Raw genomic sequence first — 57,536 nt, 5'->3', positions numbered from 1 at the left:
CCGACGTAGTGACCGGCGATGAGCAGGAAGGCATCTTTCGGGTGCAGGCATTGGCGTATCCGGCTGTGCGGCGGTATCTGCAATCCAAAGGGTATCCGGTGGACAGCTTCTAGGAGAAACGGTTATGGGCGATTTCGGTATCAAGGACGCACTGTCTTCAATTACCTCCGAGGCTTTGCTGGAAGCCCTGGCGGTCATCGTTGCGGCTTCGTTGCTGATCCTGATGGTTCAGAAAGCAGTTCCGGTACTGGCTGCGAAACTATCGGGAAAACCGAGGCTGTACCTTCTCGCATCCGTTCCTCTTTTCCGGCTTCTGGTCATTGTTCTGACGATCATTGTGGTGGTGCCCATTCTGGTGGAACCCTCATTCGAGAACATGATTGCCATCTTCGGTGCCCTGGGTCTTGCCTTGGGTTTTGCGTTCAAGGACTACGCCAACAGCCTCATTGCAGGTATCGTTACGCTCTATGAAATGCCTTACCGACCGGGTGACTGGATCGAAGTGAACGGTCGCTATGGTGAGGTGCGGAGTATCGGTACCCGGGCCGCAGAAATCGTGACGCTGGATGATACCGTGATTGTGATTCCCCACAGCCTGCTGTGGAATACACTGCTGGCCAATGGCAATGACGGCACGGATAACCTGATGTGCGTGGCCGAGGTTTTTCTGGACCCGAACCACGATGTCGGCCGGATGCTGGGCCTGTTCCGGGATGCGATCTTTGCCTGCCCGCTCACCAAAACCTACCAGCCGGTGCTGGTCACGGTTGCCGCACGGGAAGCCGGTATGTGCTATCGGTTGAAAGCCTACCCGCTGGAGCCCAGAGAGCAGGCGCGTTTCATTTCAGACCTGACCGCAAGGGCCGCGGAGATCTGTGGTGACGAGGGTGTCCCGATGGTCTCCTACCCTTATCTGCAGGCTCAGAAAGCCTGATCCGGGCAGGGCTGATCAGTCACCCGCAATCGACGTTGCCCGCTGAATCAGCGCCTGGCCTTTCTCTCCGGTCAGTTCGATAAAGCGTTGCCGGGCGGGCAGGCTCGCATCGTGGAAGGCCGCCCTTTCAGCTTCCGTCAGCCGTACGACCCGGATACCGCCCTGTTCCAGTATGGTCTCCAGCCGCTCCTTGTTCAGGTCCTCCTGGAGAGTCCAGGCTTCCTCGGATAGCTGTGCAATGGTTTCCTCCAGCCATTTCCGTTCCTGCCAGGGGAGTCCTGCGAACCAGTCCTCATTGGCCACAACAGATGCGATAAACCGTGAGGCCCTGGCCATGGTCATGACGTTCTGGACTTCATGGAACCCCATTTCCTCAATAGCAAACACCGGGTTGCTCTGGCCGTCGATGTTGCCGAGCTGGAGATCGCTGTATACCTGGGCGAAAGGCGTCTGTACGGGGTCAGCACCATAGCTTCGGAAAGCCTCTGCTGCGGTTTCCGAGGTCATGGTGCGAAATCTTAACCCCTGGAAATCGGCGGGGGTTCTCAGGGGGTTGTTGGCCGTCCAGGTCATCCAGCCTTCCGGCACGAACCCCAGCAGTTGCAGGCCAGCGTTGTGGTAGGCCGGTTCAAATGCGGAAATAAACGCGGGCGCCTCCAGAAGGCGACGGGCCGGTTCCTGTTCTTCCGGAAGCAGGAAGTGAAGATTAAAAAGGCCGGTTTCCGGAACGGTATCGGCCAGGTGGCCGGGCGAGGCAAAGGCCAGGTTGACTGAGCCGTTGCGAGTCAGTTCTGTCAGTTGGGCCGAGGTGCCCAAAGAGCCATAAGGAAAGACATCGACCTCAATCCTTCCACCAGACAGCGCTTCGACCTGTTCCCTGAACTGCTATGCGTAAAGATGCTGAACACTGCCTTCAACCTCTTCCAGGGCAAAGCGCCAGGTGACCGGATACTCTGGTTTGCCGTCCGCCGAACTCTGCGCGGCTGACGAGGAGCCATTGTCGGAGCAGCCGGTCAGCAGCATCACTGCCGCAGTGGCAACGAGGCTGAAGCTGAGAAGCGGGTGGCGTTTGGTCATTGTATTCAGGGCTCCAGAATCCGGCACATTTGAGTCTAGAGGGAAAAGGTAACACAACAGACCGAGGAGAAAAGGCCGATGTGTAAACGCCAGACGAACAGCCACAAAAAAGCCCCGCCGAAGCGGGGCCAGACGACGAACCGGATGCAGGAAATTTACATCAGAGCGTCAACGCGGTTGCGTACCTTCGGCTCACTGCTGTAAGCGGTGGCAATGGCGTTATAGGTGGGAATATCGATACCCACGTCTTCGATCACCGAGACCATTTCATCATTGGCTTCCATCTGCAGTTCCTGGGCCTTCTGCTGAGACTCGGCTGATTCGATCTTCTCGATGTATTCCTCTCGCACTTCCATAACACCGGATTGTGCCTCAATGAATTGTTTCAGCTCAGCATCGCTGTAATTGGTGCTTTGGCTGCCTGCGGCGGCGGGGTTGCTGTAACCCGAGCCCTGTTCGGCCGGGGCCGGGTTCTGTTGTGCTATCACCGGTGCGGTTGCCAGCAGTGCCAGAGATGCGGTGATGGATACAAGCAGTTTGTTCATAGCTTTACTCCTGGTTTTAATGAGGCCGGCTCGGTCGTCCAGCCACAAACTTGTGAATGTCGATGTGACAATAGCGATTCCCGTGCCAGGTTTTAATTTCTCTATAAAGTCAATAAAAACAGTAGCTTGTGGATGCTCTATGGTTAAAGCTCAGTAATCTGTCTTGTGGCAAAATGCCACATGTGGCAGAAAGGCTGTGACATTTCTGCAGAGTGGTGTTTATGGCGTTGATGGGAAAACGGGTGGGAGCACTGTTCCGGTCGCTGCAATTAACGTTGGTGCTCAGTATTGTAGTGCCGCTGCTGCTGTTCAGTGGCATTGCTATCTACATTGGCATGGGGGCGGTAGAGCGCGCTCTGAACGATCGCCTTCGTGAAGACCTGGAACTGGTGGCGCGAGCGGTCAGCGGGCCGGTGAGTAAGGCGCTGGCCGAAAGCGATGAACTGGTCCTGGGCGAATCCCTGAAATCCATCTTCCAGATCGGGCGTATTTCCGGGGCCTCGGTGTTTGACGCAGAGGGTGATCGGGTGGCCAGTCTCGGTGTTGCTGACTCCGATGTCACCAATAGCGCCAGCGCCGAAAAGGCAATCGCCAGTGGTGAGCTCGGGGGCGCGTTTCGTTGGGTGGATGGCGAGTCGGTGTTTTCCCAGTTCACGCCGCTGGTTGCTGAAGACGGGCGGATTCAGGGTTTGTTGCAGGTAACGCGGCAACGCAGTGATTTCCATGATCTGGTGGCCACCAGCCGTTGGTGGGCAGTGGTGATCTGGTCGATGATTGCGGCCACCATCATCCTCGTTGTCGTTCTGGGGCATTACCGCACCGTGGGGCGACATGTGAACCGTTTGCTGGAGAGCATGGCTTCTCTGCAACCGGGCGCCTGGCGGTTGGAGACTCCGGAGGCAGGGCCACAGGAGCTGCGCCAGATCCAGCAGGGCATTCGTGCTCTGGGCGAACGAATGGCCGAGGCCGAGGCCGAAATCGAAGACAGGATTGCCCGGGAACGGGCGCTGGCAGAACAGCTGGAATACCAGGAGAAAGTGGCGATGATTGGCCGGGTCGCAGGCGGGGTAGCTCACGAACTGGGGGCGCCTCTGAACGTTATTCAGGGCCGGGCCCGCATTCTGGCCAGGGCCGGGCTGGAGCAGGAGCAGCAACGGCATCTGGATGATATCGAACATCAGGTGGACCGGATGACCATGATTATCCAGCAACTGCTGGACTGTTTCCGGCATGTGCCCGAGTCCCGGCGACCCGTAAACCTGGCAGACATTCTCGAGGACGTCGTTACCCGCGCCCGTGAAGACAGGCGCTGCCAGGCGGTTTCGCTGCAAGCCGACGCTTTTGACAGGCCGATGCCGACACGGGCAGAGCCGCTCCGGGTTGGCCTGGCGTGTCTGAATGTGGTGAGAAATGCCTGTCAGGCTGGCCGGAAACAGGTCGCGCTCTCTGTCGGCGAGACCGGGGAGTTTTGGGTGTTCCGGGTCGAGGACGATGGCCCTGGTATACCGGCGGAGCATCACGCCAGGGTTTTCGAGCCGTTCTTCAGCACCCGCCCGGCCGGCGAAGGCACAGGGTTAGGGCTGGCAGTGGTTCAGAGTGTCATGAAAGAACATGGGGGATCCGTTGAGGTGATTGATAGCGAGTTGGGTGGTTGTGGTATGGCGCTGTATTTTCCGAAAGAGGTGGGCCAATGAGCAGCCGGCCTGTCACGATCCTGCTGGTCGAAGATGACGCCAGCCTTGGCCAGCTGCTGATGGAGGAGTTGGAAGTGGATGGTTACCGCGTACGCAGGGTCAGTATGGTGGCCGAGGCGCGGACTGCTCTGACAGACGAACGCCCGGGCCTGATCGTGTCGGATCTGCGCTTGCCCGATGGTGACGGTCTGGAGATTCTGTCGCTTCAGCAGGCCGAGCATCCAGGTATTCCCTTTATCGTGATTACCGCGTTTGGGACGGTGGACCAGGCGGTCGATGCTTTGAAGGCCGGCGCTGATGATTTTCTGACCAAGCCGCTCTCAACGGATCATCTCCGGTTAAAGATCAAACGGTTGCTGGCCCAGGCAGATCTGAACCGGCAGTTGGCGGAATATCAGTCCGGGCGCGGCGGCGATGAAAACATGGGCTTGATCGGCGGCAGTGCGATGATGGATCGCCTCAGGTCAGACATTCGCCAGGTTGCCCGCAGTCAGGCCGCGGTTCTGATTAATGGCGAAAGTGGAACCGGGAAAGAACTGGTTGCGAGGGCAATCCACCAGCAAAGTGAGCGCTCAGCACGGCCGTTCCTTGCGGTGAATTGTGCCGGTATACCGCCAGACTTGATGGAAAGTGAATTCTTCGGTCACGAGGCTGGTGCTTTTACCGGTGCACGGCAGGCCCGTAGGGGGCTGTTTGCAGAGGCGAACGGTGGCACCTTGCTGCTGGACGAGATTGGTGAAATGCCATTGGCGCTGCAAGCCAAACTGCTTCGGGTGTTGCAGGAGGGCTGCATCAAACCAGTGGGGGCTGACCATGAGGAAATGGTGGATGTTCGCATTCTGGCGGCAACGCATGTGGATTTGCTTCGGGCTGTTGAGCAGGGCCATTTCCGCGAAGACTTGTATTATCGTCTCGAAACCCTGTCGTTAACGGTGCCTCCCCTGAGGGAGCGGGATGAGGATGTTGAATTGCTGGCCATGCATTTTCTGGGTGAGGCAGCACGTCGTCACAGCCGGGGGTTCCTGAAGTTCAGTGACGTCACGTTAAGGATACTCCGCGATTATCCGTTCCCGGGCAATGTGCGTGAGCTGTCCAGTGCGATTGAGCGGGCGGTCACTTTTTGTGAAAGCGATACCCTACAGCCCGAGCATTTGCCCGAACGCATCCGGAAGCGCCAGGGCGGGATTGTTCAGGCTGCCGTTGCCGCTTCGCCCGGGAAGCTTTCCGAATGGCCCACCCTGGAAATGCTCCAGCAGGATTACGTGCGCCGGGTCATGGCTGCCGTTGATGGTAATAAACGCCGGGCGGCCCAGATACTCGGCATTAATCGCAGAACACTGTATCGCTGGCTGGAGTCGGATTTGGAGCATGGGCATGACTGATCAGAAACAGGCCATGATGTACGGCCTTGCCACGGTGCTGCTGTGGTCGACCGTTGCTACCGCCTTCAAATTGTCACTGGCGGATCTTGCGCCGGTTCAGATGCTGCTGGTGGCCTGTACCGCATCCATCGTCGTGATGGCGGCTATCCTCATGCTACAGGGGCGCTGGGGACTGGTGTTCCGTTTGCGGCGTGGCCAATACCTGCAGTCCATGCTGATGGGGCTGATCAATCCCTGTCTGTATTACTTTCTGCTGTTTGGCGCGTTCGACCGTCTGCCCGCCCAGGAGGCCCAGCCTCTGAACTACACCTGGGCACTGGTGCTGGCCTATCTGTCGGTGCCGTTTCTGGGGCAGAAACTGCGCAGGATCGATATTCTGGCGGGGTTGGTGTGTTACGCCGGAGTGGTAGTGATCGCCACCCGCGGTGCGGTAACCTCGCTCTCATTCTCGGACCCGCTCGGTGTCTCGCTGGCGTTGGGCAGCACGCTGGTTTGGGCGTCTTACTGGATTATTGCCACCCGGGATACCCGGGACCCGGTGGTTGGCCTGTTTCTGAATTTTCTATTTGGACTGCCGGTCATTGTGCTGGTGTGCTGGCAGACGGCGGGGTTGGTCATGCCGGTCGGGAGTTCGATGGCCGCTGCGGTTTACGTCGGCGTTTTTGAAATGGGCATAGCCTTTGTGCTGTGGTCCCAGGCCATGAAAAAAGCAGAAAACACCTCGAAAGTGAGCAATCTGATTTTTATCTCGCCTTTTCTGTCCCTGGTGTTTATCTACTTCATTCTGGGCGAAGTTATTCTCACCTCGACCTACGTCGGGCTGGTGCTGATCATTGCGGGATTATGGCTGCAGCAGAAGAAAGTCCGTGACCGGGAGCAGGCGTTGAACCATGGCTGAGAACTGGTATCTGTACCTTGTTCGCACCGCATCGGGTAGCCTCTACACCGGAATTGCCACAGATGTGGAGCGGCGGTTTGCCGAGCATCAGGCGGGGGCACCTAAAGGTGCCCGGAGCCTGAGAGGTAAAGGGCCGTTAACCCTGGAGTTCCATGTACCTGCCGGCGACAGGAGCCGCGCCTCCCGACTGGAATGGCAGGTCAAGCGCTGGCCCAAGGTTCGAAAGGAAGCTTTGATCCGGGGTGTCGTCAGGCTTGAAGATGATGCCTGATGTGACGCCCGGCAACGGCCAGAGCGTCTCTGGCCCGGTCAAGCTGCGCGGCGTGCACCTGGAATACGTGCCAGAGATTGTTGTAGATCTCCAGCGTGGTTTCCACGTGTTCCTGTTTGGCCGCCTCCGCCAATCGACGGGCGTCGTTGAGCAGAACTTCCTGGCTTCCGACCTGAATCAGCAGGGGAGGCAGGCCACTCAGGTCACCGTAGACCGGCGACACCAGCGGGTGCGTCAAAGGCACGCCGTTGGCATACATTTTCGCGGCTTTGAAGGTCCAGGCAGCGTGCAGGACCGGTTCACATTCCGGAGTGTAAAGATCCTTTTCTGACAGATCTGTCCAGGGCGAGAAGCAGGTGACGGATGAGGGTAGTGGATGATCGTGGTCGCGCAATCGCATGGCCAGTACCACCGACAGACCGCCGCCGGCGGAATCTCCGGCCAGGGCAATGGAGCCGGGGCTTACCCCCTGGTTGATCAAGGCCAGATATACGGCTTCGGCATCGTCCGGCGCGGCTGGAAACGGATGCTCCGGCGCCAACCGGTAATCCGGGATCAGTACGTCGCAGCCAGAGAATTTGGCCAGATGGCCGGCAATGCCCCGGTGGGTATCGGCAGAGCCCATAACATAGCCTCCGCCGTGAAAATACAGTACGGTGCCGCCAGAACGGTCTTCCGGGGAGGCGCGCAGCACCGGTACATCGCCCAGGTCTTCCCACGCGAAACTGACGTCTTTAGGCGGGTAGGATGTTCGATAAGCTTCCCGGGTGTATCGGCGCTGCACCGATAACGGAAACGCCCGGGACAGGACGGGCTTCACAAACCGCTGCATGGTCTGGCGTAGCCCGGCTTCAAGAAGCGGCTGGAACATCTGTGTTCTCCCTCGTGAATGGGTTAGGATGACGGTCAATTATTGATTCATGACAGGCGTTTAACTCTACGTGTACTGGAAAACAGATACCATAGAAATACCGGATTGGGACAGACATTCTCTGCTTGAGCGTCTGGAACCTTTCAACCCCGCTGAGCGCCGGAACCTCAGTGTTGAGATGGAAGCCTATTGCCGTTTTTACGGCCTGGATCTCTGGGTGGAGCACCCGGAGGTGGCTTACCATCAGGGCTACGTAAAGGCAGACCGGCACGAAGTCATGGTGCATTACTTCCGGCTGCCGGAGGCGGCAGGGAGCAAGGGCACGGTGTTCATCCTGCATGGTTACTTTGACCACGTGGGGCTGTATACCCAGCTGATTGACCGTTGCCTGGGCGCCGGCTTTGATGTGCTGACCTACGACCAGCCCGGGCACGGGCTGTCCAGCGGTACACCGGCAGCCATTGGCAGTTTCCTGGAATACCAGGCGGTGTTGTCTGAGGTCATGGCTGAGGTGAAAGACATGGTGCGCGGGCCCTGGTTTGCTGTGGGCCAGAGTACCGGTGGGGCGATCCTGATTGACTACCTGCTGTCCAACCACCACGACCAGGACACCTCTGCATTCCGGAGAGTGGTCCTGCTGGCGCCCCTCGTTCGGCCCATGGGCTGGTTAGGTGCCAGAGTGCTGCACAGTGTGGTCAAACCGTTTCTGACCCGATGGAAGCGAGCCTTTAACGAAAACAGCGGGAATACGCGGTTTCTGCAGTTTTTGCGGGAGCATGACCCGCTCCAGGCTCGCGCGGTGCACGTTGATTGGGTAACGGCCCTGAAAAAATGGGTGCCGCACATCGAGTCGGCCAGGCCGGTGGATTTTCCGGTTACCGTGGTGCAGGGCGAGAAAGACACCACCGTAGACTGGCAGCACAATCTGCGCATTATCCGCAATAAATTTTCCTCTGTGAGGGAACGAAGAATCCCGGATGGTCGTCATCATCTGGTAAACGAAGCCCAGGATTTGCAGGCTACGGTGTTTAACACCATTATTGAAACATTCTCGGAATGAAATGGCCGGCGCCGGATCTGGCAGGGCCGCAAGAAAAACCGACGCAGGAGAAAACCATGAAGAAGACAATCCTTGCTTTCGCAGTTGCCACTGTTGGTATGAGTGGCTGTATGACATACGACCCGTACACCGGTGAAGAGAAAACCTCTAACGCCACCAAGGGCAGCATCATCGGTGCCCTGGGCGGTGCTGCCGTGGGCGCGGCAACATCCAGCAGCAGTGACCGCGGCAAGGGTGCCCTGATCGGCGCTGCCAGTGGTGCGGCTGTCGGTGGTGGTATCGGTTACTACATGGACCGCCAGGAAGCGCAGCTGCGCCAGAAGCTGGAAGGCACCGGTGTTCGCGTCGTTCGTAATGGCGACCAGATCGAGCTGGTTATGCCGGGCAACATCACCTTTGACACAGACCAGTCCAGCATCCGTTCCGGCTTTACCGGTACCCTGGAGTCTGTAGCCCTGGTATTGAAAGAGTTCGACAAGACCATCATCCAGATTGAAGGCCACACCGACAGCACCGGTTCCGACAGCTACAACCAGCTGCTGAGTGAGCGCCGTGCTTCTTCAGTGCGGGACTTCCTGCTGAACCAGGGCATCGAGCCGCGCCGTACCCGTGCGACCGGTTATGGCGAGCGCTACCCGGTTGCTTCTAACGATACCTCAGCCGGCCGTGAGCAGAACCGTCGCGTTGAGCTGACGCTGGTGCCGATGGAGCAGTAATTCTCCGCTCCCAGCGCAAAAGAAAAACCCCGGAGGCGAAAGCCTGCGGGGTTTTTTTCGGCTGGTGAAAACCGGGTCAGAACAGAACGCGGCAGCGAATCGTGCCTTTCACCTGACGCAGTTTTTCCAGGGCCAGTTCGCCGTAGGCCTTGTCGACATCCACGACTACATAGCCGATATCTTCCTTGGTTTGCAGGTACTGGCCGCACACGTTGATGCTGTTCTCGGAGAACACCTGGTTGATTTCGGACATCACGCCCGGCACGTTCTCGTGAATGTGCAGCAGACGGTGCTGGTTCGGGTGCGACGGCAGGGCGACTTCCGGGAAGTTCACGGAAGACACAGAGGTGCCGTTGTCGCTGTACATGGCCAGCTTCTCGGCCACTTCACGGCCGATGTTTTCCTGGGCTTCGATGGTGGAGCCACCCACGTGCGGAGTCAGGATGCAGTTGTCGAACTCGCGCAGCGGAGATACAAACTCTTCATCGTTGGACTTCGGCTCAACCGGGAATACGTCTACCGCAGCGCCCAGCAGCTTGCCGGAGCGCAGGGCGTCGGCCAGCGCGTCGATGTCGACGACGGTGCCGCGGGACGCGTTCATCAGGATGGAGCCAGGCTTCATCTGGGCGAACTGCTCCGCCTTGAACATGTACTTGGTGGCCGGGGTTTCCGGCACGTGCAGGGAAACCACGTCTGCGATGTTCAGCAGTTCCTGCAGGGTGCCCACCTGGGTGGCGTTACCGATCGACAGCTTGGAAACCACGTCGTAGAAATACACGTCCATGCCCAGGCTCTCGGCCAGGACACTGAACTGGGTACCGATGTTGCCGTAGCCGATGATGCCGAGCTTCTTGCCACGGATTTCGTAGCTGTTCTTGGCGGACTTGATCCACTCACCCCGATGCGCCTTGGCGCTCTTCTCGGGCACGCCACGCAGCAACAGGATGGCCTGGGCCAGAACCAGCTCGGCTACGGAACGGGTGTTGGAGAAAGGTGCGTTGAAAACGGCAACACCACGGCGAGTTGCAGCCTGCAGGTCCACCTGGTTGGTGCCGATGCAGAAACAGCCCACAGCCACCAGCTTCTTGGCAGCTTCAAATACTTTCTCGGTCAGCTGGGTGCGAGACCGGATACCGACGAAGTGCGCATCGGCAATCTTCTCGATCAGGTCTTCCTCGCCCAGTGAATGGGTCAGGTACTCGATGTTGGTGTAACCCGCAGCGTTCAGGGTATCAATGGCAGATTGATGCACGCCTTCCAGCAGCAGGATCCGGATTTTGCTCTTTTCGAGAGACGTATTTGACATGGGCTAGCTTCCGAACCTTTCGTCACGTGAAATGACCGCGGCCGGGGATCGTCAACCCGGCTCACAGAACAGGGGCGGTATGATACCATAAACGGAGATTTTCACAGCGCGCCGGTTTGCCTGAATCAATTCTTTGTGAACGCCTTCTGACCACGCGCGGCCCAACCTGAGAGACAGACACACCCATGAATTCCGAACAGATCATTGCTTCCCTTAAAGAGCTGGTGGCTACCGGCGACGCCCCGGGCAAGGTTCTGACCGATCCGGCCGACCTGGACACCTATGGCAAGGACTGGACCAAAATCCATCCGCCCAAGCCCCTGGCGATCGTACTGCCGAAGACCACCGAGCAGGTGCAGGCCGTGGTGAAGTTTGCCAACGAACACAAGGTGGCCCTGGTGCCTTCCGGCGGGCGTACCGGCCTGAGCGCTGGCGCCGTTGCCGCCAACGGCGAGGTGGTAGTGGCGTTCGATAACATGAACCAGATCCTGGAATTCAATGCCAGCGACCGCACGGTGCGTTGCCAGGCGGGCGTGGTCACCGAGCAGCTGCAGAACTTCGCCGAAGAAAATGGCCTGTACTACCCGGTGGATTTCGCCTCTGCCGGTTCCAGCCAGCTGGGCGGCAACCTGTCTACCAACGCCGGCGGCATCAAGGTGATCCGCTATGGCATGAGCCGCGACTGGGTAGCCGGCCTGAAAGTGGTCACCGGCAAGGGCGATATCCTGGACCTGAACAAGGACCTGGAAAAGAACAACACCGGCTACGACCTGCGCCACCTGTTTATCGGCGCCGAGGGCACCCTGGGCTTCATTACCGAAGCCACCATGAAGCTTACCCGCCAGCCGGATAACCTCACGGTACTGGTGCTGGGTTTGGGGGACCTGACCAACACCATGGACGTGCTGCAGAAGTTCCAGAGCAAGCTGGACCTGACCGCCTACGAATTTTTCTCCCACCAGGCCATGAACCACGTACTGGCCCACGGCCAGGTGCAGGCCCCGTTCGAGACCGAAGCGCCTTACTACGCGCTGCTGGAATTCGAGGCGGTTTCTGACCAGGTGATGGACGATGCCATGTCCCTGTTCGAACACTGCGTAGAAGAGGGCTGGGTGCTGGATGGGGTGATCAGCCAGAGCGAAACCCAGGCCCAGAACCTGTGGCAGCTGCGGGAGCGGATTTCCGAGTCCATAGCCCCGCGTATTCCCTACAAGAACGACGTTTCTGTGGTGGTCTCGAAGGTGCCGGGCTTCCTGCAGGAAATCGACGACGTCGTCACCGAACACTACCCGGACTTCGAAATCATCTGGTTCGGCCACATCGGCGACGGCAACCTGCACCTGAACATCCTGAAGCCGGAAGACATGGCCAAGGAAGACTTCTTCGAGAAGTGCCAGCAGGTGAACAAGTGGGTGTTCGAGATTGTCGAGCGTTACCAGGGCAGTGTGTCTGCCGAGCACGGCGTGGGCATGACCAAGAAGCCCTACCTGCATTACACCCGCAGCGAGGCGGAAATCGCCTATCTTAAAGGTATCAAGCAGGTGTTCGACCCCAACGGTATCATCAACCCGGGCAAGATCTTCGACTGATGCAAGAGCACATCGTAGTACTCACCGGCGCTGGCATCAGCGCCGAAAGCGGCCTCTCCACCTTCCGTGACAACGGCGGGTTGTGGGAGCAGCACAGTGTGTACGACGTAGCCACCCCGGAGGCGTTCGAGCGCAACCGTGACCTGGTGTTACGGTTCTACAACGAACGCCGCCGGCAGTTACTGTCGGTCCAGCCGAACCCTGCCCACCGCCTGCTAGCCGAACTGGAAAACCGCTACCGGGTTACAGTGGTCACCCAGAACGTTGATGACTTGCACGAGCGGGGCGGCTCCTCCAACGTGATCCACCTTCACGGTGAACTCACCAAGGCACGCAGCTCGGTTAACCCCGATCTGATCTACGATATCGGGTACAACGACATCAAGCCCGGCGACACCTGTGACCTGGGTACCCAGCTCCGACCGCACATTGTCTGGTTTGGTGAGGAAGTGCCGATGCTGGATGCCGCTGCAGAAGTGGTGCGCACGGCAGACGAGTTACTGATTGTGGGAACGTCACTACAGGTATACCCGGCCGCTGGGCTGGTCTACGAAGTGGACATCGATGTGCCCATCACAGTGATCGACCCGGGCGAGCCGGCCTCGGTTTCACGTGCCAGAGTGATCCGGAAAGGCGCCAGCGATGGCTTGAATGAGTGGGTCAGAATGTTGGGCTAGCACCCATGTTGGGAGTGCTGCTATGGGGAAGGCTTTCCAAAACTGTGCGGAGCCATGGATGGCGGAGCCCAAGCGTCACATGGATGTGCCGCAAGGAGCGTGTTTTGGAAAGCCTTCCCCATAGCAGCGCTGTGCTCCATAGTTGGCCCTCCCCGACAGGACTCTTGCCTCAACCTCGGAGGTATTTCTCCAGTTCACTTCTGAATGCTGCCTGAACACCTAAGCGTTTCAACATCCAGTAATGCCCGGCAATCATTCGGTCAATAAAGATACTTTCCACTGGCGGCTTGAAGTAATCCAGATACTTGAACACCGTACTGGTTTTCGCCGCGACGTGCTTGTGGATGTCTGCCTCGGCAAAGTCATAGGGTTCATCATTCAGGAACGGGATGATCAGAATGTCCCGCCACATGGCGTAATAAGCCTCATCGACCGCCGGCTGGTTGTCCACGCGGGCGCCCAAATCAATCAGGTACTCGTCGAGTGCCTGGTAGTCCTCGTCCAGAGCCGCGATCAGAGCCTTACGGTACGCCTCTACAATCTCCGGCTTCAGTTTCTTCACGCAGCCAAAGTCATACATGATGATGGTGCCATCCGGCCGGTAGGCGAAGTTGCCAGCGTGTGGGTCGCCGTGGATGCACTGGAAGCGGAACAGCTGGTCGGCCATGATGGTGAAGATGCGGTGGCCGATGTCGTTCAGGGTTTCCTGACTGTAGCGTTCGGGGGTGACCTTGCTTACGTGGTCGCCTTCCACCAGTTCCAGGGTCAGTACCCGGCGGGTGGAGTGGCTGTCGATCACTTCCGGAATCAGTACCCACGGCTGGTCTTTGTGGAAGTCGTGGAAGAGTTTCAGGTTACGGGCTTCGTTTTCGTAATCCAGTTCTTCTTTCAGGCGCAGGCGGATTTCGCCGAACAGCTGGTCCACCGTCTCCTTCGGCATTTTCAAAAGGCCGCCCAGTTTCAGGGCCAGGCGCAGCTGTTTCAGGTCTGAATCGCAGGATTCGTCCACGCCGGGGTACTGAACCTTTACGATCACGTCAGTGCCGTCGTGCAGGCGGGCGCGGTGCACCTGCCCGATGGAAGCGGAGGCGTAGGGTGTTTCCTGAAGGTATTCGAACAACTCGCCCACCGGTTTGCCCAGTTCGCTTTCCACCTGCTCCAGAATCACCTCGAAGGGCATGGGTGGGGCTTCTTTCTGGAGTTTTTCCAGTGCCTGGGAGAACTCCTTGGGCAGGAAGTCCTGGGTCTGGGAGGCAATCTGGCCCACTTTCATGACGGCGCCCTTGAGCTCGCCCAGGGTATCGGCAATCTCGTCGGCCATGCGGGTGTAGCTTTCGCTGCGGGCGCTTTCGTCATCCACGGTGCGGAACATGCGCCGTGCCCTTTGGCCGGCGTACTGGCCGGCCACCGAGGCGGTCATGCCGGCCAGTTTGAAGAATCGACCTGTGCGTGAGGTTACCGGTTTCTTCGCCATGGTGCTGGGTGTTCCCTGAAACGGATGATGTGCCTGAATATGCGTTCAGGCGGGCATTTCAGACCACTGTGGTTTCCACAAACAGCACATCTTCCAGTTCCAGCGACAGGGTCTGGCCGGATTCCAGCGGGCCAACGCCTTTCGGGGTTCCGGTCAGTACCACGTCCCCCGGTTGCAGGGTGAACTGGCTGCTCATGTGGGCAATCAGCGGTACGATGGGGTTCAGCATATCACGGGTGTCGCCGGCCTGTTGGCGCTGGCCGTTAATGTCCAGGGTGAAGTGAATGTTGTCCTTCGTAAGTTTGTCGGCGGGCACGAAAGGCGAGAGCGGGCAGGCGCCGTCAAAGGCCTTGGCCCGTTCCCAGGGCTGGCCCTTTTCCTTGAGCTTGCTTTGGATATCCCGAAGGGTCAGGTCCAGCGCCAGGCCGTATCCCAGAATGGCAGCTTCAGCTTCGCTCTCGGAGGCATGGGTGAGTGGGCGGCCGATGAGTACCGCCAGTTCGGTTTCAAAGTGCACCGCGCCCTGATTACGGGGGAAATCCAGCGGGCGGGTAATATGAACCGCTGCTGTAGAGGGTTTGATAAACAGCAGCGGCTCGTCCGGCACCGGGTTATTCAGTTCCCGGGCGTGTTCGGCGTAGTTGCGACCAATGCACACGATCTTGCCAAGGGGCAGGTGAACGGGGGTACCGTCTTTCCAGTGGTGCTGATAATCGGGCATGGTCGCCTCCTGTAACTGTGGTTATTCTCCGTCGAATGAACACACAGTATAAACCTGCAGGCCTTCTTCCTGCAGCTTGCGGGAGCCGCCCAGATCCGGCAGGTCGATCATCGCGGCCACTTCCACAATTTCCGCACCAATGCGGCGGATCAGCCGGGTGGCGGCCAGCATGGTGCCGCCGGTAGCGATCAGGTCGTCCACCAGCACCACTTTGTCGCCGGGCTTGAAGGCATCTTTGTGCAGTTCGACAGACGCCGTGCCATATTCCAACTCGTAGTCTTCCACCATAGTGTCGAACGGCAGCTTGCCTTTCTTGCGCACCAGCACCAGCGAGGCGTTCAGCTCATAGGCCAGGGCCGAGCCGATGATGAAGCCGCGGGCATCAACCGCGGCCACGGCATCAATATGCTGGCCGTGGTAGCGGTGTACAAAGGCGTCAATCAGCTTTCGAAAAGCTGTTTTGTCCTGCAGCACCGTGGTGATGTCGCGGAATGACACACCCGGCTTGGGCCAGTCCGGTACGGTGCGGATGGCCTTTTTAATGCTTTCGGAAAAATAATCCATAACTCACCTGTGCGGGCCCGGCTTACGCCAGGTCCAGGAACATGAATTTCAGAACGAAGACGACGGCAATCACAGTGACGCTCCAGTTCAGGTCAGACCAGCGGCCGGCGAGGGCTTTTACCGCCACGTAGGCGATAAAGCCAAGGGCGATGCCGTGGGCGATGGAGAACGTCAGCGGCATCATCAGGGCAGTCACGATAGCCGGTGCGGTGTCTGTGATGTCGTCCCAGTCGATCAGCTTCAGGCCGCTCGCCATCAGGCAGGCCACGTACAGCAGGGCCGGAGCCGTGGCGTAGGGCGGAATTACGCTGGCAATGGGCGAGAACAGCAAACAGGCCAGGAACAGCAGGGCGACGACCACAGCGGTCAGGCCGGTGCGGCCGCCGGCGGCGATACCTGCGGTGGACTCCACGTAACTGGTGGTGGTTGAGGTGCCCAGGGCTGCGCCAGACATGGTAGCCACGGAATCAGACATCAGGGCACGGCCAAGGCGCGGCAGTTTGCCGTCTTTGTCCAGCAGGCCGCCTTTCTGGGCTGCGCCCACCAGGGTGCCGGAGGTGTCGAACAGGTCTACAAACAGGAAGGCAAAGACCACGCTGATCATGCCAACGTTCAGGGCGCCGGCCAGGTCAAGTTGCATAAAGGTGGGGGCGATGCTCGGCGGTGCAGACACAATACCCTGATACTCCACCATGCCCAGCATCATGGCGGCGGCGGTTATAGCAATAATGCCGATCATCACAGAACCGGTAACCTGGCGGAAAGAGAGCGCACAGATCAGTACAAAGCCGGCAAAGAACAGCAGGGCCTCCGGCACTTTCACGTCACCCAGGCTGACCAGCGTGGCAGGATGATCCACCACAATGCCGGCGTTCTTCAGGGCGATCAGGGCCAGGAAGAATCCGATACCTGCGGAAATACCGAATCGCAGGGACAGGGGGATGGAATTGATGATCCATTCCCGCACCTTGAAAATGCTCAGCAGGAAGAACAGCAAGCCGGACAGGAACACTGCCCCCAGCGCCACCTGCCAGCTGTAACCCATGCTGCCGACCACGGTGAACGAGAAAAACGCGTTCAGGCCCATGCCCGGGGCAAGTGCGATGGGGTAGTTGGCCCACAGGCCCATGATCAGTGTGCCGATGACCGCCGCCAGGCAGGTCGCCACGAACACGGCGCCGAAATCCATGCCGGTGGAAGAAAGTAGGCTGGGGTTGACCACGATAATGTAAGCCATGGTCAGGAAGGTGGTAATGCCCGCTACCACTTCTTTACGAACAGTAGTGCCGTGGGCCTGGAGTTGGAACAGTCGTTCAAGCATGACGGGGGTCTGCCTCTCAGGATGCCTGGGTTGGAGTTTAAAATCTTTTGACGTGCGGAAATCGTGAACTGGGTGAAAAAACGGCAATGTTACCGGCTCACGGGCCTCAGGCCAAGGGATGATTGACAGTTCAGTGAGCCGCGTTATCTCTCTGTAGACGGATATCAAAACGCACGGCGGCCATCCGCACAATGACAATAAACAGCAGGCCGATGGTCAGGGCCAGGGACTCGCTTTCCAGGAACCACTGGCAGACGAAATAGAGCCAGCAGCCGGCAAACGCGATGGAGGCGTAGATCTGGTCTTTACGGAAGATAAACGGCACTTCGTTGCACAGGGTGTCGCGAAGCGCGCCGCCAAAGCACCCGGTCATCACCCCCAGCATGGACGCAATAAACCAGGAATGCCCCAGATCCAGCGCCAGTTGCGCGCCGAGTATGGAGAAAATGCCCAGCCCGATGGCATCCGGAAACACAATGCGGGACTCTTTCAGGCTGTGGGCCCGGCTCCAGTAGCTGAACACAATAGCCATGGCCAGGATCAGGATCGGCTGCTCTTCGTGCTTGATCCAGTAAAGCGGATGGTTGTCCATGATCAGATCCCGCAGGGTTCCGCCGCCCAGTGCGGTAATGAAGCCGATGGCAAAGACCCCCACCGGATCCATGTTTTTCGAGCGCGCGACAATCATGCCGGAAATGGCAAACGCCACAATGCCGATCATTTCAAGGGTGTAGATAATGTCGAACATGGCCGGCTCTGGGGCTGAGAATGGATGAAAAATGCATTCAGAACGGGAGCGCGAAGCATAGCCGAAAATTCCCTGTGATTCATCCGGTCGATAACGCAAGGTGCTTGAAGTGGGAGGGCTCACGCGTTGTTATTAGCACGGCTAATAAAGTCCGATAAGCTAACTTTATTTGCTTCATACCGGAACTCTGTTTAGCTTGATCTCCCTCAATAAAATACCGAACAACAACGGTGCCCCCTGTGTGCGGCGGCGCCATCAGGAGAGATCATGAAAGCCATTCTGTGCAAAGAGTACGGCCCCGCCGAAACACTGGTCATCGAAGACGTACCCAGCCCGAAAATGGGCGACCGGGGCGTAAAAATCCGCGTGAAAGCCGCCGGCCTGAACTTTCCCGATACCCTGATCATTGAAGGCAAGTACCAGCTGCAGCCCCCCATGCCATTTTCCCCGGGCGGCGAGCTGGCGGGTGAAGTCATTGAAGTGGGCGACAAGGTTATCCGCTTCAAACCCGGCGACCGGGTAGCCGCCCTGACCGGCTTCGGCGCCTTTGCCGAGGAAGTCGTCGCCCCGGAATCCAACCTGCTGCCGGTACCGGACAACATGCCGGATGAAAAAGCCGCCGGCTTTATGATGGTCTACGGCACCTCCTACTACGCCCTGAAACAGCGCGCTAACCTCCAGCCCGGCGAAACCCTGCTGGTGCTCGGCGCCAGCGGTGGCGTTGGCCTGGCAGCGGTGGAACTGGGCAAGGCCATGGGTGCGAAAGTGATTGCGGCGGCCAGCAGCTCCGAGAAGCTCCGCATCGCCAAGGATGCCGGTGCCGACGAGCTGATCAACTACACCGACGAGCCCCTGAAAGACGCGGTGAAGAAACTCACAAAGGGCAAAGGTGTGGACGTGATCTACGACCCGGTCGGCGGCGACTTCACCGAACAGGCCCTGCGCACCATGGCCTGGAACGGCCGCCACCTGATCATCGGCTTCGCCGCCGGTGACATCCCGAAAGTGCCGGCCAACCTGACGTTGTTGAAGGGCTGCTCGGTGGTTGGTGTGTTCTGGGGTGCCTTTACCCGCAACGAGCCGGAGGTGAGTGCACAGAACATGATGGAGTTGCTGCAGATGTACTCTGAGGGCAAAATCGACCCGAAGGTCAGCGAGGTGTTCGATTTCGAGCAATACGCGGAAGCTCTGGGCGCCCTGACAGGTCGTCGGGCTACCGGCAAGGTCGTGCTTCGTGTCGGGGCTTGAGTGGGTGCTTAACTTGGGCTCCTAGCCTGTTTGTTTCGGGGGTGTGCCCGGGTTGGGGCGCGCTTCCAAAAAACCGCTACAAGCACGTCCCTGTGCGCTTCTCTCCGGCCATCCATGGCCTCCGAAATTTTTTGGAAGCGCGCCCCAACCCGGACTTTCAGCCTACGAGTAATAGTCAGTAAGCTGATTGCCGCAAAGGTGAGTTTTTTGACTATTACTGCGAAGTTGGATTGGCGTCTGTGGGGCATGCCTCCCAAAAATTTGCGGAGCCATGGATGGCGGAGCAGAAGCGCCACAGGGACGTGCCGCAAGGAGCGGTTTTTGGGAGGCATGCCCCACAGACGCGCCCCCCAAAACCAACAGGCTAGGGCCGAAAACAGACCCCAACTCAGGGCTAAAGGCTAAAACCGAACCCCACCAGAGTCGATGTCAGAAACCAACTCGGGCGTCAGTCGGGTATAACCGGACGTACCGGGAAGCCAGGCATAGACTTCCTCGTGGGGCCGGTCCAGGGAATAGCCGAGCTTCTGGATGTCCACCTTCCGGTACTTGAACGTTCCCGTTTTCTCGATGGCGTGGGTTACCCGCACAAACACCGGAACCGCATAGGCCGGCAGGTTGTCGCTCAGGTACGCGAACAGCCTGTCCACATCAAAGTCCGCCTCCGGATCCTGGGGCACCAGGGTTACCATCCCCGCTTTGCCGTTGGTGTTCGGGATTTCCACGCCGTACACGATGGCTTCCTGCACCATGCCGGAGCCGTCGATGATGTTTTCCACCTCGGTGGTGGAGACGTTTTCACCCTTCCAGCGGAAGGTGTCGCCCATTCGGTCGACGAACTGCAGGTGCCGGCAGCCGATTTCTTTCAGCACGTCGCCGGTGTTGAACCAGGCGTCGCCATTTTTGAAGGCGTCTCGCAGGATGGATTTTTCGGTGGCTTCTTTCTGGGTGTAACCCTCAAATGCCCACTTCTTGGTGATTTCGCCAATCAGTAAGCCCGGTTCGCCTTTTTCCACTTCTTCCAGTCGGCCTTTCTCGGTGCGGATCGGGTCCCGGGTGCCTTCGTGGTATTTCACCAGTTTGTAGGGCGCGGTGGAGAAGCCGACGGTGTTGTCCATGTTGAAGAAGTTGCTGAAGCCGATGTTGCCCTCTGAGGAAGCGTACAGCTCTGCCACGGTTTCAATGCCGAAGCGGTCCTTGAATTCTTTCCAGATAGAGGGGCGCAGACCGTTGCCGATCATCTTGGTCAGGCTGTGGTTCCGGTCCTGGTCGCTGGGGGGCTGGTTCAGCAGGTAGCGGCAGAGTTCGCCCACGTAGCCGAAGGTGGTGGCTTTGTAGCGGCGGACATCGTCCCAGAAGGCGCTGGCAGAGAATTTCCGGCGCAGGGCAATGGCCGAGCCGCCGGCCAGGACCGAACCCCAACAGATCAGCAGGGCGGTGCCGTGGTAAAGCGGCAAGGTGCAGTACAGGACGTCTTCCGGCTCCATGGCCAGCGACAGCATGCCGAAGCCACCGTAGGCGCGGATAAACTTGCGATGTGAGCCCGGCGCGGCCTTGGGCAGGCCGGTGGTGCCGGAGGTATACAGGTAAACGGCTGTGTCGCCCATCAATACCGGATTGCTCAGGGTTGGACGGGCGGATGGGCAGCGGCTGACTTCCTGCGCCATGTTGACGTAGCCCTCTGGTGCCTCACCGAATATGTTCAGGGTGTTGGTGTCGGCCAGGAACAGGAAGGGATGACGGTGTTTGAGCTGGATGTCATCGCGAATGCCGTCGGCGTGGTCGGTCAGCTCTTCGCCGACCACCAGCATTTTCGGCTCAATCAGGTTGATGCTATGAGCCAGAACCTTGCCTTTCTGGGACGTGTTCAGCATGGCGCAGGCCACGCCCACCTTGGCGGCGCCGGCTACCAGGGCCAGCAGTTCCGGGCGGTTGTCCAGCAGTACGGCAATGGCATCGCCTTTTACCAGGCCCTCGTCTTTCAGGTAGTGGGCAATCCGGTTGCTCCAGGCATCGAATTCCTGCCAGGTAACGGTGCGGTCATCGAACAGGATGGCAGGCCGGTTCGGGTATTTACTGGCATTGCGCTCCACCAGCTTGCCCAGTGTCAGTTCCTTTTTGTCATCTTTAACGGCGTAGTAATAAAGCCCCCTGGCGATGAATGGGAACCGGCGCAATACGCCCGGCAGGCTGCGCATCAGGTCTCTGGCGGTTACGTTGTCTTGGCTCATGGCGCGTCCGTTCCGTTGCTGACAGGGCAGGGGTGCTGCCCTGCGCCTGTTATTGTGTTTGTTCTTCGGTTTCGTTGGCGGCCAGCTCTACCAGTAACTGGCTGCGCCGTACCTGGTCTCCGCTGCTGGTGTGCACCGCGGCAACGGTGCCATCCCTGTCCGCTTTCACCGGATGCTCCATTTTCATGGCTTCCAGGATCACCAGCGTCTGGCCTTGTTGTACGGTGTCGCCGGCGGCAACCAGTACATCGATAATCGCCCCGTCCATACTGGCCTGGATACGGCCACTGCCGGCGCCCTGGGCACCTGTGGCAGGCTGGTGGGTGATGTCGGTTACCGACCACGACCGGCCGAGTGCCTGCAAATATAGGGAATCACCGGCCCGGGAGTATTGGCACCGCTGACGAATCCCGTTGTCGATAATGCACAGCTGGCCTTGTTCGTGGCTCTGGATCAGCAGTTCATATTGGTCATCGCCATGGGAGACCAGCAGTTTGTGGCCACTGCGCCGGATCTGCAGTTCCAGGGTTTCGTCCTGGGCCTCAAGTTTCATCGGCATGACGGTGGCGGGGGCGTTACTCCAGCCTTCCTGGGCGGATTGGCCGAGGCTCAATGCGCAGGCGCTCAGTGCCAGCTCGCGGATGGTGAGCGGCTGGGGCGCCAGTGACGGATCATCCTTGAAGGCCTGTTGCAGGAAGGCCGTGGTGGCTTCACCGGCACCGAAAGTGTCGTTGGCAATGATACGGCTGAGGAAGTGGCGGTTGGTGGTTACGCCGAACACCGTGGTGTCTTCCAGCGCCCGGATTAGCCGGCGGCGGGCTTCGTCCCGGTTTTGGCCCCAGGCGATGACTTTCGCCAGCATGGGGTCGTAGTGGGGGCTGACCACATCGCCGGAGCGCACGCCGGTGTCGAACCGCAGGCCTTCTCCCTCGGCCGGAGTGAACTCGTGCAAAGTGCCGGTTTGCGGGGTAAAGCCGTTGGCCGGGTCTTCGGCGTAAAGGCGCACCTCGATGGCGTGGCCGTTGAGCTCGATTTCATTCTGGGCCAGTGGCAGGGGACGGCCTTCGGCGACCATCAGCTGCCAGGCTACCAGATCCTGACCGGTGATCAGTTCGGTGACTGGGTGTTCCACCTGCAGGCGGGTGTTCATTTCCAGGAAGTAGAAGTTGCGGTCTTTGTCGACCAGGAATTCCACGGTACCCGCGCCTTCGTAGCCACAGGCCAGGGCGGCTTTGACGGCCGCTTCGCCCATGGCTTTGCGCAGTTCCGGGGTGACAAAAGGTGAGGGCGCTTCTTCCACGACTTTCTGGTGCCGGCGCTGTACGGAGCAGTCCCGTTCGCCGAGGTACACAGCGTTGCCGTGGCGGTCGGCGAAGACCTGGATTTCTACGTGGCGGGGTTCGATGACGGCTTTTTCGATGATCAGTTCGTCGTCGCCGAAGGCCTGTTTGGCTTCGGATCGGGCCCGTTTGATGTTGTCGGCCAGCTCGCTTTCGCTCTCGACCAGGCGCATGCCCCGGCCACCGCCACCGGCGGAGGCTTTGAGCATGAGGGGGTAGCCGATGTCCTGGGCGGCGGCAATGAGTTCGTCGTCGGCTGCGTTATCGCCCTCGTAACCGGGGACGACCGGTACGCCGGCTTCCTGCATGGCGATTTTTGAGCGGCGTTTGCTGCCCATGAGTTCGATGGCGTTTTCGGGAGGGCCTACGAAGGTGAGGCCGGCTTGTTTGATGGCTTTGGCGAAGCCTGCATTTTCGGAGAGGAATCCGTAGCCGGGGTGGATGCAGTCGGCGCCTGTTTTCCTTGCGGCATCGAGGATGGCGTCGGCGTTGAGGTAAGACGCAGCAACCTGTGCCGGGCCGATGCAGACGGCTTCGTCGGCTTGTTCAACGTGCAGGGCGTTGGCGTCGGCTTCGGAGTAGACGGCAACGGTTCGGTAGCCCAGGGCCCTGGCTGTGCGTATGACCCTGACGGCGATTTCGCCCCGGTTAGCGATGAGTAGTTTTTTTAGCATACGCGTTATCTACCTTGTTACTGGACCGCCCCAGGTTGGTGTTCGTCCGCACCACTGGCGGGATAAGCCTCCGGAAAACCGCTACAAGCACATCCCTGTGCGCTTCTCTCCGGCCATCCATGGCCTTCGAAATTTTCCGGAGGCTTATCCCGCCAGTGGCGCTCCCGCGACCTTGGGTGTTTGCCTGCCCAATGATTGTTGAATGGCTTGTTTTAATATTTGTATTCGTTAACTCTCGGCCCACTTTGGCTCACGCTTTTGCATGAACGCCATAGTGCCTTCCATGCCCTCCGGCCCCCGGATGGCCGCGGCAAATTTCTCGGCGGCATCATCCAGCAAACCGGCCATGGCTTCGTGACCGACCCGGTGCAGCAGGGCTTTGGTTTCTGCCGTGGCATTTGGGGCGCACAGGCGGACACGTTCCAGAGCCTGGTTGAGCATGTCGCTGAGTTGTTCTTCGGATTCTGCAACCTGGTGGACGATGCCGAGTGTGCAGGCTTCCGTTGCGTTGATTCTCAAACCCAGTAGCGCCAGCCGGCGGGCCTGGGTCAGGCCGATGCGTTCTACTACGAACGGGGCGATCTGGGCTGGGATGATGCCGAGGGTGGTTTCCGGCATGCCGAACCTGGCCGTCGGGCCGGCGATGGCGAGGTCAGAGACGCAGGCCAGGCCGAAGCCGCCGCCCATCACGGCGCCTTCGGTGATGGCGATGACGACTTTGGAGGATTCGTTGACTTGCTGGATCATCTGGCCGAAGGCGCGGTTGAGTTTGTAGAACGGGTCATCGCGGCCTTCGCCGGCTTTCTGGCCCCGGGCGCCGGCCATGTCTTTGATATCGCCGCCGGCGCAGAAGTGTCCACCTGCGCCGCGGATGACGGCGGCGCGGATGCTGGTGTCGTTTTCGATCTCGCTGAAGATGGTGGACAACTCAGCGACCATCTGCAGACTCATGGCGTTGCGGACGTCGGGGCGGTTGATGGTGATGAACAGGGTGGGGCCGTGTTTTTCAAGAATCAGGGTTTCGCACTGGGGTAGCTGTTCCATAAAAAGGCTCCGTTTTCGGGCGGCAATCGGGTACCAGTCGCAATGTTCGGGGCCTTGGGGGCAGGTAGGGCTTTCCGGGACTGTCTGCAGCAGGGATGCTGCAGTCAAGCGTACATGGATGTATTCACAGCGTGTCCCGGAAAGCCCTACCTGACCGCGAGGCCTGACTCCAAACTCCAAGCGTCAGTCGCGCTTCTTAACAGGCAAGGTCCCCATCAGCTTGCAGATGATGCCCAGCATGATTTCGTCGGCACCGCCGCCTATGGAGACCAACCGCACATCGCGGTAAGCCCGTGACAGGGGGTTGTCCCACATGTAACCGTTGCCGCCCCAGAACTGCAGGCAAGCATCGGTCACTTCGCGACCCAGACGCCCGGCCTTCAGTTTCGCCATCGACGCCAGCTTGGTGACATCTTTGCCCTCAACGTGCAGCTCACAGGCCTGATAGGTCAGCGCGCGCAGCGCTTCGATTTCGGTCTGTAACTCCGCCATGCGGAAATGGATGTACTGGTTGTCGATGAGTGGCTGGCCAAAGGTCTTGCGCTCGCGGCAGTATTCAATGGTCTGCGTGACACAGTTTTCCAGGGCCTTGATTACGTTGGCGGCCCCCCACATGCGCTCCTCCTGGAACTGCAGCATCTGCATCATAAAGCCGGTGCCTTCCGCGCCGATGCGATTGCGCTGGGGAACGCGCACGTCGTCAAAGAACACCTGGGCGGTTTCAGACGAGCGCATGCCCAGTTTGTTCAGGTGCGGGCTGAAGGAAATACCCGGGGTGTTCATGGGCACGATGATCAGGGTTTTGTTCTTGTGGGGCTTGTCGTCGCTGGTGTTGGCCAGCAGGCAGATGAAGTCGGCTTTCGGGGAGTTGGTGATCCACATCTTGGAGCCGTTGATGATGTAGTCATCGCCGTCTTTCTTAGCCGTGGTCTTAAGGCCGGCTACGTCGGAGCCTGCACCCACTTCACTGACGCCAATACAGCCCACCATGTCGCCGGCGATGGCCGGGGTCAGGAAGTCCCGTTTCAGCTCGTCGGAACCAAAGCGGGCGATGGCCGGGGTGCACATGTCGGTTTGAACGCCGATCGCCAGCGGCACGCCGCCGCACTTGGCCATGCCGAGTTCTTCTGCGGCTACCAGGTTGTAGCTGTAATCGAGGCCCATACCGCCGTACTCTTCCGGCTTCTGGATGCCGAGCAGGCCCAGGTTGCCAAGTTTTTTGAACAGGTCGTGAATCGGAAACTCGCCGGCCTCTTCCCATTCATCGCAGTGCGGATTGATTTCCTTTTCGACGAAATCGCGGACGGTCTTTCTGAGGGCTTCGTGTTCGGCTGTGAATTTCATTATTGTTCTCTCCTGCTTTTTTAAAGACGGTTAGTTCTTGTGTTCTGTTCTGGGTATTTGCCCCGTAGCTTGGGGTCGCGGGTGTGGGGTGGGGCCTTCAGAAAATCGCTCCTTGCGGCACATCCCTGTGGCGCTTCTGCTCCGCCATCCATGGCTCCGCAAATTTTCTGAAGGCCCCACCCCACACCCGCTTGAGTTCGAAACTTTGGTGCACCCAGCTCACAATTTAAAACCGAGCGACACCGTAGGAATTGGGCCGCAGTTGTCGTTGTTCGGCTTCGCGGCAAACCGAAAGCACCAAGGCCAAGACCCTCCGGGTATCCCGTGGGTCGATCAGGCCGTCATCCCAGAGCCGTGCGGTGCCGAACAGGGCGGTGGAGCCGTCTTCGAGTTTCTTGGCGGTGGCCTGTTCCAGGAACGCCAGGGTCTTCTCGTCGGGCTCTATGCCGCTTTTGCGTTGTTTTTCTTCGGCCACAATGCGCATCACCTTGCCGGCCTGGGCCGGGCCCATGACGGCGGTGCGGCTGTTGGGCCAGGCGAAGATGAACCTTGGGTCCAGCCCCCGGCCGCACATGGCGTAGTTGCCGGCGCCGTAGGAACCGCCCACCACCACGGCGAGCTTTGGAACCCGGCAGTTGGCCACGGCCTGAATCATCTTCGACCCGTGTTTGATGATGCCATTCTGTTCGGAGTGGGTGCCGACCATGAATCCGGTGGTGTTATGCAGAAACAGGATAGGCGTGCCGGCCTGATCGCACAGCTGGATAAACTGCGCGGCCTTGGTGGAACCGGCCGGGGTGATCGGGCCGTTATTGCCAATGATGCCCACGCTGTGGCCGTGAATACGGATGGTGCCGCACACGGTCTGGCTGTCGTAGTCGTTCTTGAAATCCAGGAACCGAGAGCCGTCGGCGATGCGGGCGAGGATCTCGCGCACGTCGTAGGGTTTCTTGGCGTCGGAAGGAATCACGCCCAACAGCTCGTCCGCCGGATACAGCGGCTCATCCCACCGGGGCTCCTGGCGCAGCGGCAGGTTTTCGTTCCAGGGCAGGGCGCCGAGAATCTCCCGGGCCTGGCGAATGCCGTCGGCATCGTCCTCGGCCAGATATTCAGCTGTGCCGGCTACTGTGGCGTGCATTTCTGCGCCGCCGAGTTCTTCATCGGTGGCGACCTCGCCCGTGGCCGCTTTCAGCAGCGGCGGGCCGGCCAGGAACATCTTGGCCTGCTCGCGCACGGTGATCACGTAATCGGACAAGCCTGGCTGATAGGCACCACCGGCGGTGGCGTTACCGTGCACGACCGTCACTTGCGGAATGCCTGCGGCGGACATGCGGGCCTGGTTGGCAAAGCCCCGGGCGCCCAGCACGAAGATGTCGGTGGCGTAGTTCAGGTTGGCGCCACCGGATTCCGACATCGATACGACCGGAAGTTTGTTCTCCATGGCGATCTGCTGCAGACGCAGGGTCTTGTCCAGGCCGGCGGGTGTAATGGTTCCGCCCTTGATGGCGCTGTTGCTGGCCACCACGAGACAGCGCACACCGGCTACCCGGCCAATGCCGGCAATAATGCCGCCGCCGGCCATGGAGCCGTCTTTGTCATCGTGCATCTTGTAACCGGCCAGGGAGCAAAGCTCCAGGAACTCACTGCCCCGGTCCAGCAGCCGGTTGATACGATCCCTCGGCAGCAGCTTGCCGCGCTTGGTGAACTTCTCCCGGGCCGATTCCGCCAGGTCCAGAACCTTCTGCTCCACATCCCGGAAAGTCGAGATATGCGCTTCCATGGCCTCAACATTGGCCCGGAACTCGTCAGACTGGGGGGTTATTGTTGTCTCCAGTACCTGCATGGCAAATCCTCAGTCGTCACTCAATACTTTCGGCGTTACCGCCCGATGGAAGCCGTTATAGGGCTCGTTATTCTTCGCCTTCGGCATCGGCCACACACGCCCGCCCTGAGAAGCCGCTCCGTCAATCCGCAGGCAGTCACCACTGATAAACGCCGCGCCCGGGCTAAGCAGAAAACAAATCGCCGAACTCACCTCCGACTCCGTCCCCATCCGCTTGATCGGCACCGCATCCGCCAGGCTGCGAATCCACGACTTCATATGAGCCGGGTAGTTATCCATCCCGCTGGAGGCAATCCACCCCGGCGCCACCGCATTCACCCGAACCCCGGACGGCGCCCACTCAACCGCGGCGGTCTGGGTAAAGTTCACCATCCCGGCCCGAGCCGCGCCAGAGTGGCCCATGCCCGGCATACCGCCCCACATGTCTGCCACAATGTTCACAATCGCACCGCCGGACTTGCTCAAGGCCTGGGTATAGGCCTCCCGGGCCATCAGAAAACCACCGGTCAGATTTGTCCGAACTACGGTTTCCCAGCCTTTCTGGTTAATGCCCGTCAGCGGAGACGCAAACTGCCCGCCGGCGTTATTTACCACCCCGTTCAGCCCGCCGTGGGTCTCGATAACGGCCTTCACCGTCGCCTTGACCGATTCCTCCTCGCGAATATCGCAAGCATGGGCGCTGGCAATGCCGCCGTCGGCCTTAATCTCGGCTTTTACCGAATCGACCTTCTCCTGCTTACGACCAACGAGAGCAACCCGAGCACCGAGGGCGGCCAGTTCGTGGGCGGTACAACGGCCAATTCCAGAGCCGCCGCCGGTGACAATGATTACCTGGCCTTCAAACAGCCCCGGCCGAAGAACAGACTGATAACTCATAAAAAGTCCTTATCAAAATAAGCTGAATCCACGTAAAACGTCGGAGCGTCCCGCTGGGGGAGGGCCCTACAAAAATGTGCGGAGCCATGGATGGCGGAGCAGAAGCGCCACAGGGAAGTGCCGAAGGAGCGGTTTTTGTAGGGCCCTCCCCCAGTGGGGCGCCAACTCCGTAACCTGATGACTAACTTCATTGCGGCACCAAAGCCGAAGGCACAGGCACCGGAAACTCCAGAAGCTGCTGCGCAAAAGCCTTACCCTGCGGATCAATCCGAAGCGAAGCCACACCACCGCCACCCAGGCTGTGCTCCAGCAAGAAATTGAACGCATGCAACCCCGGCATCGCCCAGCGCGTCACCTTGCCAGACTCCGGATTCAGCGTATGACTCATCCACTGCGCCACCGCCTGCTCCGTCAACGCCGCCTCAATAAACGGCAAAAACTCCGGATCCCGCGCAATCACCCCGATATTGCTGTGATCTCCCTTATCACCAGACCGCGCCCAGGCCAGCTTGATCAGCGGCACCGTCGTGTCTGTTGAAACCTCCGTCCGGGATTCCGGCTCAGGGGGCAGGGCGTTGCTATCAAAACCACCCCCACAAGCCACCTCGACGGTCGATTTCTCACCCGCCAGGTCTACGGAAACCGATACTTCAGACTTCGGCACCAGACAGGAGAACAAACGAATCTTCGGCCACACCGTCGGCCGGCCGCCAACAATGCCGGTGATCCCCGGCGCCATGCCCGTCGCGGCCTGAGCAATCTCCCTCGAAAACAGCACAAGGGCCTCTTTCTTCGGATGGGCAGTGGCTATCTTCACCACCACCTCCCGGCACCGGTCGCCCCGGCCGTGGGCACCGTAAGTGGTTTCGGTACCCAACAACTCGATGCTGGTTTCGGAGTAATCCGGCAGGCCGCGCCCGGCAAACATCGCCGAGGTTTTTGCAAGAATCGCCTTCGCCACGCTCTGAGCCTTGGCGGGGGCATTGATGCCTGCCAGCAGGAAGGTCACCGTGCACTTGAAACCATCCGGCCAGGTACCGGACACCTTGTAGCTGTCGGTGGGCGGCAGGCCCTTCGCGCCAAGTACCCGAACCCGGTCCTTGCCGATTTCGTCCAGCGTTACCCGGGTGAAATCGCAGGTCACGTCCGGCAGCAGATAGGCCCGCGGATCACCAATCTCGTACACTAGCTGCTCACTCACCGTGCCCCGGCTCACCAGGCCACCTGTGCCTTCTGGCTTGGTGATCACAAAGTCGCCGGAGGCGCTGACCTCGGCAATCGGAAAGCCCATATTGGCGTAGCCGTCGGCCACCTGTTCCCAATCGGTAAAGTTGCCGCCGGTAGACTGGGCACCGCACTCCAGCAGGTGCCCGGCCAGGCTGCCCTGGGCCAGCTTGTCGTAATCGTTCCAGCTCCAGCCGAATTCATGCATCAGTGGCGCCAGCACCAGGGCGCTGTCCGCTACCCGGCCAGTGATTATGATGTCTGCGCCCTGGTCCAGTGCGGCCACCAGCCCCGGCGCGCCAAGATAGGCGTTCAGGCTGACCATCATGCCGGGGAAGGGCTGGCCGGTGGTCATCTCGGTGATGCGGGCTTCTGCCAGTTTTTTCTTTTTCATCAACAGGTCATCGCCGAGCACCAGCGCAATCTTCAGGTCGACGCCGGCCTTTTCGCACAGGCTCTGCAGCGCATCGCGGCAAGCCACGGGGTTTACCCCACCGGCGTTAGCCAGAACCCGGATGCCTTTTTCCTTTATTTCACCAAGCAGCGGCGCCATCACGGTTTCCACGAAATCCCGGGCATAGCCCTGCGACGGGTCTTTCATCTTCTGGCCCGCCATGATCGACATGGTGATCTCCGCCAGGTAGTCGGCAACCAGGTAATCGATGTTGCCCTGGCGCACCAGCTGGGCGGCGGCGGTTTCGGTATCGCCCCAGAAAGCGGCGGAACAGCCGATGCGGACGGTCTTGTTGGCGTGTGACATGTTCTTGGCCTTGTTCTTGAGCCTGCGGTTGCAGGACGTTATCCAACGATGAAATCGACAATACCAAGCAAGCGCTTGGTATGTAAATAGGTGAATCTCGGGTAGAATAAAAAGTCCCAGCAAGACAACCGGATGGCCTTTGTGAACCAGAATGAGATTCTTCAGTCCCTCATCGCCAAACAGCTTGTTTCCGACCCCGCCAGTGCTCGCGGGCGCTTGTTGAAAGAGGCGGCCAGGTTATTCCGGGACAAAGGCTACGAGCGCACCACAGTGCGCGACCTGGCAGCAGCAGTGGGTATCCAGTCTGGCAGCCTGTTTCATCACTTCCGAACCAAGGAAGAAATCCTGAAAGCGGTGATGGTGGAAACCATCCGGCTGAACACTGCAATCATGCAGGCGGCAGTCGACCAGGCTGATTCACTGCGGGATAAACTGAAAGCGCTGATCCGTGCCGAACTTGAGTCCATCAATGGCCAGACCGGCGAGGCGATGGCGGTGCTGGTGTATGAATGGCGCAGTTTGTCGGAACAGTCGCAAACTGAGGTGCTGGCATTGCGGGATCATTATGAAGAGCTCTGGCTGTCGGTACTGGCGGCACTTAAGCGCCAGGGCACCCTGACTGCTGAACCGTTTATCGTAAGGCGGATGTTAACCGGCGCCCTGAGCTGGACGGTCACCTGGTATCGCCCGGAGCGGGGTGGCTTGAGCCTTGACGACCTCACCGAGCAGGTGATGGCGCTTATGAAATTATAAAATATTCACTCGCATGCCAAAAAAGTCACTTTTGCGTTCCAGAAGACTCGACCTTCGGAAAACCTTGTTTTATATCAATAAAATTTCAAAAATTGACTTTCCTTCCGGGTCATTGGCCTGATCGACATACTGGTTTCGGCAATCGAGCCATTTTTGTCTGACAACAATCGCCGCATTCTTGCTCCCACAAAAACAAACAAGAAAGGTTGTTGAGCTATGGTTTCCTCACTGTTCTCACTCGTGCGTCGTTACCCTTCACGCATCCGCCAGACAGTCGCTGCCGGTGCCGTCCTGTTGCTGGCAGGCTGTTCAGCAAACCCTGTCTACACCACCACTGGTATGGTGCTTTCCAGTTATTCCGAATCGGAAGCCACACCCTACGTATTGCAGATGTCGGATCCGAAAATGGCCTGCGCCCTGGGTGAGGGCACGGACCCGCTGGTGTATTCCTTCTCGCGGGTAACGGCCGCGCCAGACACCACGGGTTCCCTGCTGATGCTGTTGGCAGCCAACTGCATGGAATACCGCACCTGGGAAGCCGAGCTGGATTACCTGCGTGCTGATTTCAGTGGTGATGTACCGGCCGCCAAAGACGCTCGCGAAAAAGCCAAGCGCCTGCACGCCCAGACCGCAAAACGCCGCTACCAGGCTTTCCAGCGCGCCATGGCTGCCTACGAATTTGATCCTTCCGCCGAGCCGCTGGAGTGCCCGTTCCTGTTCAGCGAGCAGGATGAAATCACGTTCCTGCTGGGCCTGCTGACCGGTATGCAGGCCATTGTGAACGACTCCAACTCCGGCGCCATGGCTGGCGTACCCCGTAACATTGCCCCGCAGGCCGAAAGGGCTGCCCAGTGTGTGGACAACGAAAAGTGGGGCGGCCTGCCCAATGCCGTTCGTGCGCTGGTCTGGCTGCTGCTGCCGGACACCCGCCCCGAACTGGCCCCGGACCCCTGGCAGGTGCTGGATAACAGTGCGGAACTGGGCGTGAAGTCCGGTATGCGGGCCTCCCATGCCCTGCAGGCTGTCGCGGCTGAAACCTTTGGTCGCCCCGAGGTGCTGGAAGACGCGATTACCAGCTTTGCCGATGCGGAAGACCGGATCGAAGTCCGGGAGGATTATCGCCTGTTGGACGAAGTGGCCCGCCGAGTTATTACCTTCTCATCCGACAAGCACTGGACCGCCAATTACGGCTACCGCACGCCGGGCAGTCAGTTCGGAAAAATGAGCCCCGAACGTAACTCCGAAAACGTTGAAACCATGGATCTGGACGACCTACTGTAACAGCGTCGTCCGGCAAGAAAACCTTAACCACAAATACAAGAATGACCCGGAGGTCGTCATGATCCGCAAATCCCTTGCCGCTTTGTCCCTTGCTGTGGCCGCACCGCTGGCTTCAGCCCAGACCGTCTCCATGTGCGTGTTCGATGTCATCGGCGCCAACGGTGACGTTTACAACCTGGTGAAAGACTACGCACTGGAAATGAAAGCCCACGGTGTGGACTTCGAGCTCAAGCCTTACACCGATGAAGGCGTGGCCGTAGGCGACTTCAATGCCGGCCAGTGTGATGCGGTAGCGGCTACCGATATCCGTATCCGTCCGTTCAACAAGTTCACCGGTAGCATCAGTGCCGTGGGTGCCATCCCCACCTACGATGACCTGAAAACCCTGCTGGCCACCCTGGCCCAGGCCAAGGCGGCGCCGCTGATGAAAGACGGCGGCTATGAAGTTCTGGGTATTGTGCCGGCCGGCGCCGGTTACCTGTTCGTGAACGACCGCAGCATCGACACCGCCGGTGAACTGGCCGGTAAGCGCATGGCGACCCTGGACTACCAGAAAGACGCCATCCACATGGTGAACTACGTGAAGGCCACCGTGGTGCCCTCCGATTTCACCAACTTTGCCGGTAAGTTTAACAACGGCTCGGTTGATGCAGCCTACGCCCCGGCCTTCGCCTACGAGGCGCTGGAGCTGTACAAGGGGATTGGCGACAAGGGCGGCATTGTGGATTACCCGCTGGCCCAGCTGACCATCCAGATTGTTGCCCGTGATGAAGTGCTGGACGACGACACCGCCCAGAAAGCCCGTGATGTTGCCTGGGGTATGTACCCGCAGGCCATGAACCTGATCCAGGGCCAGGAAGAGGGTATTCCGGACGAGCAGTGGATTCGTATTCCCGAGAAAGACATCACCGGCTACCAGGAAATGTTCCGCGAGAACCGCCTGGAGATGCGTGACGGTGTGAACAACGCACCGAGTGTCTATCACCCGAAAATGATGAGCCTGCTGAGCAAGATCCGTTGTGCCAGCAATCCGGGTGCTTCCGAGTGCACCGCGGCTAACCGGGAATAATCGGAGACACTGACGATGAACTGGCGAGCGATGACCGCTACCGGCGCAAGGACGCTCTACCCCGTGCACAGGCTGCACGGGGTAATCCTGCTGCTGTTACTTCTGGCGACCCTGGCGCTGGGAATGGGCAACTCGCTCCATTCCAGGCTTTTGTGGATAGGCGAGCAGGTATGGCCCAACTATTACCTGCTTAACCCGGATGCAACCGAGCCTACCTGCAACCTGTCTGTTGATATCGACAAGGAAGTGCAGCGCCGGGTAGCCGCCTACAAGCCGGACCCGGACGATCTGTTCAGCTCTCCGCCTAACCCCGAGGCCATACGTAAGTCCCTGCAAAGCAACCTGGCCCTGTGTGAGCAGCGTCACCTGCAGTTCGCTGAAAACCAGAAGCATGCCACCTGGGCGTTGGGTGTGTTCAAGGATATCGAGCAGGGGCTGGCAGACTTTCTGCTCAAGAACATCGACCTGACAAAGTTCCTGTTCATTGGCATGTTTGCCATGGCTGCGGCCATCTCGGCGCTGGATGCGGACCACATTGCCTTGCGCTTGCCGAGAAACCGGGCGGAATGGCGCCTGAGCCAGGGTTCCCAGTTTGTGGTGAACGGGCTGATGCTGCTGTCGCTCAGTGCCTACGTCGGGCGACTGCAGGCATCCCCGGGGGCCGGTGACACCATAATTCTGCAATATGCCTGGTCGCTGGTGTTCGGGCTGTTCATGGTGATCAACGCCATCCGGTTCCTGTTTGTGCCGGAGCGCATGAAAGCAGGCTCCCTTGCCATGTCCTCGGGGCTGGTGGTGCCGCTGTACTGCACCATGGGCCTGATCGCCATGAGCTACTTCTTCTTTGTCGACGGCTACAGCTCAGGCCTGGCGATTTACTTCGGCATGATGTCGAACCTGTCGTCCATGTTCATCAACATCGGCCTGTATGTGCTGGTGGGCATGATGCTCAAGCAGACCCGGGTGCCGGAGCTGTTGCTGAATGTGCTCAAGCCGTTCAACCTGCCTGCACCCATGCTGGCCTCGGTGATTATCTTCGCCACCGCTTTCCCGACGGCCTTCACCGGCGCCTCCGGTATCTTCATCCTGGCTGTTGGCGGGGTAGTGTACGACGAGCTGCGTCGCGCCGGTGCAGGCCGGCAGCTGTCGCTGGCGACCACGGCGATGTCCGGCAGCCTGGGTGTGGTGCTGAATCCTTGCTTGCTGATCGTGGTGGTAGCGGCCCTGAACAAGGAAGTCACCACCACCGAGATGTATGGCTGGGGCTTCTGGGTGTTCATTATGTCGGCTTCCCTGTTCTCCTTCATCGTCTGCAAGACCGAAGGTAACTGGAAACCGCGGCCGGCCCCGGGTGCCGTTCGTGCAGCCGTGCGTGAGCTTGGCCCCCTGATTCCCTATGCCCTGACAGCAGCAGCTGTGATCCTGGTCATCTGGGTTGTGCTCGGGCTTCAGTTCAATGAATACAGTGCGCCACTGATTCTGCCGCTGGTGATGCTGGCTGTGGTGATGCTGGATGCCGGCAAGGCAGGCCAGGAAACCGGCCAGTCCAGAACCCAGGCGTTCTTCGATCGCAGCAGCTCTGCTGCCAGTGATTCGGCCGTGCATATCGGCGCCTTGCTGGCCCTGATCGGTTTCTCGATCTGCCTGGGTGGTATTCTGGAGCGTTCCGATATCGTACACGCCCTGTTCCCCGAAAGCCTGACCAGCCCCTGGTTGGCCATGATGGTGATCGTGCTGATGCTGACCGTGATCGGCATGGTGATGGACCCGTTCGGTGCCGTTATCCTGGTATCGGCCACCATTGCCCAGCCGGCCATCCAGATTGGTATCGACCCGCTGCACTTCTGGATTGTGTGCCTGGTGGCGTTCGAGCTGGGTTATCTGAGCCCGCCCGTGGCCCTCAACCACCTGCTGACCCGGCAAGTGGTTGGCGAAACCGAAGTGCTGGCTGCCGAGCGCACCGGTTCCTTCTGGCATCGTTATCAGCGCCTGTTGTTGCCGCTGGCGGTAATGGTACCCACGCTGTTACTGGTGGCGTTTGTGCCCATGCTTTTCTACGCTTTATAAGCGCAGTAGCATAAACAAAACCCGCGAAGCTCTGCTCTCGCGGGTTTTTTTACGATCAGGCTGGTGCAATATGCCTGTAAAGGTCGGTCAGGGAAGATTGGCCGTATAACCGGTAAACCTGTTGATAACGGAAAACATGCCCCGTGAAATATCTAAGTCGATCTATGGTTCTGGTGTCAGGGATGGCGGTGTTGGCCGGCTGTGGTGGCGGAGGCTCCAGTTCGTCGGTGCCTGCTTTGCCGCCTTCGCCGCTGTCCGGCGTGATCAGTATTGAAGCCAACAGCCGGGTTGACCAGGATACGATGGACCAGCTGGGGCTTGAGGGCGCACAAGCTGCAACCGGCATACAGGCTCTGCCTGCCAGCTTTGTGCTGGCCGGCTATGTCAGCGGAGCGGCAGGGACCTATCCTTCCGCCTCTGCCCAGTGCCAGCCTTTCGCCTATGCCGAGGATGCGGTGGACGAGTACTCGGTGCCCCTGGCGGCGGGGGAGACCCTCGTTCTGGAAAGTTTTGGCAGCTGCCTGGCTGACCCGGAGCTCGAGTTGCAGGTTGAAGGTGCCGGCCCGCTGCCAGCCTCTGTCAACGCTGGCCCGGCCCGTTATACCCTCACAGCCGGCGATAGCACGGAATACCGCGTAACGGTGCGCAACGCCGGGAATGCGCCCGCCCGCTACATACTGGCCAAGTCAGTCGCTTTTGGCGCCGAAGGGATGGCGTTTGACTGGCCCCGCTATCGCTTTATTGAAGGCGAAGCCGTTGTTGCCCTGGCCGACGATGACACTGTCCGAGCTGCCATGGCGACACCTGCCGCTGAAAAGGCTCGTGGCCTGGGAGCGGGTAAATGGCTGATGACCATGCCCGGCAACCGGGTTCGCAGTGCACAGGCCGGGCCAGTGGCCGACGATACACTGAACTGGATCCGGGAGTTGCGGGCGACGCCCGGTGTGCTGTCGGCTACGCCTAACTACGTGGTTTCCAGCCAGCAAACCGGTACGCCGGTGTCTGAACCGCTGTACACCCGGCAGTGGCATTATGACCTGATCAACGGGCCTGCGGCCTGGCAGCTGGCGCCCGGCGGTGGCACTGGTGTGAACGTGGCGGTGCTGGATAGCGGATTATTGAGGCTGCCTACCGGCGCATGGCATCCAGACCTGGACAGCAATGTGCAGTCACGGCCCGCTTACGACTTTGTTGATGGCGATACGATTCCTGCAGACCCGGGCAGCAGCGTTGGCGGCGATGTGTTCCACGGTACCCACGTAGCCGGCACGGTTGCAGCCGTGGTGAATGATGCCGGCAGTGGCGGCGTAGCTTACGGAGCGGGGCTGGTTCCGGTACGGGTGCTGGGTGAGGGGGGCACAGGCTCATCTGCAGACCTGATTGCGGCCATCAACTGGCTGGTGGCCGGGAGCGGCGGCCAGCCCTATGCAGACGTGGTCAATATGAGCCTGGGCGGTTTGCCCAGAATTCAAGACCTGGAAGACGCGATTGCCAGGGGAGTCGACAAAGGAATGGTTTTCGTGGCCGCTGCAGGCAACGCAGCTACGTCAACTTTGTCCTATCCGGCCGCATCTCCCAACGTGCTCGCTGTCAGTGCCGTGGACGGTGGAGGCCAGCTGGCTGGCTACTCCAATTTTGGCAGCTGGATTGACCTGGCAGCCCCCGGTGGTGATGCCAGCCGCGATGGCAACCTCGACGGTGCCGGTGACGTGGTCTGGAGTACCAGTGGTGAGCGGGACGGAGGTGTTTCCATTGCGGGTTACCGGGGGCTGCAGGGTACGTCTATGGCCTCGCCCCATGTGGCGGGCGTACTGGCGCTGATGAAGGCTCGTGACCCGGACATGAACTATGACAAGGTGCGCGTTTGGCTTCAGGGCGGACAGATGACGGATGGCCAGGCACGCCGGAATGACACCCTGGGCTGGGGTGTACTGGATGCTGCCCGGGCAGTTTCTGCGGCCGGTACCGGCTTTGCGGATACCATTCTTTCGGCATCGCCGGCCCTGGTGTCACTCAGTAACGAGGGCGAGCAGAGCGTATCGGTTGAGCTCAGCGTTTTCGGCGATGGTAATGTTTCCAACCTGTCGCTGGGTGACAGGCCGGCCTGGATAGACGTCACCGGGTGCCAGTCCGCGCCGCCATGCGCACTGCAGGTAACGTTGCTCAAAGATCAGCTCACGCCGGATGAACCGGCCCGGGGCTCTATCGTGGTGAACTACCAGGTAGACGGTGCCAGTGCAGATCCGCTGTCCATCCCGGTCATCGGCCAGCTGGTCAGCGACGAACAGGCCCGAAACGCCGGCCGGCACTTTGTGCTGCTGGTTAACACCGAGCCCAATGAAGATAACCTGTATATGGCCGAGTCCCAGGTGACCCTGGATGCGGAAAACGGCGTCTATTCGTTCCGCTTCGAGAACGACGATGGCGAAGAGCCGCAGCAGCTTCGCGAGGTGCGCCCGGGAGACTACTATCTTGTAGCTGGCAGTGACCTGGATGGTGACGGAATCATCTGCCAGCCGGGCGAGGCCTGCGCCGAATATCCGATTACCGGCTTGCGGGAGGTGATTACCATCGAGGAAGGCCAAAGCCTCTCGGATATCCGCCTGACCACCGGTTTCTCCCGGCCCACGATTTCTGCGGCTTCACCGGATATACTGCCCCGGCCCGGTTTTCAGGGGTATCAGCTGAGGACTCCGGAGACACAAACTGGCCCAGCCGACAATCGAATCAGGATGACGCAATGAACCGATTTCCCCTTAAACCTGCAACCGCAGTACTCGCTGCCACGCTGCTGGCGGCCTGTAGTGCCAATGCCCCCAAGGAAGCCCAGCCTGCGCCGCAGGTGCGGCAGGTTACCCAGTCGGCCCATTGCGGCCTGACCGGTCCCGGTGTGGCGCCGGTCAGCTCGCCGGAAGCGCTGGAGAAGCTGTTGGGTGTCAGTGGCCAGAATATGGCCACCGGCGTAATCCGGCAGGTGGACCTGGCGTCAGAGCAGCTCATTATCGTGACTCTGGGGCAGAAACCTACGGCCGGCTACAGTGTCGGCCTGCAGGATTTCCAGTGGCAGGAGCCGGTACTGAAACTGGCCATGCAGGTGAATTCACCGGCACCGGATATGATGGTGGCGCAGGTGATTACTTCACCTTGTGTGGTGCTGGCGGTGAAGGGCGACCACTGGCAAAGGCTGGAAGTGTCTGGCCTTACGCCTCAGCCCATCGTCAAAACCGCTGGAAAGTGACGCGGTCCGGCACCGGCACAAAACAACCGTTGATCTTTCAGCGTGAATCCCTAAGCTATGGCTCAGCTTTCACGACCAATTGCGGAGTCATGCCGTCCCTATGAGCCAGCAACAATATAACGCCGACGCTATTGAAGTCCTCAGTGGCCTGGACCCGGTGCGCAAGCGCCCGGGCATGTACACCGACACCTCAAGGCCCAACCACCTGGCTCAGGAAGTGATCGACAACAGTGTGGATGAGGCACTGGCCGGGCATGCCCGCAGAATCGACGTAGTTCTTCACAGTGACAATTCCCTGAGCGTGGAAGACGACGGCCGGGGGATGCCCGTCGATATTCACAAAGAACAGGGCGTGCCCGGGGTCGAACTGATCCTGACCCGCCTGCACGCCGGCGGCAAGTTCTCTGAAGGTAACTACAACTTCTCCGGTGGTTTGCACGGTGTGGGTGTCTCGGTTGTGAATGCCCTGTCTACCCACCTGGAAGTGCTGATCAAGCGTGACGGCCAGCTGCACCGGATGACCTTCGCCAACGGCGATAAAGCTTCCGAGCTGGAAGTGGTCGACACCGTTGGCAAGCGCAACACCGGTACCCGCCTGAAGTTCACGCCGGATCCGAAATACTTCGACAGCCCCAATTTCTCGGTCAGCCGCCTGCGCCATAACCTGCGCGCCAAGGCCGTACTGTGCCCGGGCCTTCGGGTGACCTTCCTGCAGGAAAAGACCGGCGAAAAAGACGAGTGGTTCTACGAGGACGGTCTGCGGGATTATCTGCGCACGGCCCTGGCGGATATCGAAGCGGTCCCGCTGGAACCGTTTACCGGCAGCTTCTCCGGTAACAAAGAAGCCGTAGACTGGGCCATCCAGTGGTTGCCGGAAGGCGGCGACGCGGTGATGGAAAGCTACGTAAACCTGATTCCTACCGCCCAGGGCGGCACCCACGTAAACGGCCTGCGTACCGGCCTGCTCGAAGCCATGCGGGAATTCTGCGAGTTCCGCAGCTTGCTGCCCCGGGGCGTTAAGCTGTCACCGGAAGATATCTGGGAGCGGGTGGCCTATGTGCTCTCGTTCAAGATGCAGGAACCCCAGTTCTCCGGCCAGACCAAGGAGCGTTTGTCGTCCCGCGAAGCGGCGGCGTTCGTGTCTGGCGTGGTCAAGGATGCCTTTAGCCTGTGGCTGAACCAGCATACCGACATCGCCGAGGTACTGGCCGAGCTGTTTATCAGCAATGCCCAGCGCCGTCTGCGGGCCAGCAAGAAAGTAGCCCGTAAGAAAGTCACCTCCGGCCCGGCGCTGCCCGGCAAGCTGGCCGACTGTTCCGGCTCGGACACCAACCGCTCCGAGCTGTTCCTGGTGGAAGGGGACTCGGCTGGTGGTTCTGCAAAGCAGGCCCGGGACCGGGAGTTCCAGGCGGTCATGCCGCTACGGGGTAAGATCCTGAATACCTGGGAGGTGGATTCCGGTGAAATCCTCGCGTCCCAGGAGGTCCACGACATTGCCGTTGCCATCGGGGTAGACCCCGGTTCTGACGACCTGACCGGCCTGCGCTACAACAAGGTGTGCATCCTGGCCGATGCCGACTCCGACGGCCTGCACATTGCCACCCTGCTGTGTGCGCTGTTCGTGAAGCACTTCCGGCCGCTGGTCTCCGCCGGCCATGTGTTTGTCGCCATGCCGCCGTTGTATCGGGTGGATCTGGGTAAGGAAACCTTCTATGCCCTGGACGAGCACGAGAAGCAGGGCATTATTGACCGGCTGGAAGCCGAGAAGCGCCGGGGCAAGCTTCAGGTAACCCGCTTCAAGGGCCTGGGTGAGATGAACCCGCTTCAGTTGCGGGAAACCACCATGGCCCCGGATACCCGCCGCCTGGTGATGCTGACCCTGGAAGACGGTGATGACACCGACGAGCGTATGGACATGCTGCTGGGCAAGAAGCGGGCTTCAGACCGCCGGGCCTGGCTGGAAGCCTACGGCAATATGGCTGACGTGGCGGTTTGATATTCCTTAATAAACTATAAAAATCGATAGTTATTCTTTCTCAGAATTTGTCTGCCTCGCTATCCTGCCAGTTTTTGAACCGGAAAAGACCGAGTTATGGACTGGCAAGGATGGTTTTCCCTGGGGCTTGCGCTGGCAGCCCTGTTATTGATGAGTTCCGGCCGCTTTGCACCGCACATGGTGATGATGGCGGTCTTGGTGGTGCTCAGTGCCAGCGGCATTATCTCGGCTGACCAGGCACTGGCCGGGTTCAGCAATAGCGGTCTGATTACTGTTGTCGCCATGTTTGTGGTAGCGGCGGGTATTCATCATTCCGGCGGCGTTGATCTGTTGGTGAACCACCTCCTGCGCAGCCCCAAATCCGTCCGTTCCGCCCAGGCCCGTATTGCGCTGCCCGTCGCCTTGTTGAGCAGTTTCCTGAACAACACGCCGGTGGTTGCCACCATGATCCCCGCCGTTCATGCCTGGTCACGGAAGATTGGCATCGCACCCTCCAAGCTAATGATACCGTTAAGTTACTCGGCCATTCTGGGGGGCACCCTGACGCTGATCGGCACCAGTACTAACCTGGTGGTCAACGGGCAGTACCAGCAGCTGACAGGTGAAGCCGGATTCTCGATATTCTCGATCACTGCGGTGGGTTTGCCGGTCGCGATCACTGGCCTGTCTGTGATGTTGTTGCTGATGCCGCGGGTGTTGCCTGACCGCAAAGACCAGCAGAAGTTTGGGGCCATGAGGGAGTTCACGCTGGAAGTTGCTGTGTCCCTGAACGGCCCGCTGGTGGGGAAAACCGTTGGCGAAGCCGGCTTGCGGGAACTGGAGCGGTTGTACCTGGTGGAGATCGAGAGGGGTGGCAGCGTAGTTACTGCGGTCCCGTCGGAAGAGCGGCTGTGTGGGGGCGACCGGCTGGTGTTTGCCGGTGATACTCAGGCGATTTCCGACTTGTTGCGTATTAACGGCATTGTGCCGTCGGTGCACGATGACGAACCCAGCCTCAGCCAGGACCGTGCGGAACGCCGGCTGGTCGAGGCAGCCTTGTCTCCGCAATCGGATGTCCTGGGCCTGACCATTCGGGATGCCCGGTTCCGGGACCGGTACGGTGCCGTGGTTCTGGCGGTTGCGCGGGGTGGCGAAAGAGTGTCGGGCAATCTCGGTAATATCCGGCTGAAACCCGGGGATGTGCTGCTGCTGGAGGCGCGCCCGGCCTTTGTCAGCCGCCAGCGCTACAACAAGGATTTCCTGCTGATTAATGACCTGGAAACTGAAACGCCGCGGCATGACCGGGCCTGGTTGTCCTGGGGCATACTGCTGGTATTGGTCGGGCTGGCTGCTTGTAGTGTGCTGAGTATGCTCAATGCTGCCCTGCTTGGGGCCGCAATGATGATCCTTACAGGGTGCTGTACCGTGGGCCAGGCCCAGAAATCGGTGGATGTGCCGGTCATTCTGACCATTGCCGCTTCATTTGCACTCGGCGCGGCACTGGAGGAAACCGGGGCAGCCACCTTTATGGCCGAGGGCATTCTGGCGCTCAGTACAGGTCAGGCTTTGCTGACGCTGTTTCTGGTCTACTGCGCGGTTTCGTTTCTGACGGAAGTGATCACCAATAATGCAGCCGCAGTGTTGGTCATTCCGGTTGTGCTATCGATGACCAACAGCATGGGCGTTCCGGCAGAGCCTTTTGTGATTGCCGTGATGATGGCCGCCTCTGCCAGCTTTGCCACGCCCTTGGGGTATCAGACCAATATGATGGTTTTCGGGCCCGGAGGTTATCGCTTTTCCGACTTTGTGAAAGTGGGCTTGCCAATGAACCTTTTGGTGGGGCTGACAACGGTGGCGGTAATTGCCACTGTGTATGGGCTGTAAAAAGAAAACCCGGCCTTGGCCGGGTTTTCCAGAAATCAGTTGTTGCTGGGTACTACTACGGATTCGTCGAAGTCGAGTTCCATGTCGTTTCCTCTCGGTCACTGAGGCCCCGCGACGGGGCGGATTTAAAGTATGAGTAAATTTTATATCCGCCATGAATTTCGACAATCCGTAGAACCGCATACGCCAAAAGTGGTGGATGTCAACCTCTGTGGATTCTTGATCAGAAATTCTGATGCTCGACTGCAAAACATTCTGGTTGGTTCACTGTCGGAGGCTCTCTAGACTAGCGCTTAAAGATTGCGAACTCGATTTCAGCCCGGGAGGGGCATTGGCATGTCGCTGAAGAATTCTGAACATAACTATGGCTGGCTGGCCGTTGTCCTGCACTGGCTGGTAGCGGCTGTCGTGGTTGGGCTGTTCGCCCTGGGATTCTGGATGGTGGATCTGTCCTACTATGATGAATGGTATCGAAAAGGGCCGGACCTGCACCGGAGCATCGGGCTGATACTGTTTGCAGTGGTGGCCTTCCGGTTGCTGTGGCGGCTTGCAAACACCAGTCCCAGGCCCCTGGCCAGCCACAAGCGCTGGGAAGTCGTCTCGGCCCATGTGGCCCATAGCCTGCTGTACGTGCTGATGTTTGTTGCGATGGGCAGTGGCTACCTGATTACCACGGCAGACGGTTCATCGATCAGTGTCTTCGGCTTGTTTGACGTGCCGTCGCTGACCGGTCGGGTGAAGGGTATGGAAGACACTGCGGGTGCCGTTCACTACTGGAGTACCTGGGCACTGGTCGGCCTGGCGGGACTACACGCCCTGGGCGCGCTGAAACACCACTTTATAGACCGGGATGAAACCTTACGCCGGATGTCAGGCCGCGCCTGATTGCCGGAATGTTGTAGAAATTGCTCAAATAAACTGTGTAACAGGAGAACACCATGAAAAAGATTTTCTTGGCATCTGCATTGTCACTGGCCGTTGCCGGCACCGTTCAGGCGGATGATCACAGCGGCACCTACGCGTTTGATACCCAGGGCGCGCACCAGTTCGTCACCTTCAAGATTTCTCACCTGGGTTACAGCTGGCTGTATGGCCGCTTTAACGACTTCGATGGCGAGTTCACCTACGACGCGGAAAACCCGGAGAACAGCTCCGTATCTGTAACCATCGATACCTCCAGCGTCGACTCCAACCACGCCGAGCGGGACAAGCACCTGCGCAGCGAAGACTTCCTGCACGTGGGTGAGTTCCCGGAAGCCACCTTCAAGAGCAAGCGCGTAGTGCTGGATGAAGAAGGCGAGGCAGACATTATCGGCGACCTGACCCTGCGCGGCGTAACCCGTGAAGTGACCCTGGATACCGAGCTGCTGGGCCACGGCCAGGATCCCTGGGGCGGTTACCGCATGGGTTTCGAGGCTGAAACCGAGCTGAAACTGAAAGATTTCGGTATTCCGATGGATCTGGGCAAGGCCTCAGAGACGGTGAAAATCGAGATTTCTGTAGAAGGTATTCGTCAGTAAGTACGAAAAAAGGCGGCTCGGGAATAACCCCGGGCCGCCTTTTCAGCTATTTCCTTTCCTGAACACCGCTCAGCTTTCCTGGGCGTTTCCTGTGTGTTCTGCAGACCGGCACAAGTAACGCTGCCGCCAGAACTGCCCCGAAAAAACCACGATCCAGATAACGAAACCCGCCCATAGATAGGGCTCGGGTACCTGGAAGGTGCCACTGATAGCAAACTCCACCAGTAGCATCAGGACAACCGCCAGAACGGCGTTGACCAGGGCCGTGACCATGGCGTGCCCGCAGGCTTTCAGATTGGGTTTCATAGGTTTCCGCTTGGTTAAAGATAAGACGGCTTTCTACTCACTGTGGCGAGAATACGGCGCACCTTACAGACTCTCCATGCGGGAATTCCGCTATTGGAAATTGGTGTATCCGGGCTGGCGTCCATATAATGTGCCGACATTGCCCGAAGCACACGGCGGGCACAGAGGTTAGCACCACAACCACATTTCAAAACAGGCAGTTAAGGCAAAGAGGCATCTATGCCAGAGTTTCAGACAACGGATGAAGGTTTCGAGCGGGTCTCCCTCAGGGATTATACCGAGAAGGCCTATCTGGACTATTCCATGTACGTCATCCTCGACCGGGCATTGCCCAACGTGGGTGACGGGCTCAAGCCGGTACAGCGCCGGATTGTATATGCCATGTCGGAGCTGGGCCTGAAGTCCACCTCCAAGTACAAGAAGTCCGCCCGTACCGTGGGTGACGTGTTGGGTAAGTTCCATCCCCATGGCGACAGCGCCTGTTATGAAGCCATGGTGCTGATGGCCCAGCCGTTTTCCTACCGCTATCCGCTGGTAGACGGCCAGGGTAACTGGGGTTCCCCGGATGATCCCAAGTCCTTTGCCGCCATGCGTTATACCGAGTCCCGCCTGGCGCCCTTCGCCGATGTGCTGCTGGGGGAGCTGGGGCAGGGCACCGTGGACTGGACGCCTAACTTTGATGGCACCATGGAAGAACCTTCGGTACTGCCGGCACGCCTGCCCCATGTGCTGCTGAACGGCACTACCGGCATTGCCGTGGGTATGGCGACCGACATTCCGCCCCACAACGTGCGGGAAGTGACAGCTGCCTGTATCCGCCTGCTGGATGAGCCGGATGCCACCGTTGACCAGCTGTGTGAACACATCAAGGGCCCGGATTTCCCGACCCGTGCCGAAATCATTACCCCGCGCAAAGACCTGCGGCAGATGTACGAAACTGGCCGCGGTTCGCTGCGCATGCGCGCCCGCTGGGTTCGCGAGAGCGGAGAGGTAGTCATTACCGACCTGCCGCACCAGGTTTCCGGTAACCGGGTGCTGGAGCAGATTGCCCAGCAGATGCAAACCAAGAAGCTGCCCATGGTGGCAGACCTTCGGGACGAGTCAGACCACGAAAATCCCACCCGCCTGGTGATTGTACCGCGTTCCAACCGGGTAGACCTGGACGGCCTGATGGCCCACCTGTTTGCCAGCACAGACCTTGAGAAAACCTACCGGGTGAACATCAATGTGATCGGCAACGACGGCCGCCCCGGAGTGAAAGGCCTGCGCACCATGCTGACCGAATGGCTGGCGTTCCGGAAAACCACCGTCACCCGCCGCCTGCAGCATCGCCTGGATAAGGTCCTGGCGCGCCTGCACATTCTGGAAGGCTTGCTGATCGCCTATCTGAATATCGATGAAGTGATCGAGATTATCCGTACCGAAGACAAGCCGAAGGCCGAGTTGATGGCCCGTTTCGGGCTGTCGGCGGACCAGGCCGAAGCCATCCTCGAGCTGAAACTGCGCCACCTGGCCAAGCTCGAGGAAATGAAGATCCGTGGCGAACAGGACGAGCTGGCCGCCGAGCGCGACGAGCTGCAGTCCATTCTGGGCTCGGAAGACCGTTTGCGGGAACTGATCAAGACCGAGCTGAAGCAGGATTCTGAAACCTTCGGTGATGATCGCCGTTCACCGATCGTTGAGCGGGAAGAGGCCCGGGCCTTCAGTGAAACCGACCTGGTATCCAACGACCCGGTTACCGTTGTGCTGTCTGACAAAGGCTGGGTGCGGGCCGCCAAGGGCCATGATATCGATCCGGCTGGCCTGAGCTACAAGTCTGGCGACCGCTTTGCCCTGGCTGCCCGGGGCCGCAACAACCAGCATGCCATCTTCCTGGACTCCACCGGCCGGGCCTATGCCCTGATGGCTCATAGCCTGCCCTCTGCCCGAGGGCAGGGTGAGCCTTTGACCGGCCGCATCAACCCGCCGTCCGGCGCCACCTTCTCTGGTTTGCTGATGGGTAATCCTGAACGTAAGGCGTTGCTGGTGACCGATGGCGGTTACGGCTTTGTGACGTCACTGAACGACATGGTCAGCAAGAACCGCGCCGGCAAGGCGGTGGTCTCGGTGCCGAAGGGGGCGCGGATCATGCCTCCGGTCGTAATCCCGGAAACCGCGTCCACCCTGTATCTAGCGGCGGTTTCCAACGAGGGCCGGATGCTGGTGTTCCCGCTCACTGAGCTGCCGGAACTGGCCAAGGGTAAGGGTAATAAAATTATCAGCATTCCCTCGGCCCGGGTACAGGGCCGCGAAGAGTACGTGGTTGCGGTTGCTGTGTTCGGCGAGGAAGACCAGATTGAAGTGAAGGCGGGTAAGCGCAAGCTGGGCCTTAAGTTCAGCGACCTGGAGCATTACCTTGGAGAGCGTGGGCGTCGCGGCCACAAGCTGCCCAGGGGCCTGCAGCGGGTAGACGGTATCGAGGTGATTCCGTCGGCATCCCGGGCGCAGGAAGAAGCACAGGAACAGGAAGGGGAGAGCACAGACAGTGAGTGAGCTGGTACTGGTAAACGTATCCGGGCGCGACAAGCCCGGGCTGACGTCGGAAATCACCGGCATCATGGGCCAGTATGATGTGCGCATCCTGGACATCGGCCAGGCGGTGATCCACGATCACCTGACCTGGGGTATCCTGATCGAAATTCCGGACGAATCCAAGTCGTCTCCGGTGATCCGGGACCTCTTGTTCCGCCTGCACTCGCTGGATCTGCAGGTGCGCTTCGCGCCAATCACGGTCGAGGAGTACCAGGCCTGGGCGGAAGGCCGCAACCGTGCCTGTTACATCGTGACCCTGCTGTCCCGCGACATCAAGGCGGAGCAGATTGCCCGGGTATCGGCGATTACGGCTCGCCATGGCCTGAATATCGACAATATTACTCGCCTGTCGGCACGGCCATCACTGAATACCTCGGAAAACCGCATTGCCTGCGTCGAGTTCTCGGTAAGGGGAACGCCCTCGGATCTTGAACAGCTTCGTGCCGATTTTCTGCACATTGCCGGCGAGATGAATGTGGATATCGCGTTCCAGGAAGATTCAATCTTCCGGCGTAATCGCCGCCTGGTGGTGTTTGATATGGATTCCACCCTGATCGAGGCGGAAGTGATCGACGAGCTGGCCCGTGAGGCTGGTGTCGGCGAGCAGGTGGCCGAGATCACCGAGCGGGCCATGCAGGGCGAGCTGGATTTCAGCCAGAGCTTTGCCGAGCGCCTGGCGCTGCTGAAAGGCCTCGATGAATCCGTTCTGGAGGGTATCGCTAATCGCCTGCGTATGACCGAGGGCGCGGAGCACCTGATCCGCAGCCTGAAGGCGCTGGGCTACCGCACGGCGATTCTATCTGGCGGCTTCACCTACTTTGCCCGCCACCTGCAGCAGAAGCTGGGCATCGATTACATCTATGCCAACGAGCTGGAGATTGTCGACGGTAAGGTGACGGGCCAGGTAAAAGGCCAGATTGTGGATGGCAAGCGCAAGGCCGAATTGTTGCTGGAGATTGCCGGTAAGGAGCATATCTCCCGGGAGCAGGTGATTGCCGTGGGCGATGGTGCCAACGACCTTCCGATGCTCAGCCAGGCTGGCCTGGGTGTGGCGTTCCGGGCCAAGCCGCTGGTTAAAGAGTCGGCACGGCATTCCATCTCGACCCTGGGGCTGGATGCCATTCTCTACCTGATCGGTTTCCGGGAAAGCGAAACCAACCTGTTTTTGCAGAATCCCGACCGCTGAAACTACAAAGGGCGAGGTATCACACCTCGCCCTTTGTTTTTCTGGCACTTGTTGACCGGTCAGCCTGCCCCGAAATCGTAGTTCATGGACGGAGACGGTGCCTGCAGGTAGTTGCCCTGGATAAAGTTGACCCCGGCCTGGTACAGCAGGGCCAGCACGTTGGCATGCTGCACATCCGGGATGATGGTGATCTTGCCGGCACTCTGCAGGCCCTTCACCAGGGCTTTCAGTTGTTCCTTGCCGGCGTCGCCCTTGCCGACTTCTTCCACGAACGAGCCGTCAAGCCGCACGTAATCGGCATCGATGTGCTTCAGGGTGTTGTACGGATCGAGCGCACATCCGAACTGGGAAATGGACACCTTGCTGTGCAACTGGTGCGCGGCCTTGGTGAACTCCTTGGCCTGCTTCATGAAGTTATTGGCGTCGCCTTCACGGAACTGGAATATCAAGGCATCACCGGGCAGCCGTGCGGCTTTCAGGGCAACACTCAGCCAGGGCGTAAAGGTCTTGTCCTGAACGGTTTCAGCCGACAGGTTAAGGAACAGCCGGGTATCGTGGCCGCTGGCGCGATGGCTGGCCAGTTGCTTGATGGTCTGCAGGATCATCCAGCGGTCAATCCTGGTGGCGGCGTCGTCACGGCCGACCGGCGGAAGCTTGTCGAAGGGCGAGACTTCGTTATTGTCTTTGTCCAGCATCAGCACGGTGACTTCGTAGTGCTCGTCGCCCTCGCCACGCAGGTTCATGATCGGCTGGTACATTACCCGGAACCGGCCATCGTCCATGGCCTTGAGAATCGCATCGGCGGAATTGGATTCTTCAGTGGTTTCGTAGTCCGCGGGGTTGTATACCTTGACGCCGTTACCGCGCTCGTGGCCTTCCAGTTTCTTTACATCGCCGGAAGCGACATGGGCACGCCCGATCAGTTCTTCAGCCTTCGGGGAGTTCTCCGTAATGGCGGCAACACCAATGGATACCGTTAGCGGCACGGTACGGCCATTGATGTCGAACAGGTGATCATCCACCGCCTTGCGAACGCCCTCGCACAGCATGGCCATGCCTTTCTCGTCACAGGGCATGCACATCATGCAGAAGGCGTCGTCGCTGAGCCGGGCCAGGGTAATGCCTTGGCCGGTGTTGTCTTTGAGCAGTGCGGCAACATCGCCCAGTAACAGGTCTGTGCCGGCGATGCCAATCTGGTGTTTGATGCTCTGGAAGTTGTCCAGGGCAATGTAGGCAAGGGCTCCGGTCTCGTTGTTCTTGCCGGCTTCGGCGATGGTGCGGGCCAGTTCGTCCATCAGGTACTGGCGGTTGTACAGGCCGGTGAGCAGGTCCTGGCTGCTGATCTGCTTCAGTTTCTCTTCCAGCTCGGCATCGCTGTGTTCCGGTTGCAGCACAATCTGGGTGCAGGCTTCGCCGTCGTAGGTGGCGGCAGAGACCGACATGGTAACGGCCAGCTCCTGGTCGTCGCTGCGACGGGCGGTGCAGTTCATGGTCATGCCGTCTTTGCGTTCTTCGGCAAAGGCTTTCATGAATTCCTTGTACCGCTCCTGGCTCTCCGGCGTCAGGGTATCCAGGACCGGGATGCAAATCAGGTCGTCGATATCGTCGTAGCCGAGGAATTCCATGTACGACTGGTTGGCGTAGATGTGCATGCCGTCGTTAATGTAGGCAATGGCATCCTTGGAGCTCTCCAGCAGCAGCTGGCAACGTTGCTCGGCTTCGCGCAGGTGGGACTCGAGGGTTCGGCGCCGGCGCCGGTCTTCCAGTGCGGCAAGCTCACGCTTGGCGACCAGAACCAGCAAGTCTTTGTATTCAAAGGGTACTGCATCCTGGGCGCCGGCCCGGATGATGTTGACGGTACGCTCGCGATCGTATTCTTCAGTCAGCAGAACAAAGGGAATGTCCTTGTCCATCCGTTTGATGGTAGCCAAGGCATCATCCGGGCCGAACTCCTGCACCAGGTCCCGGGCCAGGAGCAGATCCCAGTTGGAGTTTTTCAGGGCGTCTTCGAGGTCTTCTTCGGATGTGATTCTGTGCGCCCTGGTCGCTTTGCCGGAGTTGCGCAGCAAGCTGACCATGGATTCTGCATCGTTCTGGGAGGGATCCAGAATCAGAAGGTGTACGGTCGCGGTTTTTTTCTGCATTCCGAGGGCTCTGCATCAGGAAAGGTAGACATACGTTAATGCCTGAATGATGCAGGGGTTGGCGACCAATAACAACCCTGAAGCGCCCCGGTTGTGGCAGGTGTCCCGTTACAGGGACGGCCAGAGGGAGTCGAATTCGTCTTCCCGGCTACCTGGTGCAGACGGCGGATTCTGGTTGTCTCCGGGGAGTATTTCCGGGCTGCGCAGTTTCAGCTCGAACTGGCTGATGCTGCCGGTAGAGGAGACTTTCTTCAGCAGTTGGCCGTGGTCTTCCCGGCCATCGTGCATCAGTGAAATACGGCTGCCGGTCTGGAATGGAAGCCGGGGCGTAATCAGGGTGGCTGCGTGGTTCACCGCACTGATTTCCGGTAACAACAAACCCCGGAGGTATTCACTGCTGTTGCCCATTTTCTGGATCAGCCGGATGGCGCAGGGGGCTGCGCTGGGGGCCAGCAATTCAATGCCAATCTGGGTGCCCTGGTTGCGTACTTGCCGCAACCAGCGAACCACCGCAATGCTCCAGGGGTGGCTGCTTTGCTCCCGAACCCCGAGAACTTCTCCGGCTTGCAGGGTTTTGGGTACGTTGTTCTCCCAGGCCACGCAGTAACCGCCGGGGCTCGTGTTCACCAGCAGCGCGTGGTGGGACTTGGGCAGGTTGCGGTCGTGATGTTCGGTAAGCGCATGGGTGCTGCCGCGGAAGGTGATCGGGGTGTCAACCGAGTGTAGCCGGTCGTCGTGTGGGCCGGCATCGTGGGCTTCAGACCAGGCATCGGCTTTGCGGTTGGCATTGCGGATAAAACGGTTGTCCTGGTGGTGGCCGTTGTCGTTGCCATCCAGGAACTCCGCAAAGCTCTTCTCGCCCGCAACAAAGTAATGGGTGGCCGACAGGCCAACAGAGATTTCCAGGGTGCCCTGGCTGGCGATACGGTTAAAGTTACGCTTGGCAATAATGCCGAGCGCCTGGCTCAGGTGGGTGAGCAAGGTATCGCTGACCCGGCCGGGAACTTCCAGGCGGGTCTGGGCCTTGCTGTGGGATCTGCGGGCATCGAGGGTTTCGGACAGATAGCCGGACAGTTCCTGGGTGTCGAAACCGAATCCGTTGTCGCCTGCCTTGCCTTCCAGCAGGCTACGGTAGACCGGAGCGCTGTCCCGCTCCATATTGACCACGAACAGGCTGTCAGGGCCGACATCAGGGCCACATTGGCAGTATTTTGTCCAGCCTTCGAACAACTCGTAGATCTGGGTCAGCTCGGATTGCCGCAGCTGGTTCGGGCGCGCGCATCCGAGTAACAGGATGCGTATATAGCTGTCGGCCACGGTGCTGCCCCGGCTTGCGCTCAGGGTGTCGTCTTCCACATCGTGGTCTGCCAGCTTGTTTCGGCAGGCAAAGCGGTACAGCCGGTGACATTCAAGCCAGCTGTGGGCCGGGCTGGGGCAGTAGAGCTGGTGCGAACGGACAATGGTGGCCGCCAGTTCGGAAATCGCCCGATGGATGGCGATGGCAATGTGTTTGCGGTTCTTATCCAGGCCACCGTTATCCAGGTATTCCAGCAGGCAGAGCTTATAGCCGGAAGCCAGGTGCAGCTGAAGGGCCTGGGTCAGGTTGGCAATCTTGCGCTGTTTTTCCGGCATGGCGACGGCCAGGCCCAGGAAGTGGCGCGAAAGCTCGTTGCACACGAAGTGGATGCTGCCGCGGATAGCCTCCAGGTACTGGATGCGCATCTGGGGTGTCAGAAACAGGTGGTTGAGCTCGATAATGGCGTGGTAAAGCTGCCGCGATGATTCGCCAATATTGGCCATCGGCAGCTGGTCGACCCAGGCCCGGAATGCCTTCGGCGTTGTATCGCAAAACGACAGGCTTGCTGTTTTCTGCTCGGGAACCTTGAGCTCTGGTTTGAGTATCGTGCCTTCCATGTTCTCACGCCAATGTCTGGGCAGCATCGTATTCGGGCTGAAATTGCCACAAATACAGGCCGTTATTGTTAGTCGGTCATGAACTCTAAGATAGCAAAGCGGCAACAAAAAGCGAGAAAAGCACGAGTTGACAATGTTTTACAAGTTACGGTGCGCCAACTTATGCGACAGGTCTCAAACTCCGACAGGAATCGGGGTCTTGCTGGCCTCTCCGGGCAGCTCCCGAACCAGCTTGGGCACCAGGAATCCCGGGAGTTGCTCCATGAGTTCCCGCACCAGTGTTGCAGCCCTGGCATCACTGACATCGAAATGGTGGGCACCGGCCACCGGGTCGAAGGCGTGCAGGTAATAGGGCAGTACGCCGGCCTCGAACAGGGATTCGCTCAGCTGCGCCAGGGTTGCGGCCGAATCGTTCACGCCACGCAGAATAACGCTCTGGTTGAGCAGGGTGACGCCGGCGGCTTTCAGTTTCCGGAAGGCCTCCCGGGTGGCGTCATCGATTTCTGCCGGATGGTTGATATGCACCACCAGCACGGTTTGCAGTCGTGTGTTCGACAGCCAGTCCAGCAGCTGGTCGTTGACCCGTTGAGGGATCACCACCGGCAGCCTTGAGTGGATTCTCAGCCGGCGCAGGTGCGGTACGGTATCCAGTTGTTGTGCCCAGCTGGCCAGCAGCTGGTCGTTGACGGCCAGGGGGTCGCCACCACTGAAGATGATTTCGTTGATCTCGGGGCTTTGATGCAGGGTGTCGATAACTTGCCGGCGGTCATCCGGGCCAATCTTCTGGGAGCCATAGGGGAAGTGGCGGCGGAAGCAGTAGCGGCAGTTGATCGCGCACTGGCCGGTCACCATCAGCAGGGCGCGGCTGCGGTATTTCCGGATCAGCCCGGTGGTCTGGATGGCGTTGTCTTCCTGCAGCGGGTCGCGAACGAAGCCCGGTTGCTCGGCGGTTTCTTCCAGCAGAGGCAGTACCTGCCGCAGCAACGGGTCGTCCGGGTTGCCCGGCTGCATGCGTCCGATAAAGGGTTCCGGAACCCGTATCGGGAACAGCTTATGCCCTGCCTGTGCACCGTCCAGCCAGCGCTCGACCGGTAACCCGAGGCGCTCCAGCAGCTGTTCCGGCCGGGTGACAGACTGGCTCAGGATCTGCTGCCACGAGGAGCCGGAATCCTGCTTCGGGGCAATGTTCTGTGTGCGGGATGCGGGTTGGGTCAAATCACGGGCTTCTGTCAAATCATGGGCTTCTATAGGGGAGGGGGTTCGCTGTATCATAGCGACCTTTGAAAATTTAACGACAGTCTGTCAGGTGGACATTTCATGGCTTCATATTCTACCAACGAATTTCGTAGCGGTCTCAAGGTTTTGCTGGATGGCGACCCTTGTATCATGCTTGAGAACGAATTCGTCAAGCCGGGCAAGGGCCAGGCATTCAACCGTGTAAAACTGCGCAACCTGATGACCAACCGGGTCTGGGAACGTACGTTCAAGTCCGGCGAATCCCTGGAAGCGGCCGACGTAGTCGAGCAGGACATGGAATACCTGTATACCGACGGGGAGTTCTGGCATTTCATGCTGACTGACGGCTCCTTCGAGCAGTTCGCTGCCGATGCCAAGGCGGTAGGCGATACCGTGAAATGGCTGAAAGAGCAGGACGTATACACGGTGACCCTGTACAACGGCGCGCCGCTGTCTGTTACGCCGCCTAACTTTGTGGAACTGGAAGTGGTTGATACCGATCCGGGCATGAAGGGCGACACAGCCCAGGGTGGCTCCAAGCCGGCAACCCTGTCTACCGGCGCCGTGGTGAACGTGCCCCTGTTCATCACCATTGGTGAGGTGCTGAAAGTAGACACCCGCTCCGGTGAATACGTGAACCGCGTCAAGAGCAGCTGATCCCTGCCCATGACTGACAAACCTGTCTGGCAGCCCACTGCCTCGCGGGGTGTTCTGAAAAGCCGTGCACAGCTACTGGCATACGTGCGCGGCTTTTTTGCACAACGGCAGGTGCTGGAGGTGGAAACCCCGGTGCTTGGCCGCCATGGCGTAACCGATGTGAACCTGGACGGCATCCCGGCTTCGGTCAATGCGCCCGGCATCACGTCCGGCTGGCTGCAGACTTCCCCCGAATACCATATGAAACGGCTGCTGGCGGCCGGCTCCGGCTCTATTTTCCAGGTTGCCCGGGTGTTCCGGAATGGCGAGCGAGGGCGCCGCCACAACCCGGAATTCTCGATGCTGGAGTGGTATCGGGAAGGTTTTGACGACCGGCAGCTGATGGCCGAGGTGGCGGACCTGGTCTGCGGCTGGCTCGGTTGCAAGCGCCCCCTGGTGCTTGCCTACCGGGATGCGGTGCAGGCCTATGCCGGTTTTGACCCGATGAAAGTCAGCGATCGGGACCTGGCCCGCTATTGCGAACAATGGCTGGAGCCGGAGCAGCTGGCCGGCATGGGGCGGGATGCCTGCCTGGACCTGGTGATGAGCTTTGTGGTGGAGCCGAAGCTGGGCGTAGATGCCCCGGTATTCCTTACCCGTTATCCGGCCTCGCAGGCAGCCCTGGCCAGGGTATCCGATGACGACGGCTTTGCCGTTGCCCACCGGTTCGAGCTCTATATCAATGGCCTGGAGCTGTGTAACGGCTACTGGGAATTGACCGACCCGCAGGAACAGCTGCAACGATTCGAGGCGGATAACCGACAGCGCCGGGCGGCAGGAAAATCGGAAATGGCGGTCGACCAGGCGTTTCTTGACGCGCTGGATGCCGGCTTGCCGGAGTCTTCCGGGGTTGCGCTGGGCCTGGATCGGTTGTTAATGCTGAAGGTGGGAGCAGCCAGCATCGAAGAGGTGCTGGCATTTCCGGTCGAGCGGGCCTGAGCCCGCCGCCCTGGTCAGGCTTTTGAGGCGCGCAAGGTGCCGAAGGCTTCGCCCATGCGCACGGTTTTGCCGGGCACCTGGTTTGGCTTCCACTTCATGGAACCCCTGGGCATCACCAGCACCACGGTAGAGCCCAGCCGGAACCGACCCATTTCCTCGCCTTTCTCGAAGCTGACGGCCTCGTCGCCCTGATACTGCCAGTGGGATACCTTATGGGGGTTGGGTGCAATCACACCGCCCCAGGTGGTTTCTACACTACCGACAATCATTGCGCCGACCAGAACCAGTGCCATGGGGCCGGCTTCGGTATCAAAGATGCAGGCCACCCGCTCGTTGCGGGCGAACAGGTTGGGTACATTTTCCGCGGTTACCGGGTTAACGGAGAACAGCTTGCCCGGCACGTAGACCATTTCCCGAAGAGTGCCGGCCAGCGGCATGTGCACCCGGTGGTAGTCCTTCGGTGACAGGTAAATGGTGGAGAACTCACCTTCGGCAAAAGGCTTTGCCCGTTCCTCGTCACCACCGAGCAGTTCGGTCAGGCTGAAAGACTGGCCCTTAGCCTGGAACACCCGGTCGTCGCCGACCTGGCCGATCTGGCTGATGGCGCCGTCTACCGGGCTGACAAAGGTATCGGCAGCTTCTGCGACCGGCCGGATGCCGGGCTTCAGGGCCCGGGTAAAAAACTCGTTGAAGGTGGCGTAGGCCTCGGGGTTGGACTCGGCCGCCTCGCTCATATCCACGCCATAGCGATTGATAAACCAGCGGGTGAAGCGGTTTTTAAATGCGGGTGATTTGTCGCTGTCGGCAAAACGGCCAGCCAGGCGGGAAACCGCCAGTTGCGGCGTTACGTACTGGCTCAGGACAAACAGTTTATCAAGCATCCGGAAAGTCTCTTACCTCGGGAAAGCGGCGAAGTTTAGCAAAACGCAGCCGCCGAATAGAAATGAATTCGTGCCATAAGGGGTGTTGAGGTCACGGTCAGGGCAGCTTAAGGCCGCGGGCCTGTTGTTCGGCCATGTCTTGCAGAATCCGGTGGAAACTCTTCAGTCGCTCAGTGGAAATCTCCCCCTCCGCAGCCGCCCTCTCCAGGGCGCAGCCCGGATCACCCATGTGCCGGCAGTTACGGAACTTGCACAGGCCGATCAGTGGCCGGATTTCCCGGAACCCGTACTCCAGCTCCTGGGGTGTCATATGCCACAAGCCAAACTCCCGGATACCCGGAGAATCAATCAGGTCACCGCCGCCGGGCAGGTGAAACAGCTTGGCGGTCGTGGTGGTGTGCACACCTTTACCGGTACTCTCTGAGACCGCGCCCACCCGCAACAGTTCATCCGGCAGCAGGGTCTGGATGATCGACGACTTGCCCACACCGGACTGCCCCACAAACACACTGGTCTTGCCCCGCACCAGCGCCTCGACTTCTGGCGCCGCTTCGCCCTCGCAGGCCGCAGCCGACGTGCGTTCAACCTGGTAACCCAGGGCTTCGTAGCGGGCCAGCAGGGTTTCGATCTGCTCCCGGTTACGATCGTTAATCAGGTCGGTCTTGTTCAGCAGAATCACCGCCGGAATATCGGTGCTTTCCGAAGCCACCAGGTAGCGGTCAATCAGGTTGTCATGGGGCTCGGGCTCGGGGGCGATCACCAGGATAATATGGTCAATATTCGCCGCCACCGGCTTCAGCGCCCCGAAATTATCCGGCCGCTGCAGCAGGTTATCCCGCTCGCACCGGGCCACAATCACCCCGGTTTCACTCTTCCCGGGCCGCCAGACCACCCGGTCGCCGGTTACCAGGCTGTCGATATTGGCCCGGACAAAACACCGGAACACCTGCCCGGTGTCTTCACCTTCCAGCGCCTCGATATCCAGTTGCTGCCCGTAGTGGGCAATCACCAACCCTTCCTGCTCCGGCCCCAATTCCCCGGCCTCGGCCTGAGCCTCCACGGCTTTTTCCTTACGGGCCATGCGCTCGGTGCGTTCTTTCTGGATTTTCTCGATGCGCCACTGCTGGCGTTTGTTCAGTTTTCTCTTGGCCATCGGCTCTCAAATGTTCCGGGGAAGTGGTGTGACACATGATACGTGAATCATGGACAATAGGCAGAGTTTTGGTGCTTGCCTCGGCTCCTTATTATCGGGGATTCTGGCTTTGGTGCAGGTGCCAAGTGTGACGAGCGGGTGTGGGTCGGTGTTCCGAAAATTTGCGGAGCCATGGATGGCGGAGCAGAAGCGCCACATGGATGTGCCGCAAGGAGCGTGTTATGGAAGCCGTAGCCCGGCCCTGCCGCTCCTCCCAAAGCAAAAAAGCAGGAGACAAAACCAGCCATGACG

47 protein-coding genes and 1 pseudogene (1 of these 48 running past the window's edge) are annotated in these 57,536 nt (G+C 59.5%); 25 read left to right on the top strand and 23 right to left on the bottom strand.

Going from position 1 to position 57,536, the window contains the following annotated elements:
• Nucleotides 1–113, top strand: the 3' end of a protein-coding gene (locus tag Q668_RS12690) for a hypothetical protein (protein WP_022989989.1). 1,099 nt of this gene lie to the left of the window's left edge; 113 of the gene's 1,212 nt are visible here — the last part of the coding sequence; the start codon falls outside the window, past its left edge; it ends in the stop codon at nt 111–113.
• 11 nt (nt 114–124) lie between these two features.
• Complete coding sequence (locus tag Q668_RS12685; protein WP_011786274.1) at nt 125–934, top strand: mechanosensitive ion channel family protein; 810 nt, start codon at nt 125–127, stop codon at nt 932–934.
• A gap of 15 nt (nt 935–949) precedes the next feature.
• Here Q668_RS12685 and dctP read toward each other — a convergent pair.
• The 3 genes and pseudogenes from dctP to Q668_RS12675 form a co-directional block, all read right to left on the bottom strand.
• A pseudogene (gene dctP, locus Q668_RS12680) lies at nt 950–1,804 on the bottom strand (TRAP transporter substrate-binding protein DctP); the annotation flags it as partial.
• A gap of 15 nt (nt 1,805–1,819) precedes the next feature.
• The gene (locus Q668_RS17515) at nt 1,820–2,011 is read right to left on the bottom strand and encodes a hypothetical protein (RefSeq protein WP_022989987.1); all 192 of its coding nucleotides are present in this window, start codon (nt 2,009–2,011) and stop codon (nt 1,820–1,822) included.
• A gap of 155 nt (nt 2,012–2,166) precedes the next feature.
• Entirely contained in the window at nt 2,167–2,556 is a 390-nt protein-coding gene (locus Q668_RS12675; RefSeq protein ID WP_014422193.1) for a DUF4168 domain-containing protein, read from the bottom strand.
• A gap of 221 nt (nt 2,557–2,777) precedes the next feature.
• Between Q668_RS12675 and Q668_RS12670 the strand changes: the two genes are divergently transcribed.
• From Q668_RS12670 to Q668_RS12655, 4 genes are read left to right on the top strand one after another with little or no spacing between them, the layout of a single operon-like run.
• Entirely contained in the window at nt 2,778–4,250 is a 1,473-nt protein-coding gene (locus tag Q668_RS12670; protein WP_022989986.1) for an ATP-binding protein, read from the top strand.
• Entirely contained in the window at nt 4,247–5,632 is a 1,386-nt protein-coding gene (locus Q668_RS12665) for a sigma-54-dependent transcriptional regulator (RefSeq protein WP_022989985.1), read from the top strand. The genes Q668_RS12670 and Q668_RS12665 overlap by 4 nt, the downstream gene beginning before the upstream one ends.
• Complete coding sequence (locus tag Q668_RS12660) at nt 5,625–6,530, top strand: DMT family transporter (protein WP_036219955.1); 906 nt, start codon at nt 5,625–5,627, stop codon at nt 6,528–6,530. The genes Q668_RS12665 and Q668_RS12660 overlap by 8 nt, the downstream gene beginning before the upstream one ends.
• Complete coding sequence (locus tag Q668_RS12655) at nt 6,523–6,801, top strand: GIY-YIG nuclease family protein (RefSeq protein ID WP_014422188.1); 279 nt, start codon at nt 6,523–6,525, stop codon at nt 6,799–6,801. The genes Q668_RS12660 and Q668_RS12655 overlap by 8 nt, the downstream gene beginning before the upstream one ends.
• On the opposite strand, the gene Q668_RS12650 is transcribed toward Q668_RS12655, so the two are convergent.
• On the bottom strand, nt 6,779–7,672 hold the full coding sequence (locus tag Q668_RS12650) for an alpha/beta hydrolase (protein WP_022989983.1): 894 nt from the start codon (nt 7,670–7,672) through the stop codon (nt 6,779–6,781). The genes Q668_RS12655 and Q668_RS12650 overlap by 23 nt on opposite strands.
• Before the next feature lie 70 nt (nt 7,673–7,742).
• On the opposite strand from Q668_RS12650, the gene Q668_RS12645 reads away from it, so the two are divergent.
• Nucleotides 7,743–8,732, top strand: a complete 990-nt coding sequence (locus tag Q668_RS12645; protein ID WP_036219948.1) for an alpha/beta hydrolase — start codon at nt 7,743–7,745, stop codon at nt 8,730–8,732.
• Nucleotides 8,733–8,788: 56 nt separating this feature from the next.
• Complete coding sequence (locus Q668_RS12640; protein ID WP_036219953.1) at nt 8,789–9,448, top strand: OmpA family protein; 660 nt, start codon at nt 8,789–8,791, stop codon at nt 9,446–9,448.
• Between the two features lie 76 nt (nt 9,449–9,524).
• On the opposite strand, the gene serA is transcribed toward Q668_RS12640, so the two are convergent.
• Nucleotides 9,525–10,754, bottom strand: coding sequence for a phosphoglycerate dehydrogenase (gene serA / locus Q668_RS12635; protein WP_022989980.1), 1,230 nt, complete (start codon nt 10,752–10,754; stop codon nt 9,525–9,527).
• A gap of 185 nt (nt 10,755–10,939) precedes the next feature.
• Here serA and Q668_RS12630 point away from each other — a divergent pair, with 185 nt between their 5' ends.
• Both Q668_RS12630 and Q668_RS12625 read left to right on the top strand, forming a co-directional pair.
• Nucleotides 10,940–12,343, top strand: coding sequence for an FAD-binding oxidoreductase (locus tag Q668_RS12630; protein WP_022989979.1), 1,404 nt, complete (start codon nt 10,940–10,942; stop codon nt 12,341–12,343).
• Entirely contained in the window at nt 12,343–13,020 is a 678-nt protein-coding gene (locus tag Q668_RS12625; RefSeq protein WP_022989978.1) for an SIR2 family NAD-dependent protein deacylase, read from the top strand. The genes Q668_RS12630 and Q668_RS12625 overlap by 1 nt, the downstream gene beginning before the upstream one ends.
• Nucleotides 13,021–13,189: 169 nt before the next feature.
• Here the strand turns inward: Q668_RS12625 and Q668_RS12620 are convergent, their stop codons facing one another.
• The 5 genes from Q668_RS12620 to Q668_RS12600 all read right to left on the bottom strand — a co-directional run bounded on the left by Q668_RS12620 (nt 13,190) and on the right by Q668_RS12600 (nt 17,848).
• The gene (locus tag Q668_RS12620; RefSeq protein WP_022989977.1) at nt 13,190–14,494 is read right to left on the bottom strand and encodes an ABC1 kinase family protein; all 1,305 of its coding nucleotides are present in this window, start codon (nt 14,492–14,494) and stop codon (nt 13,190–13,192) included.
• 58 nt (nt 14,495–14,552) lie between these two features.
• The gene (locus Q668_RS12615) at nt 14,553–15,215 is read right to left on the bottom strand and encodes a fumarylacetoacetate hydrolase family protein (RefSeq protein WP_022989976.1); all 663 of its coding nucleotides are present in this window, start codon (nt 15,213–15,215) and stop codon (nt 14,553–14,555) included.
• Nucleotides 15,216–15,236: 21 nt separating this feature from the next.
• On the bottom strand, nt 15,237–15,779 hold the full coding sequence (locus Q668_RS12610) for an adenine phosphoribosyltransferase (protein WP_022989975.1): 543 nt from the start codon (nt 15,777–15,779) through the stop codon (nt 15,237–15,239).
• Between the two features lie 22 nt (nt 15,780–15,801).
• The gene (locus tag Q668_RS12605; RefSeq protein WP_022989974.1) at nt 15,802–17,100 is read right to left on the bottom strand and encodes an NCS2 family permease; all 1,299 of its coding nucleotides are present in this window, start codon (nt 17,098–17,100) and stop codon (nt 15,802–15,804) included.
• A gap of 130 nt (nt 17,101–17,230) precedes the next feature.
• Nucleotides 17,231–17,848 (bottom strand): trimeric intracellular cation channel family protein, encoded by a 618-nt coding sequence (locus Q668_RS12600; RefSeq protein ID WP_022989973.1) that lies wholly within the window; start codon nt 17,846–17,848, stop codon nt 17,231–17,233.
• A gap of 267 nt (nt 17,849–18,115) precedes the next feature.
• On the opposite strand from Q668_RS12600, the gene Q668_RS12595 reads away from it, so the two are divergent.
• Entirely contained in the window at nt 18,116–19,096 is a 981-nt protein-coding gene (locus tag Q668_RS12595; protein WP_022989972.1) for an NADPH:quinone oxidoreductase family protein, read from the top strand.
• 401 nt (nt 19,097–19,497) lie between these two features.
• On the opposite strand, the gene Q668_RS12590 is transcribed toward Q668_RS12595, so the two are convergent.
• The 7 genes from Q668_RS12590 to Q668_RS12560 all read right to left on the bottom strand — a co-directional run bounded on the left by Q668_RS12590 (nt 19,498) and on the right by Q668_RS12560 (nt 30,432).
• On the bottom strand, nt 19,498–21,327 hold the full coding sequence (locus Q668_RS12590; protein ID WP_022989971.1) for a long-chain-acyl-CoA synthetase: 1,830 nt from the start codon (nt 21,325–21,327) through the stop codon (nt 19,498–19,500).
• A 49-nt stretch (nt 21,328–21,376) separates the two neighbouring features.
• Nucleotides 21,377–23,341, bottom strand: a complete 1,965-nt coding sequence (locus tag Q668_RS12585; RefSeq protein WP_022989970.1) for an acetyl/propionyl/methylcrotonyl-CoA carboxylase subunit alpha — start codon at nt 23,339–23,341, stop codon at nt 21,377–21,379.
• Between the two features lie 228 nt (nt 23,342–23,569).
• Nucleotides 23,570–24,385: an enoyl-CoA hydratase/isomerase family protein gene (locus Q668_RS12580; protein ID WP_022989969.1), complete on the bottom strand. Its 816-nt coding sequence runs from the start codon at nt 24,383–24,385 to the stop codon at nt 23,570–23,572.
• A 183-nt stretch (nt 24,386–24,568) separates the two neighbouring features.
• Complete coding sequence (atuD, locus tag Q668_RS12575) at nt 24,569–25,729, bottom strand: citronellyl-CoA dehydrogenase (protein ID WP_022989968.1); 1,161 nt, start codon at nt 25,727–25,729, stop codon at nt 24,569–24,571.
• Nucleotides 25,730–25,955: 226 nt separating this feature from the next.
• A complete protein-coding gene (locus Q668_RS12570; protein ID WP_022989967.1) occupies nt 25,956–27,572 on the bottom strand; it encodes an acyl-CoA carboxylase subunit beta in 1,617 nt (538 codons plus the stop codon).
• A 9-nt stretch (nt 27,573–27,581) separates the two neighbouring features.
• Complete coding sequence (locus Q668_RS12565; RefSeq protein WP_022989966.1) at nt 27,582–28,448, bottom strand: SDR family oxidoreductase; 867 nt, start codon at nt 28,446–28,448, stop codon at nt 27,582–27,584.
• A 187-nt stretch (nt 28,449–28,635) separates the two neighbouring features.
• Nucleotides 28,636–30,432: an acyclic terpene utilization AtuA family protein gene (locus Q668_RS12560; protein WP_022989965.1), complete on the bottom strand. Its 1,797-nt coding sequence runs from the start codon at nt 30,430–30,432 to the stop codon at nt 28,636–28,638.
• 132 nt (nt 30,433–30,564) lie between these two features.
• On the opposite strand from Q668_RS12560, the gene Q668_RS12555 reads away from it, so the two are divergent.
• From Q668_RS12555 to Q668_RS12510, 10 genes are all read left to right on the top strand, one after another.
• Nucleotides 30,565–31,185, top strand: coding sequence for a TetR/AcrR family transcriptional regulator (locus Q668_RS12555; protein ID WP_022989964.1), 621 nt, complete (start codon nt 30,565–30,567; stop codon nt 31,183–31,185).
• 216 nt (nt 31,186–31,401) lie between these two features.
• On the top strand, nt 31,402–32,466 hold the full coding sequence (locus tag Q668_RS12550) for a hypothetical protein (protein WP_022989963.1): 1,065 nt from the start codon (nt 31,402–31,404) through the stop codon (nt 32,464–32,466).
• 58 nt (nt 32,467–32,524) lie between these two features.
• The gene (locus Q668_RS12545) at nt 32,525–33,535 is read left to right on the top strand and encodes a putative solute-binding protein (RefSeq protein ID WP_022989962.1); all 1,011 of its coding nucleotides are present in this window, start codon (nt 32,525–32,527) and stop codon (nt 33,533–33,535) included.
• A gap of 15 nt (nt 33,536–33,550) precedes the next feature.
• Complete coding sequence (locus Q668_RS12540) at nt 33,551–35,602, top strand: TRAP transporter large permease subunit (protein ID WP_036219945.1); 2,052 nt, start codon at nt 33,551–33,553, stop codon at nt 35,600–35,602.
• 182 nt (nt 35,603–35,784) lie between these two features.
• Nucleotides 35,785–38,346 (top strand): S8 family serine peptidase, encoded by a 2,562-nt coding sequence (locus Q668_RS12535; RefSeq protein ID WP_052009717.1) that lies wholly within the window; start codon nt 35,785–35,787, stop codon nt 38,344–38,346.
• On the top strand, nt 38,343–38,840 hold the full coding sequence (locus Q668_RS12530; protein WP_022989959.1) for a protease complex subunit PrcB family protein: 498 nt from the start codon (nt 38,343–38,345) through the stop codon (nt 38,838–38,840). The genes Q668_RS12535 and Q668_RS12530 overlap by 4 nt, the downstream gene beginning before the upstream one ends.
• A gap of 100 nt (nt 38,841–38,940) precedes the next feature.
• The gene (gene parE, locus Q668_RS12525; protein ID WP_022989958.1) at nt 38,941–40,836 is read left to right on the top strand and encodes a DNA topoisomerase IV subunit B; all 1,896 of its coding nucleotides are present in this window, start codon (nt 38,941–38,943) and stop codon (nt 40,834–40,836) included.
• 96 nt (nt 40,837–40,932) lie between these two features.
• Nucleotides 40,933–42,699: an SLC13 family permease gene (locus tag Q668_RS12520; RefSeq protein ID WP_022989957.1), complete on the top strand. Its 1,767-nt coding sequence runs from the start codon at nt 40,933–40,935 to the stop codon at nt 42,697–42,699.
• Between the two features lie 336 nt (nt 42,700–43,035).
• A complete protein-coding gene (locus Q668_RS12515) occupies nt 43,036–43,584 on the top strand; it encodes a cytochrome b (RefSeq protein WP_022989956.1) in 549 nt (182 codons plus the stop codon).
• Nucleotides 43,585–43,637: 53 nt separating this feature from the next.
• Entirely contained in the window at nt 43,638–44,219 is a 582-nt protein-coding gene (locus Q668_RS12510) for a YceI family protein (RefSeq protein WP_022989955.1), read from the top strand.
• Between the two features lie 69 nt (nt 44,220–44,288).
• On the opposite strand, the gene Q668_RS12505 is transcribed toward Q668_RS12510, so the two are convergent.
• Complete coding sequence (locus Q668_RS12505; protein WP_022989954.1) at nt 44,289–44,525, bottom strand: hypothetical protein; 237 nt, start codon at nt 44,523–44,525, stop codon at nt 44,289–44,291.
• Nucleotides 44,526–44,744: 219 nt separating this feature from the next.
• Here Q668_RS12505 and parC point away from each other — a divergent pair, with 219 nt between their 5' ends.
• Nucleotides 44,745–47,057 carry a DNA topoisomerase IV subunit A gene (parC, locus tag Q668_RS12500; protein ID WP_022989953.1) on the top strand — a complete coding sequence of 771 codons (2,313 nt, stop codon included), beginning with the start codon at nt 44,745–44,747 and terminating at the stop codon, nt 47,055–47,057.
• On the top strand, nt 47,050–48,282 hold the full coding sequence (gene serB, locus Q668_RS12495) for a phosphoserine phosphatase SerB (protein ID WP_022989952.1): 1,233 nt from the start codon (nt 47,050–47,052) through the stop codon (nt 48,280–48,282). Before parC ends, serB begins: the two co-directional genes overlap by 8 nt.
• Nucleotides 48,283–48,341: 59 nt before the next feature.
• Here serB and Q668_RS12490 read toward each other — a convergent pair whose 3' ends face one another.
• The 3 genes from Q668_RS12490 to epmB form a co-directional block, all read right to left on the bottom strand.
• A complete protein-coding gene (locus tag Q668_RS12490) occupies nt 48,342–50,426 on the bottom strand; it encodes an EAL domain-containing protein (RefSeq protein ID WP_022989951.1) in 2,085 nt (694 codons plus the stop codon).
• Nucleotides 50,427–50,534: 108 nt separating this feature from the next.
• Nucleotides 50,535–52,340, bottom strand: coding sequence for a hypothetical protein (locus Q668_RS12485; protein ID WP_022989950.1), 1,806 nt, complete (start codon nt 52,338–52,340; stop codon nt 50,535–50,537).
• 174 nt (nt 52,341–52,514) lie between these two features.
• The gene (epmB, locus tag Q668_RS12480) at nt 52,515–53,555 is read right to left on the bottom strand and encodes an EF-P beta-lysylation protein EpmB (protein ID WP_022989949.1); all 1,041 of its coding nucleotides are present in this window, start codon (nt 53,553–53,555) and stop codon (nt 52,515–52,517) included.
• Nucleotides 53,556–53,657: 102 nt separating this feature from the next.
• Between epmB and efp the strand changes: the two genes are divergently transcribed.
• Nucleotides 53,658–54,233, top strand: coding sequence for an elongation factor P (gene efp, locus Q668_RS12475; RefSeq protein ID WP_022989948.1), 576 nt, complete (start codon nt 53,658–53,660; stop codon nt 54,231–54,233).
• 9 nt (nt 54,234–54,242) lie between these two features.
• On the top strand, nt 54,243–55,211 hold the full coding sequence (gene epmA, locus Q668_RS12470) for an EF-P lysine aminoacylase EpmA (RefSeq protein ID WP_022989947.1): 969 nt from the start codon (nt 54,243–54,245) through the stop codon (nt 55,209–55,211).
• 14 nt (nt 55,212–55,225) lie between these two features.
• Here the strand turns inward: epmA and asd are convergent, their stop codons facing one another.
• Both asd and rsgA read right to left on the bottom strand, forming a co-directional pair.
• Entirely contained in the window at nt 55,226–56,092 is an 867-nt protein-coding gene (gene asd, locus Q668_RS12465; protein ID WP_022989946.1) for an archaetidylserine decarboxylase, read from the bottom strand.
• A 97-nt stretch (nt 56,093–56,189) separates the two neighbouring features.
• Nucleotides 56,190–57,245: a small ribosomal subunit biogenesis GTPase RsgA gene (gene rsgA, locus Q668_RS12460; RefSeq protein WP_022989945.1), complete on the bottom strand. Its 1,056-nt coding sequence runs from the start codon at nt 57,243–57,245 to the stop codon at nt 56,190–56,192.
• Nucleotides 57,246–57,536 lie beyond the last annotated feature (291 nt).

Source organism: Marinobacter sp. ES-1, assembly GCF_000475255.1.
Taxonomy (GTDB): Bacteria; Pseudomonadota; Gammaproteobacteria; order Pseudomonadales; family Oleiphilaceae; genus Marinobacter; species Marinobacter vinifirmus.
This window is presented reverse-complemented; position numbering and strand designations above follow the sequence as displayed.

What these genes read in the sequence shown, in the direction of transcription:
- Q668_RS12540 (WP_036219945.1), top strand. Translation starts at nt 33,551, where the DNA reads ATGAACTGGCGAGCGATGACCGCTACCGGCGCAAGGACGCTCTACCCC.
- Q668_RS12490 (WP_022989951.1), bottom strand. Translation starts at nt 50,426, where the DNA reads ATGCAGAAAAAAACCGCGACCGTACACCTTCTGATTCTGGATCCCTCC.
- parC (WP_022989953.1), top strand. Translation starts at nt 44,745, where the DNA reads ATGCCAGAGTTTCAGACAACGGATGAAGGTTTCGAGCGGGTCTCCCTC.
- Q668_RS12530 (WP_022989959.1), top strand. Translation starts at nt 38,343, where the DNA reads ATGAACCGATTTCCCCTTAAACCTGCAACCGCAGTACTCGCTGCCACG.
- Q668_RS12570 (WP_022989967.1), bottom strand. Translation starts at nt 27,572, where the DNA reads ATGCAGGTACTGGAGACAACAATAACCCCCCAGTCTGACGAGTTCCGG.
- Q668_RS12605 (WP_022989974.1), bottom strand. Translation starts at nt 17,100, where the DNA reads ATGCTTGAACGACTGTTCCAACTCCAGGCCCACGGCACTACTGTTCGT.
- Q668_RS12610 (WP_022989975.1), bottom strand. Translation starts at nt 15,779, where the DNA reads ATGGATTATTTTTCCGAAAGCATTAAAAAGGCCATCCGCACCGTACCG.
- serA (WP_022989980.1), bottom strand. Translation starts at nt 10,754, where the DNA reads ATGTCAAATACGTCTCTCGAAAAGAGCAAAATCCGGATCCTGCTGCTG.
- Q668_RS12615 (WP_022989976.1), bottom strand. Translation starts at nt 15,215, where the DNA reads ATGCCCGATTATCAGCACCACTGGAAAGACGGTACCCCCGTTCACCTG.
- Q668_RS12560 (WP_022989965.1), bottom strand. Translation starts at nt 30,432, where the DNA reads ATGTCACACGCCAACAAGACCGTCCGCATCGGCTGTTCCGCCGCTTTC.
- Q668_RS12625 (WP_022989978.1), top strand. Translation starts at nt 12,343, where the DNA reads ATGCAAGAGCACATCGTAGTACTCACCGGCGCTGGCATCAGCGCCGAA.
- Q668_RS12520 (WP_022989957.1), top strand. Translation starts at nt 40,933, where the DNA reads ATGGACTGGCAAGGATGGTTTTCCCTGGGGCTTGCGCTGGCAGCCCTG.
- Q668_RS12580 (WP_022989969.1), bottom strand. Translation starts at nt 24,385, where the DNA reads ATGGAACAGCTACCCCAGTGCGAAACCCTGATTCTTGAAAAACACGGC.
- Q668_RS12670 (WP_022989986.1), top strand. Translation starts at nt 2,778, where the DNA reads ATGGCGTTGATGGGAAAACGGGTGGGAGCACTGTTCCGGTCGCTGCAA.
- Q668_RS12620 (WP_022989977.1), bottom strand. Translation starts at nt 14,494, where the DNA reads ATGGCGAAGAAACCGGTAACCTCACGCACAGGTCGATTCTTCAAACTG.
- Q668_RS12675 (WP_014422193.1), bottom strand. Translation starts at nt 2,556, where the DNA reads ATGAACAAACTGCTTGTATCCATCACCGCATCTCTGGCACTGCTGGCA.
- Q668_RS12640 (WP_036219953.1), top strand. Translation starts at nt 8,789, where the DNA reads ATGAAGAAGACAATCCTTGCTTTCGCAGTTGCCACTGTTGGTATGAGT.
- rsgA (WP_022989945.1), bottom strand. Translation starts at nt 57,245, where the DNA reads ATGGCCAAGAGAAAACTGAACAAACGCCAGCAGTGGCGCATCGAGAAA.
- Q668_RS12535 (WP_052009717.1), top strand. Translation starts at nt 35,785, where the DNA reads ATGGCGGTGTTGGCCGGCTGTGGTGGCGGAGGCTCCAGTTCGTCGGTG.
- asd (WP_022989946.1), bottom strand. Translation starts at nt 56,092, where the DNA reads ATGCTTGATAAACTGTTTGTCCTGAGCCAGTACGTAACGCCGCAACTG.
- atuD (WP_022989968.1), bottom strand. Translation starts at nt 25,729, where the DNA reads ATGAAATTCACAGCCGAACACGAAGCCCTCAGAAAGACCGTCCGCGAT.
- Q668_RS17515 (WP_022989987.1), bottom strand. Translation starts at nt 2,011, where the DNA reads ATGACCAAACGCCACCCGCTTCTCAGCTTCAGCCTCGTTGCCACTGCG.
- Q668_RS12655 (WP_014422188.1), top strand. Translation starts at nt 6,523, where the DNA reads ATGGCTGAGAACTGGTATCTGTACCTTGTTCGCACCGCATCGGGTAGC.
- Q668_RS12660 (WP_036219955.1), top strand. Translation starts at nt 5,625, where the DNA reads ATGACTGATCAGAAACAGGCCATGATGTACGGCCTTGCCACGGTGCTG.
- Q668_RS12600 (WP_022989973.1), bottom strand. Translation starts at nt 17,848, where the DNA reads ATGTTCGACATTATCTACACCCTTGAAATGATCGGCATTGTGGCGTTT.
- Q668_RS12630 (WP_022989979.1), top strand. Translation starts at nt 10,940, where the DNA reads ATGAATTCCGAACAGATCATTGCTTCCCTTAAAGAGCTGGTGGCTACC.
- Q668_RS12585 (WP_022989970.1), bottom strand. Translation starts at nt 23,341, where the DNA reads ATGCTAAAAAAACTACTCATCGCTAACCGGGGCGAAATCGCCGTCAGG.
- Q668_RS12545 (WP_022989962.1), top strand. Translation starts at nt 32,525, where the DNA reads ATGATCCGCAAATCCCTTGCCGCTTTGTCCCTTGCTGTGGCCGCACCG.
- Q668_RS12650 (WP_022989983.1), bottom strand. Translation starts at nt 7,672, where the DNA reads ATGTTCCAGCCGCTTCTTGAAGCCGGGCTACGCCAGACCATGCAGCGG.
- epmA (WP_022989947.1), top strand. Translation starts at nt 54,243, where the DNA reads ATGACTGACAAACCTGTCTGGCAGCCCACTGCCTCGCGGGGTGTTCTG.
- Q668_RS12485 (WP_022989950.1), bottom strand. Translation starts at nt 52,340, where the DNA reads ATGGAAGGCACGATACTCAAACCAGAGCTCAAGGTTCCCGAGCAGAAA.
- parE (WP_022989958.1), top strand. Translation starts at nt 38,941, where the DNA reads ATGAGCCAGCAACAATATAACGCCGACGCTATTGAAGTCCTCAGTGGC.
- Q668_RS12555 (WP_022989964.1), top strand. Translation starts at nt 30,565, where the DNA reads ATGGCCTTTGTGAACCAGAATGAGATTCTTCAGTCCCTCATCGCCAAA.
- Q668_RS12565 (WP_022989966.1), bottom strand. Translation starts at nt 28,448, where the DNA reads ATGAGTTATCAGTCTGTTCTTCGGCCGGGGCTGTTTGAAGGCCAGGTA.
- Q668_RS12505 (WP_022989954.1), bottom strand. Translation starts at nt 44,525, where the DNA reads ATGAAACCCAATCTGAAAGCCTGCGGGCACGCCATGGTCACGGCCCTG.
- Q668_RS12515 (WP_022989956.1), top strand. Translation starts at nt 43,036, where the DNA reads ATGTCGCTGAAGAATTCTGAACATAACTATGGCTGGCTGGCCGTTGTC.
- Q668_RS12665 (WP_022989985.1), top strand. Translation starts at nt 4,247, where the DNA reads ATGAGCAGCCGGCCTGTCACGATCCTGCTGGTCGAAGATGACGCCAGC.
- Q668_RS12685 (WP_011786274.1), top strand. Translation starts at nt 125, where the DNA reads ATGGGCGATTTCGGTATCAAGGACGCACTGTCTTCAATTACCTCCGAG.
- Q668_RS12550 (WP_022989963.1), top strand. Translation starts at nt 31,402, where the DNA reads ATGGTTTCCTCACTGTTCTCACTCGTGCGTCGTTACCCTTCACGCATC.
- efp (WP_022989948.1), top strand. Translation starts at nt 53,658, where the DNA reads ATGGCTTCATATTCTACCAACGAATTTCGTAGCGGTCTCAAGGTTTTG.
- Q668_RS12595 (WP_022989972.1), top strand. Translation starts at nt 18,116, where the DNA reads ATGAAAGCCATTCTGTGCAAAGAGTACGGCCCCGCCGAAACACTGGTC.
- Q668_RS12510 (WP_022989955.1), top strand. Translation starts at nt 43,638, where the DNA reads ATGAAAAAGATTTTCTTGGCATCTGCATTGTCACTGGCCGTTGCCGGC.
- Q668_RS12590 (WP_022989971.1), bottom strand. Translation starts at nt 21,327, where the DNA reads ATGAGCCAAGACAACGTAACCGCCAGAGACCTGATGCGCAGCCTGCCG.